We start from the raw sequence: 57,671 nt of genomic DNA, 5'->3' as shown, positions 1-57,671 counted from the left end.
TGACCGACGCAAGGGTCAAACGGCTTTTTGAACTCGGCGAGCGAGGGGAAACCAGCCTGATCGAGGAGGCACCTCTGGAGAATGAGTTCTTCTCCGAGTATGCCGAGTTGTTCCACGCATTTCGCATGTTGCGACGTGACCTCAGCAATGAGCAATCCACAACTAAGAAGCAGGATTACTACCTCACCGGCACTGGTGTGGATAGCCTACCAACATTAGTAGGCCGAGCTGCGGCTGTACTCGAACCCGCTGAGGAGAGTGATCAGCCGCTCCATCCGGTCAGTGCGTATCTTTTATTACTCAGTGCCAAGGAAGTCTATCGATCAGCCCAATTTGCAGGTCGCCCCTATGTCACAGAGCAGTTGGAGTTTATCGAAACTCTTCTTCAACAGATACGCGAGAGCAAATTGATCAAACTGTCCAGTGAGCGTGAGGCTGATAGAGACCGGTTCTTCGATTGGTTTGAGGCTCAATTCCTGGAGCAGTACCGGGTCGAAGGAACGGAGGCCAGCGCATGAAACCTTACCCCATCCTCGACCTGGACTCTGCACGCCATATTCTTGATTTCAGTGGTGGTAGGGATGAGCTCAAATCGCTCGGCGAGGTCCAGCTCCGTGGCGCGGTTGCTCTCTTCAACATGATCAACACCGAGAATATCGGGTTAGGTTATCTCGCCGATGAAGTCGGAATGGGAAAAACCTACATAGCGCTCGGAGTTGTTGCGCTGATGCGGTATTTCAACCCGGCTCTGCGGGTTCTCTATATCTGCCCGAGTGCCAATGTTCAGGACAAATGGCTGCGGGAACATGCCAGCTTTATCGACAGAAACGTATGTACTGCTAGCTATCGAGTGCGTACTCCGGAGGGCAAGCCGGCTGCCCCCGTGGCTAAATGCGATAGCCTGGAAGATCTGATCCATACAGCGGCCTCAGGCTTTTATGCTGACTTTTTCGTTCGCAATGGCAGTTTTAGCTTTGGCTTGAAAAAAGCTGCCGATGAATACGATGAGGCCGCAATCAGAAGCTGGAATGAGCAGCGCAAGAAACTGCAGAAAATGTTACCCGCATTTTCGGTCCCAGGTGGCGACCCCACTCATCGTGGGGTAAAAGACGAGTTCGCCCGGGCCCTGAATTACGTGCTGCCCACTTTTGATCTGGTGGTTATCGACGAGAGCCACAATTTCAAACACGATTTCGATAGCAGCGACCGAAACCGCGTACTTTCTCAGGTCTTGGGTTTCTATCAAAACCAAAACGCTGAGGACAGACCTTTTCAGCGTCGCGTACGCAATGCCTTGCTGCTCTCCGCCACGCCTTACGACCGTAACTTGGAACAACTACGGAACCAGCTTGCTCTGGTAGGAAAGGACGGCCTGCTAAGGAACGCCCAGTCTGTAACGGACAAAACAGAGATTGCCCGGTTTATGGTGCGTCGCCTAAACCGATTGAAAATCGGCGACAAAGAATACACCCGCAATATGTACCGTGCGGAGTGGCGCGATGGGCAAAAGGCAGCGATTGAACTGGAAACGGATGAACAGAAGTTGGTCACGGCCCTGGTTCAGAAGAAGGTTGGCGATGCACTTGGTCACAAGCATGGCTCTCCGTCCTTTCAAATGGGGATGCTCGCATCTTTCGAGAGCTATGGTGAAACCACTCGGTCCCCCCGGGTGGAGTTCGATAGCGAAGACCCCGATGATAGAGGGCGCGATGCGCAGGACCGGAACGTGGTTGGCGCTATTGTCGACAGCTATGTAAATGCAAATCTAGGGCGCTCACTGCCACACCCTAAAATGGACACCGTTGCAAAGCAGTTGGCCAATGCGGTTTTTCAGGAGAACCGCAAACAGCTTGTATTTGTGCGTCGGGTGAAAAGCGTCAAAGAACTCAAGCAGAAACTCGATGAATGCTATGACGACTGGCTGGTCAATTACCTGAATTTCCGCCTGCAAGATCGCCCAAAAGCACTGAGCTCTATGCAAGGCGTGATCAGCGAATACCGTGAAATCAGCCGATTCAGGGACGAGCGCATAGATGAGGGCCTCGCGGAGGAGGGCAGCACTGGAGAGGCGGAACTCCGGCAGCCACCCAAGAACGACAACCTCTTCAACTGGTTCTTCCGAGGCGATGCGCCAAAGCCTCAAAAAAAGAAGACCTGGGGAGATCTTTTAACGCCGGATCAGGTGAGGCAAAGCCTTTCGCACCCAACGCGCCTCGCAAGCCCTCTGTTAGAGGTGAATTGGGCAAAGCTCATCTGTTTTTTCAGCGGTGTGGATCTACGCCAAGTTATCGAGCAATGTTTGGCCGCTGCAACCGAAACGTCCCTTGCTGATCTTGGAAAGGTTCAGGCACAGGAGTACCTCCGGAAATTCAGGCTGTCGCAACTGTTTTTCCTGGATGCCTGGGTAAACCAACTCGGACACAGCACTTTTGCGCCACTTCGAGATCATCTTCGAGCTTCCCTCAGTCATCAGAAATCGCAGGAAGATGGTGCTCCACTAGTCCCTCAGGATGTTCGAGAGCAGCTCTGCTTACCAACATTGTTCTCTGAGCTAGAGGCCAGCGACGAGCTGAGGGGGCAAATCCTGCCAAGTTTAGGAAAGGTGCTTTGTCGGCTGACTGAAACGACAGCTTCGACTAAACCTGAGGACACCCAAGCGCTTCTGAGGACCGTCGATATACACACAGCACTTATATCGACGGTAATTCGCACGGGCCACGGCATGATTGATCTTTACGTGTCGCGGTTGAGGCAGGGAGAGGGAGATCTCAATACCAACGTCCTCATTGGCTGGATTAAAGATTTCGTTGCTGAGTTAACTCGACAGCCCCAAGTACCCGGGTTTTCCACCTATCGTGAGCTAAAGGGGCTGGCGGATGAGCTGCCGGCAATATTGAAAGCCAACCTTCCAGGCATTTCTGACCTGGGTACCAATGAATATCGCCGCTATCTGAGTAACCAGCTAAACCCAATTGCCCCGACCATTGGTGCCACGGGCGAGACCAATGCGCCGGGGCAGCGCTCAGCCCAGGCCCGCAAGTTTCGTATGCCAGGGTATCCATTGGTACTTGTGAGCACGAACGTGTTTCAGGAAGGGGAAGACCTACACCTATTCTGCGACAGCGTTGTCCACTACGGCGTATCAGGCTCGCCAGTGAGCATAGAGCAGAAGAACGGCCGAGTTGACCGCGTTGGCTCACTGGCACAGCGGCGGCTCACTCGTGAAGGCTTCAGCGATCCGGAAGAGGATGACTTAATACAGGTCAGTTTCCCTCATGTGAAGGAGAGCATTGAGCGCGTTCAGATTCGTCGACTCTCGGAAAGCATTAATCGTTACATGGCCTCGCTCCATGAGATCGGAAGCACCGTCGCTTCAGACAGGGAGGAGATTGCCGAATCCGAAATCGCCGATCGCACCCGAATAGAGCCCCAGATAAGAGATTTCCTGGAAAGTCCTTTTGATCCGGTAGATCCAAGATCTGATATGGGACACCTAAGTTTTCTCAAACAGCAGATCAGGGAGACTCAAGAGCAAGTGCAGGCGAACGTCGATCAGGCGAAGCAACTGATTGCCTCAGCGCTCGGTGTAAGGTCCGGTGAGCGCGGTCGCTGGCCATTGAGCGTTAACCTGAAGGTCAGCGACCTGGTCGGACAGGTATCCGATATAGCGGAGGTTCGACTCACGACAGCGAGGGCGTCAGGAGAAATCCTTGCCCGAGTCGTAGTTGATCACCAGGACGGTCGTGGAACCCAAGTCCAGATAGGATCCCATGCGGAACTGGCGACGTTGATGCACCAGCAGTCCTGGACCACGCTCCATAGAACCTTTGCTTACCAAACTGCCAGGAACGTTTGGCGATTGGCATACGATGCTGAAATGCTGGTGGGGGATGAAATCGTAACGGTCGAGAGGGATATGACGGCGCTACTGGATCGGTTTCATGAAAGGCACGACCCGAAGCAATACCGACCGCCAGGCTTTGTCGTTTCTCAACATCTCGAACGACTTCGGCAAGTCCAAGAAATTCAAGTCGGTCAACAGACCCTTAAGGTGGATGTGGTCGATTCCGGGAACACGATCGGGCTCCGGTTTTGGTTCAAAGAGGGCGAATTACAGCGCTCCCAGACCGTCCTCCTGTCGGAGTGCGACGGGCAGTGTATTTTTATAAGCCCCGCAGTCCCTTCGGACGTTGTGAGGATACTGGCTGTTGAGAAAATTGTAGAGCTTACCTGGGAGCGGAATCGATCTACCGACGTGGTCGAGTTCATGCTGAATGACCACCAGGAGATTGTCGGCCGCTGCGTGCATCCGGTTGATAGCCTGCATTGGCGGGAATTCATCTACTGTGCTCATGTGCTGGCGGTGGAGAGTGACCGGCTGGAATACTTGGTCTGCGAGGAAGATCAGTTCTGATTTGAAATGCTCCGGCGTTAGCTCGCGAAAAAGTAGCGAGCCCATGGAGCTGATCTGTGGACTTCCCCCGGAGAATAACCAGTGAGTCGGCGGCGCCCGGCTGGTTTAAACCGAGAGGGTAGGTTGGGTGAAATGAATAACGAGTTGGGGGTACGCGGTACCGTAGCTGATGATCATAGAAACTCTTAGAGCAGTTCACCTCAAGCACCGTCTTCACGAAGGCGATGTATCCGCACACACAAAATCTGCGCAAACCATTACTAAGGAGTGGCAGGCGGCAGTCTGTAACGAGGGCGTGTTGAGTGAGGTAAGGGTTTCCAAAGCAAACAATGAGCGAATCGACGTGGTGGATCTGGGCACCAGGATTGCCTATGAACTCAAAGTCTCCGGCAAAAATACCCACCACGAGTTCTACAAAGATCTGGTGAAGGTGCTCACCTACAACTAGTATCAGGCTCCAGAGCAGAGCCTGATCAAACTGGTATTCATCAGTGAAGAGGCGGGCATCCGGTCACTCCAGACGCGTTTAGACACCCTGTTCCTCAAGATGCTCGAATCAAAGCATTCGCTGCACATCGAGCTTGTCGGTATCTGACTTGGACTTGGATCAGAAACGACCTTGGAAAAAGCCAGCGAATCAAGCACTATCAGTCTCTACTCCGCAGCCTGTGAATCGTCGCATCACAGTCTGTGATGATCCTGCATAGCCCTGAATAAGCTGCACGTCTGGATCGCCCCAATTGGATGTCACTTCTCAAACGGAAATTCAATGTTCGAACAAACCTTCAGAAATATCGATGATGTCCTCTGGAAAGAGGCCGGCTGCGCAACGGAGCTGGATTACACCGAGCAAACGTCCTGGATGCTATTCCTCAAGTATATGGACGACCTGGAGTTCGAACGTTCACAGGAAGCAGAGCTGCGCGGCCAGTCCTACCAGTTCATTATTGACAAAGACCACCGCTGGTCAAGGTGGGCCGCGCCCAGGAAAGCCGATGGCAGCTTCGACCACGATTACGCGCTCACCGGTGATGATCTGATCCAGTACGTCAACTTTGAGCTGTTTCCCTACCTGCGTGGCTTCAAGGAGCGGGCTTCCAGAACGGACACGATCGAATACAAGATCGGTGAAATCTTCGGCGAGATCCGTAACAAGTTTGCCAGCGGCTACAGCCTGCGCGATGCGTTGGAGCTGATTGACTCCCTCAGCTTCGGCTCACAGGCGGAAAAGCACGAGCTGTCCCATTTGTATGAGGCCAAAATCCGCAACATGGGCAATGCCGGGCGAAATGGTGGTGAGTACTACACGCCACGCCCACTGATCCGCGCCATGATCAAAGTGATCAACCCCCGGATTGGCGAGCGTATCTATGACGCGGCAGCGGGGTCTGCTGGGTTCCTGTGTGAAGCCCACGATTACCTGCGCTATGGCCCGGACGGGGAGGGCGATGATCGGCGGCTTTCAACAGCGGACCTGGAAACGCTCCAGACCCGAACCTTCTACGCCAAGGAAAAGAAAAGTCTGCCCTATGTGATCGGGATCATGAACATGATCCTGCACGGTGTCGAAACGCCCAATATCGTTCACACCAACAGTCTGACTGAAGACCTGAGCCAGATTCAGGAAAAGGACCGCTACGACGTTATCCTCGCCAACCCACCGTTTGGTGGCAAAGAGCGAAAAGAGATTCAGCAGAACTTCTCCATCAAGACCGGGGAAACGGCGTTCCTGTTCCTGCAGCACTTCATCAAATACCTGAAGGCAGGCGGTCGTGCGGCGGTGGTGATCAAGAACACCTTCCTGTCGAACTCCGATAACGCCTCCAGAGCCCTGCGCAAGGAGCTGCTGGAAAGCTGCAACCTGCACACCATCCTGGATTGTCCCGGCGGCACTTTCCTCGGTGCGGGCGTGAAAACCGTGGTGCTGTTCTTCGAGAAGGGCGCACCCACGCAGAACATCTGGTACTACCAGCTCGACCCCGGCCGCAGCCTGGGCAAAACCAACCCTCTGAATGATGACGATCTGAAAGACTTTGTTGCCCGGCAGGTGAATTTTGGGGAGTCCGACAATTCCTGGACCGTCAGCATCGACGATGTGGATACGGAAACCTTCGACCTATCTGTGAAAAAACCGAACAAGGCTGAGGAAGCACCACTCCGTGATCCGGAAGTGATCATCAATGAGATTGAGACGCTGGATAAAGAGAGCGAGGAGATTTTGGAAGGGATTCGGGGGATGTTATGAAGGCAAGCTGGCAGAGCGTTCCAATCGCGGATCTGGTGGAGAAAATTGAAACCTGTGATCCGCGAAAAAAGCCGGAAGAAAAGTTTCGGTACATTGACGTGTCTTCAGTATCGAGAGCAAGGCTAGTTGTAACCGAGTCTGCCTCATTAAGTGGGCGCGACGCTCCGAGCCGTGCCCGGCGCTTGGTAAGAGCGGGTGACGTAATTTTTGCCACAATCCGCCCAACCCTGAATCGAATTGCTCTAATAGATGGAGAGCTCGATGGTTCAGTGTGTAGCACTGGTTTTTTCGTCCTGCGCCCGAAACGCGATGTTCTCAGCAGATACCTCTTTTATTGGCTCTTGGGCGAAAAATTCACGAGTGCAATGGAGAAACTGCAGAGGGGAGCATCTTATCCGGCAGTGAGTGATAGTGACGTTAGAGCGCAAAGAGTAAATTTGCCTCCTATGGGCGAACAAAAACGTATCGTCGCCATCCTCGATGAGGCCTTCACTGGCATCGATGCGGCGATCGCCAACACCGAAAAGAATCTTTCAAATGCCGGTGAGTTGTTTGAGAGTTATTTGAGTTCGGTTTTTTCCTCAGCATCTCTTCACTGGCGAAAGTCGGCGCTGTCCGATATTTGCTCCATCAAGCATGGATTTGCATTCAAGAGCGAGTACTTTGCAGAGGCGGGCCCCTTTATCGTTCTAACTCCAGGATCATTTTATGAATCGGGCGGTTTTAGGGATCAAGGAAGGAAAACCAAGTTTTATATAGGCGATCCGCCGGCTGAATACATTCTCAGTAAGGATGATTTCTTGATCGCGATGACCGAACAAGCGGCCGGTCTTCTTGGCAGCTCGCTTGTGGTGCCTGAATCACGACGATTTCTTCACAATCAGCGTCTAGGTCTAGTCGTAGTGCGAGATGGAGTGGATTGGCACAATGATTTCTTTTTCCATCAGTTCAACACGCACGGGTTTAGGTCGGCAGTACAGGAAACCGCCTCTGGTGTTAAGGTCCGACATACGTCACCCGGCAAACTCGGGGCCATTCAAGTTTTTGTACCTTCGTATTCTGAACAGGTTGAGATCGGTGAGAAACTGAATATGCTCTTGTCAGAAGTCCGCAAACTGGAAAGCCTGGGGAAGCAGAAGCTTGAATCGTTGACGGAGCTGAAGAAGTCTCTTTTACAAAAAGCCTTCTCCGGCGAACTGACAGATGATCTTGCCGAGAAAGAATTAGATGAGGCCGTCGCATGAGCCAAGCCACCGGCCATGCAACGGGTTTCAAGTGAAAAGTCTCAAGGATAGAGAAATGGTATGACTGAAGAAAAAAGCCCCCCCATCGTCATTTACGAAAGCGCTGATCAGGCGGTCGAAGTGCGCCTGGATGCCGATCAGGAGACTGTCTGGTTGAGCTTGCAGCAACTAGCTGAAGTGTTTGAACGGGATAAATCGGTTATTTCTAGGCACCTGCGAAACATCTATAAAGAGGGTGAACTGGAGAAAGAGGCAACTGTTGCAAAAAATGCAACAGTTCAACAAGAGGGCAATCGCCGGGTCAGGCGGGATATAGAACTCTACAATCTCGATGCTATTATTTCGGTGGGTTATCGCGTCAATTCCACCAGGGCGACCCGGTTTCGCCAGTGGGCCACTCGTACTCTGCGCGAGCACCTCACCCAGGGCTGGACCCTGAACCGCCAGCGCTTTGAAGAAAACGCCCAGGAACTGGAAGCGGCCCTGACTCTGGTTCGCAAGGCCGCCCAGAGTCCCTCGCTGGATACCGACAGCGGTCGCGGCCTGGTGGACATCGTTAGCCGCTACGCCCAGACCTTTCTTCTTCTGCAACGCTACGACGAGGGCCTGCTTACCGATCCGCAGGCGCAGGCCGGAGGCACATTGCCGTCCCTGGAGCAGGCCCGGGCAGGTCTGAATAGTTTGAAGGGCGAGCTAATGGCCCGTCGCGAAGCCACGGAACTGTTCGCCCGAGACCGGGGGGATGGCTTGGCTTCGCTGCTGGGCAACCTGGACCAGTCCGTCTTCGGGGAACCGGCTTATCCCAGTGTGGAGGCAAAGGCGGCACATTTGTTGTACTTTGTAATCAAGAACCACCCGTTCGCTGATGGCAACAAGCGCAGCGCAGCCTTTCTGTTTGTGGACTTTCTCCACCGTAACAGTCGGCTGTTTAACGTCCGTGGAGAGCCAGTGGTTAACGATGTGGGGCTTGCAGCGCTGACGCTGCTGGTGGCTGAGTCTGACCCTGCAAACAAAGATACCATGATCCGCCTGATCATGAACATGCTGGCCGAGGAGGGTGAGTGAGCCACGCAGCACTCAATGAAGCTGAAACCCGCGCTGAATTGATTGACCCGGCACTGAAAAATGCCGGCTGGGGAGTCGTGGATGCCAGCCGTATTCGCCGGGAAGTGATTGCGCCGGGGAGGCTTCAGGGAGGCGGCCGGCGTGGCCAATCGGATATTGCCGATTATGTACTGATCTACAAAGGTCAGAAGCTGGCGGTTATCGAAGCCAAGAAGCGTGCTCTGCCGGTGACCGAAGGGCTGGCCCAGGCCAAACGCTATGCAGAACGACTGCAGGCTCGTTTTGCCTACAGCACCAACGGTGATGGAATCTACCGCGTGGATCTGGCCACAGGTGCGGAGGGCCCGGTAGAGGGCTACCCTTCGCCAGAAGAACTCTGGGCCGAGACGTTTGCGAAGCATAATATCTGGCGTGAGCGCTTCGGTGCCGTGCCGTTTGAAGACAAGGGTGGCTTCTGGGAGCCACGCTACTATCAGCATAACGCCATCACACAGGCTCTGGAGGCCATTGCCGAAGGGCGCGACCGTGTGCTTTTGACCCTGGCCACTGGCACCGGCAAAACCGCCATTGCCTTTCAGATCGCCTGGAAGCTGTTTCATGCCCGCTGGAGCCGGTCGGCCCAGATGTCTGGAGAACCCGGTCGCCGGCCACGCATTCTGTTTCTGGCGGACCGGAACATCCTGGCCAATCAGGCGTTCAATGATTTCTCTGCGTTCCCACAGGATGCTTTGGTTCGCATAGATCCCGAGACCATTCGCAAGAAGGGACGTGTGCCAAAGAATGGCAGTATCTTCTTCACCATTTTCCAGACCTTTATGACCGGTCGGGATGAAAACGGCGATCCGGCACCGAACTTTGGCGACTACCCGCCAGACTTTTTCGACTTCATTATCATTGATGAGTGCCACCGGGGTGGTGCCAACGATGAAAGCAACTGGCGGGGCATTCTGGAGTATTTCAGCCCCGCGGTTCAGCTTGGCCTTACCGCAACACCCAAGCGTGATAACAACGCCGATACCTACGCCTATTTTGGTGAGCCGGTGTATGTCTATTCCCTGAAGGAAGGCATTAACGACGGCTACCTGACACCCTTCAAGGTCAAACAGATTGCCACCACGCTGGATGATTACATCTACACCAGTGACGACGATGTGGTGGAAGGCGAGATAGAGGAGGGCAAGCGCTACACTGAACCCGATTTTAACCGGCTGATAGAGATTGAGGCGCGGGAGAAATACCGGGTCCGTGTGTTTATGGACCAGATCGACCAGCGCGAAAAAACTATCGTGTTCTGCGCCACCCAGGAACATGCTCTGGCGGTTAGAGACCTCATCAATCAAATGAAAGCCAATAAAGATCCGCATTACTGTGAGCGCGTCACGGCTGATGATGGGGCAGAGGGCGAGCGGTTTCTGAAACAGTTTCAGGACAACGAGAAAACCATTCCGACCATCCTGACTACCTCCCAGAAGCTCTCGACCGGTGTGGATGCTCGCAATGTGCGCAATATTGTCTTGATGCGCCCGGTGAACTCAATGATCGAGTTCAAACAGATCATTGGCAGGGGCACGCGGCTGTTTGAAGGGAAGGATTACTTCACCATTTATGATTTCGTGCGGGCGCATGAACACTTCAGCGATCCGGAATGGGATGGCGAGCCAATTCCGCCCGAACCCTGCAGCGTGTGTGGTGAAGCCCCATGCAAGTGCGCCGTTGAACCACCCAAACCCTGCCCGGTCTGCGAGCAGCGCCCTTGTGTTTGCGAGAAAGAACCTCCGGAACCTTGTGGGATATGCGGTGAGCGCCCGTGTGTATGTGAGAAGAAACAGAAAGTGAAAGTCAAGCTGGCGGATGGCAAAGAGCGAACGATCCAGCACATGAGCGCCACCAGTTTCTGGAGCCCGGATGGTAAGCCGATGTCGGCCGCCGATTTTGTCCAGCGCCTGTATGGTGACTTGCCAGAGTGGTTTGCCAACGAGGATAAGTTGCGTGAGATCTGGAGCAAGCCAGATACCCGCAAGAAGCTGCTGGAAGGGCTTGAAGAAAAGGGTTATGGCCTAGAGCAGCTGAGAGAGATCGGCAAGATGATTGAGGCCGAAAACAGCGATATCTATGATGTGTTGGCCTTTATTGCTTTCAATATGCCTCCCATCAGCCGATCAGAGCGTGTGGCCGCTCACAAGGAGCAAATCTATAGCCAACATAATTATCAGCAACACGAATTTCTGGAGTTTGTGCTGGACCATTACGTCGCCAGAGGCGTGACGGAATTAGACCCGGATAAACTGCCGCAGCTGATTGAGCTGAAGTATCACAGTATTGGTGATGCTGTGCGTGAGCTGGGGCCGGTGGGCAATATCCGGGAAGTGTTTGTAGGGTTCCAGAGGGAACTGTATTAATTATCCCAGTCTGAAATGATAAAGGAATAATAGTGGAAGGTTTTCTGGAGTTTTTGTCGGATGATTTGCTGGCTAATGTAATTTCATTAGTTTCTATCTCTGTTCCCGTAATTCTTTTTCTGCTTTACAGGTTCAAGAAAACTGTTGCTAAGGAGCAGGTTGCAATAATAGGAAATCATTTTCGTAGTATCGTTGACCAAATAAGCTCTGGTAGTACTGACTCTAGAGTTGCTGCAGCTATACAGCTACGCCGATTCTTAAACTCTACTACTGAATTTGGCGTCAACAAAATGCCTTATGCTAAAGACTGCTTAGAGGTTACTTCGGCTTTCCTGAAGATTATGCCAACTAGTAACCTCCAGAAGATTTTGGCTGACAATTTAAGGTATGTGCCCAATGAATTTTTGATAGAGGCTGATCTGCAAAGAGTTAATCTATCTAAGGCATATATAAGTGATAAGAAAAAATTTCTTGATTTTTCAAGAGCTGACTTCTTCCAAGCAAACCTCTCTGGTGCTAGCTTAAGAGAAGTTTGCTTAGAAAATGCGCAATTTTACGAAGCAAATTTATCTGGCGCTACTTTGCGTGACACCAATCTTCGAGGCGCAAATTTCCAGTCGTCTGCCATTTTTAATACAGATTTTAGAGGGGCAGATCTCGACGGCGCTAACTTTTCAAATTCAAAAATTTTCAACGCCAACTTTAAGGATGCGATAAATATTGATAAAGCTAAGTTTGATGGCTGTATCGGTCAAGGAAACACTTTTCCGGCAGGGTATGAATCTGAATTCGATTGTTGGAATTCAGAAAGCGCGGAATCAAAAAAAGTATTTGTAAGTAGGCCTGGAATTCTGGATTTAAGACAAAAGAATATATCTGATATTGTAAAGTATAAGCTTGTTAGTGATGGGGTTGATGTCGTTGAGTTGGGTCGTGGTGAATACGAGTCAGCAAACGTAATAACAAAATTGAATGAAATGATTGGTGGTTGTTCCGGGGTTATTGTTTTTGGCTTTCGCTCTATTCTAATAAGAGATGGCGAATATAGGATGGGGACAGATGATCATAGGGTTATAGAGTCCGCATTTGTGTCTACACCATGGAATCAAATTGAGGCTGGAATTGGTATTGCTCAAGGGAAGCAGACCTTGCTGATTCATGACGCAGAAATATCTGATGGATTATTTGACCCAATGGTGCAAGACAGCCTGATTCAAAGAGCGGAGTTGCAGCCAGATATGAAAGAGACCTCCAAGGCTGTGTCGGACTGGATTCGCATCATCTCGCCTAAGTGAGGCGTTAATCACAGATATTTAAAGATTAAGCGAGCTTGGATGGCCTTGTGACGTTGTCTGAGACAACCAATCTCAGGCCACGTATTCGAAGCGTTTCGATTCTGTGTATTAGCTTGGCCTATGGACAATATTCTTAAAGCTAGTTGGTATTCCCCGGGGAATACCATACCATGGTCAAGTAGTCAGATCGTCGCTGGATGTCGATAGACCCGTTAACCGACCCTTTCCCAGATTTTTGGACAAGGGACAGCGCCAAAACCGCTTATTGAGTTAAATAGAACCCAATAGATTAACGAGTTACTGTAGTGTTTGTTTTCTCCAGTTATCAATAGCAGACTTTAATCGATTTTTAGCAACAGGCGCTTGCCATTCGGTCCAGAAATCGACGGTTCCACTGTTGGGCTTATTTAATGGCTCGTCCACTCTTATTCGTGTTGGCAAAAGGCTTGCGTCTCCCACGACCAGGGCTTCGCCAGTATCCAAAGTAGGAAGAATATCGCTGAAGCCGCCGAGGCTGTCGGGAAGCAATCTCTTCACAACTTGTTGGTCCTCGGCGTTGGTTAATCGCATTGAGACGAAATTGCTGCACTGACTGATCAGTGTTTTGTTTACTTCAGAAGGGCGCTGGCTAATCACTACTAATCCGAGACCGTACTTTCGACCTTCCTTAGCGATTTTCTCGAAAATATCGAGAGAAACGTTATCTGCAGAAGATGCTTGCCCTCGTTGCGGCATATAGACATGAGCCTCATCACACAGGATAGCAAGTGGGTGTCGAGCATCGGGAGGCGTCCATTGCTGAATCGAAAAAGCCATTCGAGCAACAAGTGAAACCACCAGCGGTAAAACGTCCGAAGGAACCTCTGAAAAATCCACAATCGTTACGCCGCCTGACGCTGTCTCAGACGCGGCACCCATTAACGTTTCGGTTAGTAGTTGCAACCAATCAAACTCCAGTGTCGCGGGACCACCTTGGAACATGAAGCCAAGTCGACGATCAGAGGTTTTATTTTCTAGCCGCGAGATCATTCTGGAAAGTTTGCCGTGGAAATCGCCCTGTTTGGTAGTGCCAGCTTTGGCACCCGGGATCATCTCTTCATTGATTTCCCGCAGGCTATCCAGAAACTCCTCTAGCCCAAACGGAACGGGGCTATCGATCGTGAAATTGGCAAGAACATCATCCTTGCCTTTGTTTTGGAGATAACGCTGCTTTGATGCGTTGATTTCCCGTGCCATTATCATTGCCTGATTGGGGGCATTCTGATCAGTCCGATCGACAAAAAGAGATGTCAAAGCCTCATAGCTAAGCAACCAATAGGGCAGGTGGATTACACTGTCTTCCAGCCCCCTAGATTGCTCAATATCCTCCGGACCCGCGATTCGCAGATGTTGAATCCGGTCTCCTTTGAGAGGTTTATATTCCCCATGCACATCAAAAACGATTCCGTTCACCGTGGCGAGAGTAGACATCTGTTCCAAGATTTTTGCAGTGGTCCACGACTTTCCAGAACCTGTGCTCCCCCCAATGAATGCATGCCTCTGAAAAAACTTATTACCGTTCAGAAAAGCCTCTGCATTTTCATCAAGTGTATAGGTGCCTAGTTTTAGTGAGCTGCCATCAGCAGCGACGCTAGCGAGCGTCCTCATGAAATCGGTTAGTTCTTGCCCCTCCAATGCGAAGCACAAAGCATCGATTTCGGGGACGCTCTCCAGTGTTCTGCGGAAGACATTGCGTTTTTCTCCTTCACGATTAAACATTGTCCCAATGAGCGCGATTTTACAGAGATTTAGCTCCTGAGCTTCGTCAGTATCCTCATCCAACCCTGGAAGACGCTTACGAGTGACGTTTGTAATTGAACCAATCATGTGTCGTCCAGGCTTACTCTGAAGGGCGACCAGTCGGTTTACCTGAAGTCTTCGAAGGTGGTCGGCATCTTTGACTTCCACTGTCACTGTCCCTGTGTCAACACCCAGGACCGTACCCAATGCATCCTCAGCCGTGTATTCAAATAAAGACATCCTGTGTCACCTCAAATAATGATTGTGTTGAAGCCGTCAAGGCTCCAAAGGTTCTCTTGGACCGCGATTGGTTCATCGGCAAGCGAGCTATAGACGATTGATTCATCATCCGAGGCACCGCGCTCAATAGCGATATAATTTTTAATATCACCCTGGAGCAGGAATTCTCGGGCGGATTGAGTTAAGTCCCTGGTTATGACCGTGATTGGAATGCGGTCGCTTGTGCACCGATCTTTTAACTTCGGTTGAATATGTTCGTCGTTAAATCCAAAGCCCACGCAGAGGTAGCTCTTTTCTCGCATTATTGCTCTGTCAGCTTCTTGGATTACTGTTCTGAAGGGTTCACCATGGGTTAGTCGATATTTCTCAATGCCCGGTGTCACTATCTTTGGGACGTGCGCGGCTGGTATTGATCTGCTTCGAGTAAGGCCAATGGTTGTCTTGTCTGGCCCGTCAAACCAGTCAATTGAGCCATGAACTTTCCAAATGTTGGCCTGTTTGTCAGTTCTGACCCGGCCCTTAGGAGACATGGTTCTCAGAGCGCCGAAAGAAAACCCCGTGAAGTGATGCAATTTAATTTGCTCACAGGCATATTCTGCCAGACAGTCGTAATTGGTTGTTATTATAGATATCTCGTTAATGTCACTTCTTACGATCTGTCTAAGAAGATCGCTGAGGGCAAAGCGATTATTGTCCGCCACACCCTCCAAAAATACTTTCTCATCTGCTGGGCATATCAGTTCCCAGGTACTTTCTACAACGCGAGATGTTATGGTAGTACTGAGTCTTGCTCTGTGTAACGCCTCCTCAAGTCCTGTGTCCTGTTCCAGGAGTTTGCAGAACAGAGACCATCCCTCTATCTCTTCGCCACTCAAATCGTCTGTTTGTACGGTAGCGATGAGGTGGGTGCCGAGCTGGCCCATGCCAGGTATCCCATAAGCAGCTGATGCACCGCTACCCAGTACTATGGCGGGGCCTTTTGCGAAATAATCTTGCACTTGTTTCTTGAAATCGAATTCAGACATGAACGTCCCTGTATTCCGCAACTTTCTTGTGTGCTTTGTGCTCTGAGTTGTCTGGGACTGCGGCTCTGCGAGGGGGCACAGCTGTAGCTACAGACAGAGCGAGACTCAGCATATACCAGGGAGGATGGTTTTTGAAATCCAAGAGGGACATAGGTTTAAAGCGACAAACGTAAATGCCCATCCTCGCCTTTTAGTCATAGGAGGATGGGCATTTCGTCTCAGTGTAGGACTCGTCCGGTACCAATCGCGTCGTGTTGGCTGGAAGAGTAGTCAACGGTCGCGTAGAACTTATTTGGCTCCTCAGAATTCTGGAAGAGATCGAGCGTAATCCAGTCCTCTCCCCGTCGCATCTGGACGGTGAGATTGATCTCCTCGCAATTGAATTCCTTGGTGAGCGTCGCGGTTAGGTTCTGGGTTTTTTTCATGAAATCCATACTGAATCCCTCCGATCAGAACCAGACGTTCTTTTTGATAGTGCCCAGCTGGTTCGCCGCGCTGGCGGTCGCTGGTGTCAGGTGTGACAAGGAGCTGTCACCGGTAGTGCCATCGCTGTAATTCTGGAGATTGTCGCCGATCACGAGGCTGGTGCCGTCCGAGCACGACACCCGCACTTCGGCTTTGCTCAGCTCGAAGTTGTCGAGAGTCTCCGCCAGTGCATTGGCCTGTTTGAGCAGGTCGGTAATCTGGTCAATCAAGTGTTTCATCATTTTGGAATATCCTCTGCTTGCTTCTTGAATTGGTCACGCCATTCGAGACCTATTTCGACGTTACCCCATTTCGTCGTTCTAGCAAGCAAATAGATTTTGGCCGGACCGTGTGCTTGAATATGTTTGAAAACAGAGAGATATCGCGTCTATTGGAAAATGGCGGTCGCAAGTCTTAGAAATTACGTGGCTGGGGAACGAAGGTTGTGGCTAAAAATTGATCGTTTTAGGGTTGAGGGGTAGGTTGGTGGGTAATCCAGATTTTAGGATCTAACTAATTGATTTTAATTATAGGATGGTACCCCCGGCAGGACTCGAACCTGCTACCTTCCCCTTAGGAGGGGGACGCTCTATCCAGATGAGCTACGGGGGCATCTCTGCAAGAACGGCGGTATGATAGCGGCCTGAGGCCTGCGGCTCAAGGTGTGTTGCGGATTCGTCGTTCTTTTGCGGAGGGTGTTTTGACTGAACCGCTTTCTCTGAGTGTGGTTGTTCCCGTGTGGCAGGAGGCGGCTACCATTCAGGCTTTCCTGAAAACCCTGCAGCCCCTGCGTGCTGGGGGTCATGAGGTGATTGTGGTGGACGGCGGCAGCGACGACGGCACGGCGGATCTGGCGAAGCCCTGGTGCGATTGCGTGCTGGTTGGCGGCAGGGGCCGTTCGCTGCAGATGAATGCGGGGGCGGAGGCGGCACGGGGTAATGTGCTGCTCTTTCTCCACGCGGACACCCTGTTGCCGGGTTCGGCCCTTGATCGCCTCGGGCAATTTGTCGCCAGCGGCGCGCAATGGGGCCGTTTTGACGTGCAGCTGAGCGGCAACCGCATGTTATTCCTTGTGATCAGCTGGTTTATGAACCATCGCTCCCGTTTGACGGGCATTGCCACCGGTGACCAGGCTATTTTTGTCCGCACACCGGTATTCCGGGCGCTCCAGGGTTTTGCGCCGGTTCCGTTAATGGAAGATGTGGAGCTCTGCAACCGGCTTCGCACGGTGTCTGCGCCTTATTGCATCAAGGATCCGGTAATAACCGACAGCCGTAGATGGCAGCAGGGGGGTGCCTGGCGCACCATTTTTCTTATGTGGAGGCTGCGTTGGCGGTATTGGCGGGGCGAGTCCCCGGAATCGCTGGCTGTGGCCTATCGGGCGGATGTACGTAATGGGAAAAACTGAGCCGGATTCGGTACGGGTCATGCAGTTCGCCAAGTGGCCTGAGGCAGGCAAGGTCAAAACCCGGCTGATGCCGGAGCTTGGCGCGGAAGGGGCGATGGATGCTCATGTGAGGCTGAGCCTGGCCGTGCTGGAGAATCTGGTGGCCAGCGGTTATGACGTCCGGTTTCTCTGGGACCGGCCGCTGGATACGGCGCCGTCAGCCGCATTGCCGATTATCGAGCGGCTTGAGGATTTCGGGGTCGGGCAGTCCTGGCAGCAGGGAGATATGCTGGGAGAACGTATGACCCGGGCTCTTGCGTCCGGTTTGGAAGAGGTTGGCAAGGCCGTGATCGTGGGCAGCGATTGCCCCTCGGTGGATGCGGATTACGTCCGCCAGGCGGTTGCTGCGCTGGACGATGTGGATGTGGTGCTGGGGCCGTCGGATGATGGCGGTTATGTGCTGATCGGTGCACGGAAGCTGGCGCCGCGCATGCTGGCGGATGTTGCCTGGGGTACGGACCAGGCGCTGAGACAGACCTGCGACCGGCTCACCAAGGCCGGTTTGTCGTTTGCGGTGCTTCCGGAAAAGTGGGATGTGGACGAGCCTGCAGACTGGCGCCGGTTTGTTGGCCAGCCTGCAGGCTGAATCCCGTCAATGGTCAGGCTTCCGGTACGCTTTTCCGCTCAAGCAGCGTTTCAATGATGCTGCTGTTATCCGGGTTGTCGGCACCGGTGAATACGCGAAGGGCCCTCTTTCGTTCGATCACCTGATTGTCGAGGATATCCAGCAAGGATTCCCGGCTGACCTGCCTGATGGCTTCCGCCAGTTTCTCCCGCGAGTCAAAGCCTGTCTGACCCCGGTCGATTTCCCGCCAGAAGCGTTCCGAAATCTCCCCCAGGCGGCGGTCTTTTTCCATAAGTTTGCTGATAACCGCCTGTTTCTCCCGCTCAAGGTCCTTTGAGGACATATCCGAGAGCGTATCCCGGAAGGTTGCGGAAAACTCCGTCACGGCCTTGTCAATGTCGTCACTGCTGGCCTCGGGAGACTGCACTACGAAGCCCAGGGCCGGTGTTTCCAGCAACTCGAACGGTGTGGCATAGACAATGTAGCCAAGCTGGCGATTGGTGCGCAGTTCCTCGTAGAAGGGGCTGCTGATGATCTGGCCCAGTAGCCGGAAAGCAGCTCTTTCCTCAAAGCCGGTATTCCTGCCCTGCACATAGAGCGTGTAACCCGTATCCGGGTGGTCCACGTCGATAGGCAGATCGGTCTGGCCGTCAGGAAGGCCGCGCACCTTGCTGCGCTCGACGGTTGTCATGTCGCTGTCATCCAGCACCATGGCGTGGATGCGATTGGTCAGGTTGAGGGCAGAGGCTTCGGTCAGGTTGCCATGGGCGAGCATCACCGGGTCCACCTGTGAGAGGTAAGCCTCCGAGAATGACCTGAGCTCATCCAGGGTGACTTCCCTGGCGGCCTCAAGCTTCTCTTCGGTGCTCCAGGCACCTTCGATCAGCAGGCTCTGGATGAATTCGGATGTCTGCTGAACAGGGCGTTCCTTGGCCTTGTTCTGGAGCCGGTCAATCATTTTCTGGCGGGCAATTTCAAAACGTTGCTCTGTCAGCTCCGGGTCTGCAACCTGGGTCAGCAGTCGGGCCATGAGAGTGTGGAGTTTGTCGCTGTAGCCGCCCACCCGCACGGTGATGCCGCGAAGGTGCGGGTAGATGCTGTAATCAAGCCCTGCCAGCTGAGCAGGATAGGCCCAGGCGTTGACGTTGGTGTTGATAGCATCCACCAGCAATTCCGAGAGCACATTGCTGCGGGCCGAGGCTCGCGTAGCCGGGTTGCGCAGGCTCAGGTAGACATTGGCCTTGGGGGTATCAAACCGTGTATCACGGGCGTACCACACGTCCATGCCGCTGACGGTGCCCAGGGAGACGGGTTGTTCCATGGTGGAGCCGGGGATCATGCTCAGCTCCTCGGGAATAAAGGGGTTCTCCAGGGGAAGCGCCAGGCTCGAAACCATCCGGTTACTGTCCGTTGCTTCTGCCGCTTCCGGGTCCAGCGGTTTCAGTTTCCAGGCGGTCTCATACCACTCGGTCAGATTGGGGTCTTCTATGTCTGGTTCGGGCTCAAGCACCGAAACCAGAACATTGTCCGGCGTGAGTCGGTCGAGAATGGCCTGGTAACGCTCCGGTGCGTAGTCCTTCATCATCCAGGGGGCCTGGAGCACGTCCTCCGGTGCCACATGGCGCATCTGTCGGGACAGATGCATCACTTCCTGAACCGGCCGGTTTTTCTCGCGGAAACGGAAGTCGATCTGGGCCAGCTGTTGCATTTCCTCAAAACGACGTTGCTCAATTCCCTCTTCCCGGACCTTGTCGATGTAGGCAAAAGTCAGCTCCAGGATGGTGTCCTGTTTCTCAAGACCTTCCGGTGTCAGCGACATTTTCAGTTCCAGGCTCGCTTCCTGGCCGGTGTCCATGCCACTGCCGGCCGAGAGGCTCTCTACCAGGCCCGCCTGTTTCAGTACGTCAAAAAGGCTGCCAGGGCCCTCGTGTCCCAGCAGGCTGGCGACGTAATTGGCCGGTTTGTCGCGATAGTATTCCTGTTGCGACGGAATGGGGAAAGTCAGGGTCAGGCTGCGGATATCCTTCAATGCGTCAACCGTGAGGCGGGCGGGCAGCGTGTCCGGGCTGAACAGGGGCTCATCGTGCACCTTTGCATTCAGCTTCCGGTTTTCAATGCGGTCAAACCGCCCGCGTACCATGGCCTCGAGTTCATCCAGGGACTGGGGCCCGTAGACGGCCAGGGTCATCAGGTTGGACGAATAATGCGTCTCCCAGAACTTGATGAGGTCAGGGCGCAATGGCCTCTCTTCGGTATTCTCGAGGGTGGTCAGGTTGCCCACTGCAAACTGATGGAAGGCGTGTTCGGGATTGCTGACCGCTTTTTTGACGGAGTACAAGCGGCGGCCATCCTCTTTCTGCATGGCGCTGAACTCGGAATGTACCGCCCTGCGCTCACGGTCAACCAGTTCCGGCGTGAACAGGGGGGCGGAGAACTGTTCTGCAAAGCGGTCGAGGGCGTCTTCCAGGTGTTCAGCCTGCACGTCGAAAAAGTAGTTGGTGTCCTGGAATGAAGTAAAGGCGTTATGGCTGCCACCGTGGCTCTTGATGAACTGCTGGTATTCGCCGGGGTCCGGGTATTTTTCCGTGCCCAGGAACAGCATATGCTCCAGGAAGTGTGAGAGGCCTTCCCGGTCCGCCGGGTCATCGCCGCTGCCGACGGCCACGTTCATGGACGCGGCAGCCTTGTCGGAATCAGGGGAGGAAACCAGTAGCACCCTGAGCTGGTTGTCCAGCTGTACATAGCGGTACTCGTTGTCGTCGTTCGGGCTTTTGACGGGGGCAATGTCCGCCAGTGCTACCGAACTGAAAACCAGAAGGAGCATCAGGGTCAAAGCTTCCTTCAGGGCAGGGAAACTGATGGCAAATCCACGAATGCCTGGGCGCATAATGCCTCTCTGTCTGATAGTTGGTTCAGTGAATCAGTGCGTTGCGGGTGCTTTCCGGTTGTTGATCCAGCGTTTTTTTTGCCAGGCTGGCGGCGGCATCTGCATCGAGCTGGCCCGAGGCAATGCGCTCCAGAACCGTGCCCATAACCGCCACAGACTGGCGATAGTCTGCGAACTCGGCCTGGAAGGCATGGTCAATGGCCTGGTAAACCGCCTGGATTTTCTGTTCCCGGCTGCCGGCATCTGCGGCTGTGTCATTGATGGCCTTGAGGCAGGCGCGGGCGATGGCGATGTAACGCTCGGCGTTGGGGTCGTCTTTGTGCATAGCTGGAGTTCCGAAAACCGGGATATTGAGACAGAGCCTGTCATGAATGGTTCCGATTATGTCATTGCTCCTGACAGGTTTCATTTCATCTCTGTAATGGTAGGGAATTGCGGGCAGGCTGCACACCATGTGCTAGTCTCAATTTCAGCATGCCGGGCAAACCAACAGGTTGCGGCGTGCCTTTCATGCGGATGTTAGAGTAATTGCTCTATCAAAAACAAAGGGTTACAGAGTAATTGCTCTAAAAAAGTTCAATACATGAAGGATGCATTTAAGTACAATGCCGGCGTTCCGCGAGAGTATAAGACTTTGGTCTAATACCTCAGCCGGGAACAAAGGGACAGACAACAATTGAGCAACAAGCAGGGTGGACTATCAATGAATTACTTTCTGACGGGTGGCACCGGTTTTATCGGCCGTTTTCTCGTTGAAAAACTGCTGGCTCGCGGCGGCACGGTTTACGTTCTGGTGCGTGAGCAATCCCAGGACAAACTGAACCAGCTGCGGGAGCGCTGGGGCGCGGATGAGTCCCGGGTGAAAGCAGTCATCGGCGACCTTACCAGTCCGAATCTGGGTATCGATGCCAAGACCATGAAATCGCTCAAGGGTAATATTGATCACTTTTTCCACCTTGCAGCGGTTTACGACATGGGTGCGGACGAAGCAGCCCAGCAGGCGACCAACATTGAGGGCACGCACAGCGCCGTAAATGCGGCAGAAGCCATGGAGGCAGGTTGTTTTCATCATGTGTCCTCCATTGCCGCCGCCGGAATGTTCAAGGGCACGTTCCGCGAAGATATGTTCGAGGAAGCCGAAAAGCTGGACCATCCCTACCTGCTGACCAAACACGAGTCGGAAAAGGTTGTCCGGGAGAGCTGCAAGGTTCCGTTCCGGATCTATCGCCCGGGCATGGTGATTGGTCACTCGAAAACCGGTGAAATGGACAAGGTTGACGGGCCCTATTACTTCTTCAAGATGATCCAGAAGATCCGCCATGCTCTGCCCCAGTGGATGCCGACTATTGGCATTGAAGGCGGCCGCCTGAATATTGTTCCGGTGGATTTCGTGGTGAACGCCATGGATCACATTGCCCACCTGGAAGGCGAGGATGGCAACTGTTTCCATCTGGTGGATTCCGACCCCTACAAGGTTGGCGAAATTCTCAATATTTTCTCCGAAGCCGGTCATGCGCCCCGTATGGCCATGCGTCTTGATTCACGGATCTTCGGATTTGTTCCGCCGTTCATTCGCCAGAGCCTGAAGAACCTGCCCCCGGTCAAGCGTCTGACCACGGCTGTACTGGATGACATGGGCATTCCGCCCTCGGTTCTGTCTTTCATCAACTACCCCACGCGATTTGATGCCCGCGAAACCGAGCGGGTTCTCAAGGGCACCGGTATTGAAGTGCCGCGCCTGGACAGCTACGCCGCTGTGATCTGGGATTACTGGGAGCGTAACCTTGACCCTGACCTGTTCAAGGACCGCACCCTGCGTGGCACGGTGGAAGGCAAGGTCTGTGTGGTCACCGGCGGTACTTCCGGCATTGGTCTGGCAACGGCCGAGAAACTGGCCGATGCGGGCGCGATTCTGGTTATCGGAGCCCGTAAAAAGGAACGGCTGGCGGAAGTGGCCGCTCAGCTGGAAGCCCGTGGCGGCAATGTTCACGCCTACCAGTGCGACTTTGCCGAGATGGACGATTGCGACCGCTTCGTGAAGACCGTGCTGGATAACCACGGCCATGTGGATGTTCTGGTCAACAACGCCGGGCGTTCGATCCGTCGCTCACTGGCGCTGTCGTTCGACCGTTTCCACGATTTCGAGCGCACCATGCAGCTGAACTATTTCGGTTCGGTTCGTCTGATCATGGGCTTTGCGCCGGCCATGCTGGAGCGTCATCGTGGTCACGTGGTGAACATATCGTCCATTGGTGTGCTGACCAACGCGCCGCGTTTCTCCGCCTATGTGGCCTCCAAGTCTGCACTGGATGCGTTCAGCCGTTGCGCCGCGGCGGAATGGTCAGACCGCAATGTGACCTTTACCACCATCAACATGCCGCTGGTAAAGACACCGATGATTGCGCCCACCAAGATCTACGATTCGGTTCCCACACTGACGCCGGACGAAGCGGCGGAAATGGTCGTGGACGCCATCGTCTACCGGCCCAAGCGCATTGCCACAAGGCTGGGTATCTTTGCCCAGGTGTTGCAGGCGCTGGCGCCGAAGATGGGCGAGATCGTGATGAACACCGGTTACCGTATGTTCCCGGATTCACCGGCCGCAGCTGGCAGCCGGTCCGGAGAACGGCCCAAGGTATCTTCCGAGCAGGTTGCTTTTGCGGCAATCATGCGAGGCATTTACTGGTAGGCCGGTAGCCTCTCTATTCCTCCGCCTCGCTTATCAGGGGCGGAGGAAACCCTCCCAGTTCCCGCCATCGATTGACAATGCCACAGAACAGGTCGGCGGTTTTTTCCGCGTCGTAGGCGGCAGAATGCGCTTCCTTGTTGCTGAACGGAATACCGGCCAGTTTGCACGCCTGGGCCAGCACGGTGTGGCCGTAGGCAAGGCCCGCGAGTGTCGCGGTATCGAAAGTGGAAAAAGGATGAAACGGATTACGCCGGATATCCGAGCGCAGAGCGGCCGCGAATACGAAGTTGTGATCAAAGGTGGCGTTATGCCCAACCAGAACCGCACGCTTGCAGTCGTGGGCTTTGACTGCCTTGCGGATCGGCCCGAATATCTCGCTCAGGCCCTCCCGTTCGGGAACGGCCTCCCGCTCGGGGCTCCAGGGGTCAATGCCGGTAAAGTCCAGGGCTGACTGCTCCAGGTTGGCGCCTTCGAAGGGATCAATCTGCTGCACGTGGGTTTCTGTCCGCTTCAGCCAGCCGTCTTCGTCCATGGTCAAAATGACTGCGGCAATTTCCAGCAACGCATCCTGTTCGGGATTGAATCCACCGGTTTCCACATCCACCACAACAGGCAGGAATCCGCGGAAACGGCGGGACATGGGATGCGGTTCTTTGTTTTCTTCAGTCACTTAAACTCCCGGAGTCTTTGGCCAGGGTAACAAGCCTGGTGTGTAAAAAGTCGGATAATCAGTCGGTTGAAAGGCGCCATCTCAGGCTTTCGCCGGCTTTGAGGGGCACAATGGTGCCGTCGGCCAGCGGCAGTTCAGCGGGCATTTCCCAGCTTTCCCGTACCAGGGTAATGGTGTCGGTATTGCGGGGCAGGCCGTAGAAGTCGGCCCCATTGAAGCTGGCAAAGGCTTCCAGTTTGTCCAGGATGCCCAGGTCCTCGAAGATCTCCGCGTACAGTGACATGGCGCTATAGGCGGAGTAGCAGCCGGCACAGCCGCAGGCGGTTTCTTTCCGGTCCTTCGAATGGGGCGCTGAATCGGTGCCCAGGAAGAAGCGCCGGTCACCACTGACAATGGCGTCGCTCAGTGCCTGCTGGTGCCGGTTTCGCTTGAGAATCGGCAGGCAGTACAGGTGCGGCCGGATGCCACCAACGAGCATGTGGTTGCGGTTGTACATCAGGTGCTGGGGGGTAATGGTGGCACCGAGATTGTCGCCCTGGTGGTTGCGAACAAATTCGGCGGAGTCTGCGGTTGTAATGTGCTCAAGGACAACCCGCAGTGTCGGGAAAGCGTCCAGCGTCGGCGCCAGTACGCGCTTGAGGAAGATCTTCTCCCGGTCAAAGATGTCGATCTCCGGGTCGGTTACCTCACCATGGACCAGCAGCAGCATGCCGCACTCGCTCATGGCTTCCAGTACCGGGTAGATGTTGCGGATGTCGGTAACGCCCGAAGCGGAATTGGTCGTGGCACCGGCAGGGTAGAGCTTTGCCGCAACCACCCCGGCGGCTTTTGCCTCGCGGATCTGTTCCGCGGTGGTGGTTTCCGTCAGGTACAGAGTCATCAGCGGTTCAAAGTCATGGTCCCCGGCGGCATCCAGGATCCTGCCACGGTAGGCCATGGCCTGCTCTGCATCGGTGACCGGTGGTACCAGGTTGGGCATGATGATGGCGCGGCCAAAGCAGCGGGCCGTGGCAGGCACCACATCCCTGAGAATGTCACCGTCCCGGACATGAAGGTGCCAGTCGTCGGGGCGGGTAATGGTGATCTGATTGGTCATTGACAGTTTCCGGCTAGCCGGGGCCTTTGCTGTGGTTGCCCCTTGAGAATTCTGGCGGAATTATATCAGAAGCCGTCATCGATTGTTTCGGGCCAATGGCCTAAAGAATGCCTTGCGGTTGCCGTTAACCACTCAGTGAACATTCTCTGACGGACTGATGGTATGGCACGAATCCCAGCCTTCCTGCGTGGTGCAGTTATCTCCGGTGCATGCTCTTTGCTGGTTGCCGCCAATGTGGCCCAGGCGGCTACCTATGGTGCCGGCATCGAGAACAGCCAGTGGTACCTGTCGGAGTCTGTATTCGAGTGTACCCTGGTGCACCAGGTCCCCGGTTATGGCCGGGCTGTTTTCCGCCACAAGGCTGGCGAATCCCTGTCGTTTTTCCTGGAGTCGGAAACGCCGGTGATGCGCCCTGGCCGTGGCATGCTGGTGGTGGAGGCACCATCCTGGCGCCCCGGAACCGCACCCCGTTCTGTGGGCCGGGTTAATGTGGACGACAGCCGTCGCCCGGTTTCCCTGGATTCACGCCAGGCCATGATTCTGGTTCAGGGCCTGCTGGAAGGTATGGATCCGACAGTTACCCGCGAGTCCTGGTACGACAGCAGCCCGGTTCGTGTGAAGGTGTCCAACATCAACTTTGCCGGCACCTTCTCCGAATACCGTTCCTGCACCTCAGGCCTTTTGCCGGTCAACTATGACCAGATCAAGCGTTCCCGTATCCCCTTTGCTGCCGGTAGTACCAGCCTTTCCGGGCCTGACAGGGAGCTTCTGGACAACATAGTGGCTTATGTTCAGGCGGATTCAACCGTGGAGCGGATTTTCGTCGACGGCCACACGGACAGCAGTGGCAGCAGAATCGATAACCGCGCATTGTCCGAGGAGAGGGCCAATGTGGTAGCGGATTACCTGATCGGGCAGGGCATTGATACTGACCTGGTAACAGTCAGGGCCCATGCGGACCAGTACCCGGCGTCAGGCCGTCCGGCGGATAACCGGCGCACCACCATCCGCCTGCAGCGCGAGGGTGAACGGCCGGACCTGCAGCAGGCCAATGGCTACGACGCGGCCTCACCAAACAGCTGAAAGCCCGCTGGTGATATCAGCGGATGGAATTGAGCACTTCAAGGTGGGCATTCACACTTTCTGCCAGCGCCCTGAGATGATATCCCCCCTCAAGGGTTGAGATAATCCGGTCGTTGGCAGAGTCAGCGGCAATGCTGGTGATCATTTCTGTCAGCCAGCGATAGTCTTCCACTTCCAGATTCAGCTCCGCCATCGGGTCCAGCCGGTGGCCATCAAAACCGGCGGAAATCAGAACCAGCTGCGGGCGGAAATCCTGCAGCCGTTTGAGCCAGGCCGCTTCCACGATTCTACGATACTCGTCCGCAGACTCACCCGCCTGGATGGGAGTATTGATAATGTTCTCAGCCTGCCGATGCACGTGGGAGTGGGGATAGAACGGATGCTGGAAACTGGAGCACATGAGAATGCGCTCATCGCCGCCGACAATATCAACCGTGCCGTTTCCCTGGTGGACATCGAAATCAATGATGGCCACCCGCTCCAGATGATGGAAGTTCAGCGCCCGCATGGCTGCCAGGGCAATGTTGTTATAGAAACAGAACCCCATGGACCTGCTGCGTTCGGCATGATGGCCCGGTGGCCGGGCACAGACGAAAGCATTGGTGAGCTGGCTGCTGAGAACCATATCGACCGCTTCGATGCTGGCCCCGGCTGCCAGGCGGGCTGCCCTCAGCGTATCCGGCATCATCGCGGTATCCGGGTCGGTATACACCCGGCCCCGGGTGGGTTGCATCAGGTCCAGCTGGTGCAGGTAGCGCTCGGGGTGAACGGTCAGCAACTGGTCCCGGGTGGCTTCGTCCGGCCTTACCCAGTCCAGCTCCTGCTCCAGGCCGGTATCCGCCAGGTAACTGATAATGGCCGCAAGCCGCTCCGGGGATTCCGGATGCTCCGCCCCCATGTTGTGTTTCATGCAATCGTCGTGAGAGAAAAATCCCGTTGTCATGCTGGTCCTGAACGCTCGTTGTGCTTGTATTTTGTTCAATATTATCAGGGATAGTACGCTGCTGCCGTGTTTCTTTGGTCTTATGGTGTCGATAGCCATTTTACATCAACAGACAAGCGCCTAAGATAGGATGTACATCCGCCCGGTCAATCCGAAGCAAGGAGCGAAGTTTGAGCACCCGATACCTGGAAAGCCTTTTTAATCCCTCTTCCATCGTGGTTGTCGGCGCCTCGGAGCGGGCGGATAACCTGGGCGGTATGGTGTTGCGGAACCTGCTCGGTGGTGGCTATCCCGGGCAGTTACTGGTGGTTAACCAGAATGATTACGAGAATGTCCATGGTGTGCCTTGCGTAAAGAAGGTTTCCCGGATGGGCTTCAGCCCTGACCTGGCGATTATCTGTACGCCCCCGGATACCGTGCCGAAAATGGTCCGGAGGCTGGGGGAGGAAGGCGTCCGTACGGCCATCGTGATGACCGGTGGCATGTCCCGGAGCCACAGCAAGACGGGCCAGCCGTTGATGTACTCGGTCCGGGATGCGGCCCGGGAAACCGGTATCCGGGTGCTGGGCCCAAATACCATCGGGCTGATGGTTCCGGCCCGCAGCCTTAACGCAACCTACGCCCACATGGGTGCCATTCCCGGCAAGGTGGCGTTCGTCGGCCAGTCCGGCACCATTGCCAGTTCGGTGATTGACTGGGCCTTTGCCCGGGGCGTCGGGTTTTCCTACTTTCTCACTCTCGGCGATGGCATGGACATCGACCATGACGACCTGATCGATTACCTCGCCCAGGACAGCCAGACCCGCGCTATCCTTCTGCACATAGAGAACATTCCCAATCCGCGCCGTTTCATGTCGGCCGTCCGTGTGGCTTCGCGTACCAAACCGGTGATCGCCGTAAAAAGCGGCCGGGTGCCGGAATCGGAATGGTTTCCCCATGAACTGCCCGCGGGGCTCACCCGCAGTGACCCCATATACGATGCCATGTTACAGCGCGCCGGTGTGCTGCGTGTGGATGGACTGGGGCAGATGTTTGATGCCCTTGAAACCCTGACAAGGATGCGGCCCTTGCGGCGGGAAACCCTTGCAATCATGGCCAATGGTGTAGGCCCGGGTGTGCTGGCGGTGGACCGGCTGGCCCATCTTGGCGGAGAACTGGCGGAGCTGTCCGGGAAGTCCATTGCTGCGCTGGCGGAGTCCCTGCCGCCTTACTGGACTCGCAAGAATCCTATCGACCTGGGCTATGACGCTTCACCAGAGCTGTATGCCCGGGCCATCAAGGTGCTGGCGAAGGATCCGGAAGTTGCCAACGTGCTGGTAATGTACGCGCCCAGCCTGACCCAGGACAGTCTTCAGATTGCCGATGCGGTGGTGCAGGCGTCCAAGGGTACACGGCTCAATGTATTTACCTGCTGGCTGGGCCAGAGTACGGTGCTGGATGCCCGGGATGAGTTCTACCGGGCCGGGTTACCGTCGTTCTTCAATCCCGAAAAGGCTGTCACCGCGTTCATGCAGCATGTACGCCACCAGCGGGTGCAGCGGCTGCTGACAGAGACGCCGGAATCGTTTACCGACCACTTTGACGACCATACGCAGACCCGTCGGGTGGTGGTCAATGCCCTGCGCGCAGGGCGCAGCCATCTTTCCAACCGGGAAGCCCGGGACCTGATCCGTGACTACGGAATCAATACCGTGGACACCATTTATTGCGATGACATGGAAGAGGTACTCGAAGCCTTCGCCGTGGAGCGGCGGCCGGTGGATATTACGCTGATTCATGAAAAGTCCTGCCATCCCCTGATTGAACTGAGCCCCGGCCAACGCCGATACAAGGGCACGGTGCAGAAGCTGAACAGCGAAGGGGCCATTATGGACTCCTGCCGTTTCCTGATGGAGGAGTACAAGAAACACTATCCGGACAGTGGCTTCCTGGGGTTTGCCGTTCAGCGTTCCTACCAGCACGTGGGTGGCATTGAATTCAGTGTCGGCATTACCCGCGACAAACTGTTCGGCCCACTGGTGGTGTGCGGTGCCGCCGGTGCCCAGATCAACGTGATGACCGACCGCCAGATAGCCCTGCCGCCACTGAACATGGTGCTGGCGCGGGAGCTACTGCGGCGCACCTACATGTACAAGCTGCTGAAAGAGCACAGCCTGAAACCGGAGGAAGACATTCGCGCGGTGTCTGAAACCCTGGTAACCCTGTCCCAGATTGTGATTGATATTCCGGAGATTCGCGGTCTGGAGATTTCACCGCTGCTGTTCAATGAGCAGGGCGCCGTCGCGGTGAATGTGGCCATTGACCTGGCAGACAAGCCGGGTCGGCCAATCATCCAGCCCTATCCCAGGGAACTGGAGGAGTGGATAGTGCTGCCCAGGTCTGGCCGGCGGGTGATCATCCGCCCGGTTCTGGCAGAAGACGAGCCGGCGCACCGGGCATTTCACGAGCTCCAGTCGCCGGAATCCATTCGCTACCGCTTCTTCCAGTACCGCAAGCACTTCTCACGGGAAGACGTGGCCCAGATGGTACAGATCGACTATGACCGGGAAATGGTCTTCATCGCCAACGCACCAAAGGAAGACGGCGAGGGTGAGGAAACCCTGGGCACTGTCCGTACCTGGACCGACGCGGACAACCTGCGGGCGGAATTCGCGGTGATGGTGCACGATAAAATGAAAGGCGAAGGGCTGGGCGTGGCCCTGATGCAGAAGATGATCGATTACTGCCGCGCCAAAGGCACGGTGGAAATGGTGGGTAATGTGCTGCCGGATAACCGCCCGATGTTGCGGCTGGCGGAGCACCTGGGCTTCGAGATCCATTACAACCCGGAGGAGGAAGTGATGGACCTTACCCTGGTGCTGAATGAGCCGGAGAAAGACTGGCAGCGGGAACGCCTGGAGCAGACGTCCCACTGAATTCCGGACAGCCGGCAGTTTTGTGCTGCCGGCGCGCCCTCAGCTTTCTTCGACGATCGCCGAGCGGTCTTCTCCGCCGAGTGCTTCCAGCAGGCCGGGGATCAGCCTGGCCAGCTCCAGCGTCATCAGAGAAAAGGCAGCGTCGAAGCGGGCAGCGGCGTCGTCTGCATCCACATCGTCCAGTTTTTCCTGCAGCGTGTCGCCGAACTTCAACCGACGGATACCCAGTTCCTCATCCAGTACGAATGAAAGATTGTCGTCCCAGGTGACGGACAGTTTGGTGACCTGCATGCCGGCATCCAGGTGGCTGCGGATTTCGTCACCCTGAAGGTCCAGCCCCTTGCAGCGCACCACGCCGCCATCCTCGGAGGGGTCTTTGAGCTCGCATTCGGAGCCCAGTTCGATGCTTGCGGGCAGGTCAATGGACTCATTGAGCCAGCCGGTAAAGGTAAAGGCAGGCGCCTGTTCCACGGCTGGAGGGCGAACCGGTAGCGAACCCAGGCTCTTGCGCAGGGTAGAGGCCAGGTCTTCCGCCTGTTTTGCGGAGCCGGCATCCACCACCAGCACGCCATCAGCAGGGGCCAGGTAGGCGTAGCAGCGGCGGTTCTTGGAAAATGCCCGGGGCAGCATTTCCAGCATCACTTCTTCCTTGAGTTCGTCCTTTTCCTTGCGTCGTACCTTGCGGTGTTGCTCGGCTTCGATCATCTCCGCTTTCTCGTCCACCAGTTCCTTGATCACGGACGCGGGCAACAGCTTTTCTTCCTTGCGCAGGGCAATCAGGTGGTAACCACCGGCACTGTGAACCAGCAGGTTGCTGTGTTTGCCCATGGGGGAAACCCAGCCCTGGCGTGAGGTTTCCTGGGGGCCGCAGGGTTTGAAGGCATCGGCCTGAAGCTTTTCCTCCAGGGCTTCGGCGGTTATCTCAAATGGCTTGGTAAAACGGAATACGCGGGCATTACGAAACCACATGGTCCGGGTCCTTGTTGGTTATTGGCTGATGTCGATAGTAAAGAGGGAGGCGATGATACGGCCACCGGTCAGTGGCCGTAAAGTGACTGCTGCGCAATGCTAGATCTGCATGATTTCAACCAGCACTGTTTTCACGATAAATCCCACCACACCGGCACCCAGGATGGTGAAAAGCGCGATGGTGCCGAATCGTCCTGCCTGGGATTTCTTCGCCAGATCCCAGACTATAAAACCCATCCACACAATAAGGCCCGTGAGCAATACCAGCATGGCAAGCTCTGAAAATACTGCTTCGTTCATTGCTGACTCCAGACTGTTTACTGCTCGTCCCGCAGGAATACCCAGTTATCTGCGCTGGACTGCTCCTCGCTGAAACGGTAACCCTCAAGGTCAAAGCCCTTGAGATCATCAGCCTGGGTGATGTTGTTCTGGATGGCGTAGCGGCACATCAGGCCCCGGGCCTTCTTGGCGTAGAAGCTGATCATCTTGTACTGGCCGTTTTTCCAGTCCTTGAACTGCGGGGTGATCAGGCGTGCGTCCAGTTCTTTCTTGCGCACGGCCTTGAAGTACTCATTGGAGGCAAGGTTGACCAGAACGCCGTCGTCAGCCTTGAGCAGGCGGTTGAGTTCATCGGTGATCTTGCTGCACCAGAAGGCATACAGGTCCTTGCCCCGGCGGTTCTCGAATTTCGTGCCCATTTCCAGGCGGTAGGGCTGCATCAGGTCCAGGGGTTTGAGTACACCATAGAGGCCGGAAAGTATCCGCAGGCGCTTCTGGGCAATGTCGAATTCCTTGTCGCTGAAGCTCCCGGCGTCCAGCCCGGTGTAGACATCCCCTTTGAATGCCAGCACGGCCTGCCGCGCATTGTCCGGTGTAAACGGCGTATGCCAGGTGCGGAAGCGCTCGGCGTTCAGCTGGCCCAGCTTTTCACTGACCCCCATCAAATTGCTGATGTCATGGGGTTCCAGTTCCTTGAGCTGGTCAACCAGTTCGCAGGAATCGTCCAGAAAGTCCGGCTGGGTGGCTTTGGTGGTGGCCAGCGGGCTTTCGTAGTCCAGCGTTTTTGCAGGGGAAATAACCATCAACATGTCGGGCAATCCTCATCGGAGAAAGTTCAGTAACTGGTCCCTGGTAAACGGCCAGTCCAGTTCCTCACCGGTGTCGTTACGGCGAAGTACCGGAATCCGTGTGCCGTAGCGTTCCACCAGTTGCTCGGACTGGGCAATGTCCACAGCATCCACGGGGATGGGCGCCGGCATGGGAGTATTCACCAGCAGCGCTTCCGCCAGCTCGCAAAGCTGGCACTGGGACGTGGTGTAAAAAATCAGTTCCATTTATTTCGGTTGCGCGTCTATCTGTTGGCCGTTGACGTCCCGGCTGTCCCGCCCCATCAGGTACAGATACACCGGCATGAGGTCTTCCGGCGCCGGATTCTGCTGCGGATTTTCGGCCGGATACGCCGTTGCTCTCATATTGGTACGGGTGGCGCCCGGATTGAGACTGTTCACCCGAATATTGTGCCGGTCGTCGTCCAGCTCTTCCGACATCATCTGGCTCAGCCCTTCAATGGCAAACTTGGACACCGCATAAGCACCCCAGTAGGGTTTGGCGCGGCGGCCGACACCTGAGGAGGTGAAAATCACAGAGGCATCGTCAGACTTGCGGAGCAACGGGATCATTGCCCGGCTCAGCAGGAAAGGGGCGGTGGCATTGACATGCATCACCTTGTTCCAGATTTCCGGATCGTAAAGCTCTATCGGGCTGCGGGTGCCAAGGATGGCGGCGTTATGCAGCAGGCCGTCAAGATGGTCAAAGTTGTCCTCGATGGTCATCGCCAGTTCTTCATAATCCTTGACTGCCGCACCTTCGAAGTTCAGGGGTACGATGGCCGGTTTCGGGTAGCCGGCGGCTTCAATCTCGTCATACACGGATTCCAGTTTGGCAACGGTACGGCCTACCAGGATGACAGTGGCGCCATGGGCTGCATAGGCTTTTGCCGCCGCACGTCCGATGCCGCTTCCGGCACCGGTCACCATGATGATGCGGTCTTTCAGCAAGTCGGCCGGTGCTTGATAGTCCTGCATTCTGTATCTCCGTTGGGAACTTACTGGAAAATAATAGAAAGTACTGTTTCAGGTGTACGAGCGCATCCTGTCCGGGGCGCTATTGTAACAGTTTTGCCAGGTCGCTGACGGTATCGGCGACTATGTCAGCTTGCCACAGGTCAACACATTCTGGCTGTTCGATATAACCGTAACGAACCGCGATGGTTTTCATGCCCGCATTGCGACCCGCTTCGATGTCCCGTTCATGGTCACCCACGTAGACGCCGGCGGCCGGATTGGCCCCCACTTCCCGGCAGGCCAGCAGCAGCGCTTCCGGGTGGGGCTTGCGGTGGGTGACATGATCGGGGCAGATCAGGGTAGCGCAGCGCTCCTCCAGCCCCAGGGCCTGTATCAGCGGTGCGGCAAAGCGAACCGGTTTGTTGGTGACGATGCCCCAGGGAATTCCCCGCGCCTCCAGGTCGTTCAGGATGCCCTCCACCCCCTCGAACAGGGTGGTTTCCACGGCTACACCGGCCTCGTAAAGGTCGAGAAACGCGGTGTGCTTTGCCAGGTAGTCCGGGTGTTCCGGTTCAAGACCAAAACCGACCCGGATCATCGCCCTGGCGCCATTGGACACCGAGCGGCGGATATGGGGTGCCAGCAACGGCGGCAAGCCGTGCGCCTGCCGGAGCTCGTTCAGGCACCGGATAAAATCCGGCGCGGTATCAATCAGAGTGCCGTCCAGGTCGAACAGAACGGTTGATGGCATTGAGGAGGAGGCGGTCACGACGGATCAGTATCCCCACGGGTATCCATGGCGTGCATCATATAGTTGACGTCCACATCCCGCCCCAGGCGATACACCTTGGTGATCGGGTTGTAGGTCATGCCAGTCAATTCCCGGACTTCAAGCCCGGCGTGGCGCAGGTGGTCGGACATTTCCGAGGGGCGGATGAATTTGCGCCACTCGTGTGTGCCTTTGGGCAGCAACCTGAGCACATACTCGGCCCCCACGATGGCAAACAGGAACGATTTCGGGTTGCGGTTGATGGTGGACACAAACAGATGCCCGCCGGGCTTGAGCATGGTGGCGCAGGCCCTGACCACAGAGGCCGGGTCGGGCACGTGCTCGAGCATCTCGAGGCAGGTGACCACATCGTACTGGCCGGCGTGTTCAGGGTCGTTTGCCAGCTCTTCTATGGTGGTCTGACGGTAGTCCACGGATATGCCGCTTTCCATGCCATGAAGCCTGGCCACCGCCAGTGGTGCCTCGCCCATGTCGATACCGGTTACATGGGCACCCCGCTGCGCCATTCCCTCGGACAGCAGGCCACCGCCACAGCCGACATCCAGTACCCGTTTTCCCGCCAGGGGGGCGCGCTCATCGATGTAGTTGAGACGCAGGGGGTTGATATCGTGCAGGGGGCGGAACTCGCTGGTTGGGTCCCACCAGCGGCTGGCCAGGGCCTCGAATTTTGCGATTTCATTGTGATCTACGTTCTGGTTACTCATAGGTGGCTCTGCCTGATAACGGAAAAAAGGGCGTCAGCTGGTTTGCTGTTCGCGAATACGGTCGGCCCAGCTCCGGACCCTTAACATCAGGTCCGGTACATCAATACGGGTCAGCGTGCCTTCCTGTACCTGAGGTACGCCATTGATCCAGCTATGGCTTACCTGGCGCCCATGGTTACTGTAAACAAGGTGCGAGGCCGGGTCGTAAACCGGCTGCAGGAACGGGTCGCCCAGGTCGACGGCAATGATATCGGCCAGCTTGCCGGCTTCCAGCGAGCCCAGCTCGTGCGCCCTCCCCAGGGCCTTTGCGCCCTGGATTGTGGCCATGGCCAGCGCATCATGGGCCGACAGGGCAGTGGCGTCGTCCGCCACGGCCTTGGCCAGCATGGCAGCGGTGCTGAGTTCGCCGAACAGGTCCAGATCATTATTGCTGGCGGCTCCGTCGGTGCCAATGGCAACAGTGATTCCGGCATCACGGAATGCCTGTACCGGGCTCAGCCCGCTGGCCAGCTTGAGGTTGGATTCGGGGCAGTGAATGACCCGGGCGCCGGTTTGCTGCAGCAGCTGTATGTCCGAGTCGTCGATCTGGGTCATGTGGACACACTGGGTTTCCGGCCCGAGCACATCCAGTTCAGCCATTCGCTGGGTCGGCCGTTTGCCGGTTTTCTCCAGCGCATCCGCTACTTCAAAGGCAGTTTCGTGCAGGTGGATCTGGATAGGGGCACCTGTTGCCCGGGACAGCGCCACCGCTCTGGTCAGTGGCTCGTCGGATACCGTATAGGGAGCGTGGGGGCCTATGGCTGGCATGATAAAGGGATCGTCCTGCCACTGGTGAATAAATGCTTCGCCCTTGGAAAGGTATTCATCCGGCCCGGAGCCCCAGGGCGTGGGGAAGTCCAGCAGCGGGAAGCACACCTGGGCCCGCATGCCGGCATCCCTGGCCAGCTGGGCAACGATCTCCGGAAAGAAGTACATGTCGGAAAACGTGGTGGTGCCGGTACGAAGCATCTCCGCCATGGCCAGTTGGGTGCCGTCGGCAATGAAGGATTCGCTGACAAAAGCCCCTTCGGCGGGCCAGATATGGTCGTTCAGCCAGCTCATCAGCGGCAGGTCGTCCGCCAGGCCCCGGAACAGCGACATGGCAGCATGACCATGCATATTGATCAGGCCGGGAAGTACCACATGATCCGGCAGGTTGATGGTTTCCCTGGCGCGGAAGCGGGCGTCGGCTTCCTCCTGACAAACCACCGCCGCAATCCGCTCGCCCTGGACAATGATGGCCTGGTGATCCAGTACCGTGTTGGCGGGTTCAATGGGAATCACCCAGCGTGCGTTGATGCGAATATCTGCTGCGGTAATGGTGTCTGCCGTCATTTACCCTGCCCTGGTACTGGCGCCCGGGAACCGTCCGGGCGGGTGAAGAATGTAGCCCGAAAGTATAGCGACCACCCGGGCCGAGAACTACCCTGGGGGCTGAGTTTGAAGCGCTATCACGGTTATACTGCTTCTTTGTAACCTCTCAGGAGTGACTGAATGAGCAAATCCCCTGTTTCATCCGGTGAGCGTGCCATCGGCACGGTGGCGATGCGCTGGCACGGGGCCAGTCTGGAACTGCTGGATCAGCGTCTACTGCCGGACCAGGAACACTGGATTACCGTGGAGGGTGCCTCCGGTGTCGCCCAGTGTATCCGGGACATGGTGGTTCGGGGTGCCCCGGCCATTGGTATCAGCGCCGCCTACGGGGTGGCCCTGGCTGCCCGTCATGCCGGCGGTGGAGACTGGAAAACCGAGATAAAACAGGCGATACGCGAGCTGGCTGCCTCACGGCCGACGGCAGTGAATCTGTTCTGGGCTCTGCAGGAGATGGAGCGGGAATTCGCCGGGTGTCATTCCCTGGATGATGCCGTCAATAGGCTTGCCAGAACCGCCGTTCGCATTCACGAGGACGATCTGGCGGCCAACCTGGCCATGGCAGACAATGCCCTGGATCGTATGGCGGCGGAGAAACCATTCTCGGTGCTCACCCATTGTAATACCGGTGCCCTGGCCACCGGGGGATACGGCACTGCGCTGGGGGTGATTCGCCGGCTTCATGAGGCCGGGTTGCTCAGGAATGTGTTTGCAGACGAAACGCGCCCCTGGTTGCAGGGCAGCAGGCTGACGGCCTGGGAACTGGCGCGGGACGGCATTCCGGTTACCCTGAATGCCGATGGCGCAGCCGCCGCGATTATGGCTGCGGGTAAAGTGCGCTGGGTGATCGTCGGGGCAGACCGGATTACGGCCAGCGGAGACGTTGCCAACAAGATCGGCACCTACAGCCTGGCTGTACTGGCCCGCCACCACAAGGTCGGGTTCATGGTGGTGGCGCCGTCCAGCACTGTGGATATGTCGCTGGAATCCGGCAAGGATATTCCCATTGAGGAGCGTGAAGGCTCGGAGCTGAGGCAGGTCAGGGGAGTGCCGATTGCACCGGCCGGGGTCCGGGTCTTCAACCCGGTATTCGATGTCACGCCTGCGAGCCTGATTGATGTGATCGTAACCGAGAAGGGTGTTGTCAGCACGCCGAACCTTACCGGAATGAGAGCCTTATTCCGCTGATTCGTCCTTCTTCGCCCGCAACTCCGCGATTTCCCGCTCCTGCTCTTCGATAAAGTGCAGCGACATCTCGAAACTCTGACGGGTGAACTCCAGAACCTTCTGGAAGCCCTCGTCGGAGAGGGTACGGGCGTCGTCGTGGCTGCGGAAGATATTGATAAACTGCCGTTCCCGTTCAAACTGCAGTGGCAGGCGGCCCACACCCCAGTCGTTGAGGATGCGCCAGACTTCCGGGTTGTAATTGCGGGTGGTACGAAGAATGAACGGAATCGGGTCGTTGCGGGCTATCAATGCCGCCAGGCGCAGTATCAGTTCGAATGACAGGGTAGTGGTGCCGTTTTCAATGGCTTCCAGAACCGATTTGTCCTTCAGATTCAGAGCTTCGCTCATTTCCGACAGGGTCAGCCCGGCCACCTCGCGGATGTCTTTCAGGGAATTGCCTGCCACCAGCATCATCCGCAGCTGGTCCTGGGAGTTGATCAGTGCACGGCCAACCTTCAGGGAGGTATCTGTCGATTTGGCGGCGAAGCGAAGGGCCGAGCCGGTAAAACCGGCAATGCGATCAATCAGGGATTCCGGTTCCCTGCTTTCCCCGGGGGTTTCCGGGCCCTGAACCTGCTTGACCTCCTCCATGGACCTCATGGCATGCATGGCATCCATCAACATGCCTTCAAGCAGGCGCGCCCTTTTCCGGTCTTCTTCCTTGTCAGCCATGGCTAACGCCTGTTCACCGAGGAGTGTGGGCCGCTCAGCGCGCCTGGGCCTGAGCGGTGATCTGTTTCAGGTTCAGGATGGACGCCATGCGCTGATCCAATTCCAGCATGTCGGCCATGATGTTTCCACCTTCGTGGATAATGAAGTCCATCTCTTTGTCGGGGCTGTCCAGGTCCGCAGCCTGCTGGTCCTGCCATTCATCCAGCTCGTCCAGGCTTTCGAAGGGCTCGTCACCATGAATCTCACGGCGGGCATTGGCAATGCTCAGTCGCGTGCGCTCGATCTGTGACTGGTGTTCCTTGCGGTCTTCCAGGTTCAGGCTTACAGAGGTTTGCTCTCGTTGCTGCTCGAGAAATTCGATTTCCTTCTGCAGCAGCCGGAATTCCGGGTGGTCATCAAACCGTTTGTCGTGACGTTCACGCAGCTCGTCGATGACACCACTGAAGTCAAAGTAGCGGGCATGAGGGACGGCTTCGATCTGGTCCCAGGGCAGGGCGTGATCCAGTGCGTCCTCGCCGATGCGGGTCTTGTCGACACGGGACGGGATTTCGATATCGGGAATCACGCCCTTGTGCTGTGTGGACCCACCGGATACCCGGTAGAACTTGCTCTGGGTGATTTTCAGCTGGCCGTGGTTCAGCGGGCGTACCGCCTGAACGGTACCTTTGCCAAAGGTCTGGGAGCCCACAACCAGGCCGCGGCCGTAATCCTGGATGGCGCCGGCAAAGATCTCCGATGCCGAGGCGCTCATACGATTGACCAGGACCACCAGCGGGCCATCGTAGGCAACCGACGGGTCTTCGTCGTTCAGCACCTGCACGTCATTGTTGGAGTTACGGATCTGCACCGTGGGGCCCTTTTCGATGAACAGGCCGACAAGATCGTTGGCTTCGTGAAGAGCGCCGCCGCCGTTGTTGCGAAGGTCCATCACGACACCGTCAACGCCTTCGTCCTTGAGTTCATCAATCAGTTTGCGTACGTCACGGGTGGTGCTCTTGTAGTCGGGATCACCGTCCTGCATTGCCTTGAAATCGGCGTAGAAAGTGGGGATATGGATTACGCCGATCTGGAAAGTCTCGCTGCCACGCTCAAACTCGATCACTTCCTTGCTGGCGCTCTGCTCTTCCAGCTTTACCTTGTCGCGTTTGATGTCGATGGTTTCCGTCACGGTTTCGTCGGTGGCATCTGCCGGAATGACCTCCAGGGTAACGGTGGATTCCCGCGGCCCGCGGATAAGGTCCACCACTTCGTCGAGGCGCCAGCCGATAACATTAACAGGCTTGTCTTCATCTTCCTGTTTGACCGACACAATGCGATCGGCAGGTTCGAGCTGGCCCTGCTTGGATGCCGGGCCACCGGGAACCAGGCGCACAACCTTGGTGTATTCGTTGTCGGCCTGCAACACGGCACCAATGCCTTCCAGCGACAGGCTCATGTTGATGTTGAAGTTCTCGGAGGTCCGTGGCGAGAAGTAGGAAGTGTGCGGGTCCCACATACCGGCGAAGGCATTCATATAGGCCTGGAAGGCATCTTCGCTTCGGGCCTGGTAGGCGCGCTTCAACTGGCCCTCGTAACGACGGCGAAGGGCATCTTCAATTTCTTCGTCTTCTGCACCGTTGAGGCGCTGGGAGAGCACCGAGTTCTTGATCCGCTTCACCCACAGGGCATCCAGAGCTTCTTCGTCCGGTTCCCAGTCCGCTTCGGAGCGGTCCAGATCGATGCTTTCATCCGCTTCGAAGTCGAGTTTGTCGATACCTTCATCGATCAGGTCAAGGGCAAATTCCAGGCGCTGTATCGTGCGCTGTTGCACCAGGTTGTAGATGTCGAACCCTGGCTGCAACTGGCCGGTTTTCAGGGCCGAGCCGAGCCCCGTGCGAACGGTACTGAAGTTTTCAATATCTTTTTCCGTCAGATAGATGCGCTGGCCGTCGAGGTAGTCCAGGTAGGCATCAAAAACGTCGCCTGACACAGAGTCGTTAATACTCATGTCGCGGAAGTGGGTGAACTGCAACTGGCGGGCAATAAGTATGTTCGCCCGGGCCTGTTCGACGGTTGGTGATACAGGCTCGTAGACCTTGTCGGTGTCCACCTTGGCGGATACTGGCAGAGTGAGCGCCAGCATCAGTGTGAGGATTGCTGCCTGTTTGCCGGCCTTGCCTCCCTTCACTGGTTTGCTGCAACGGTTCATGAATCGTTCCGCAATGCTCATAAGCTTGTTACCTGACGGTGGGTGGCGATACGAGGGCCAGCGGAAGGGGCGTGGATGCAGCAACCGCTGTTAAAAGACCATACGCTTTTAGGATATCGCCGGATTGGCTCATGATTTTATTGTAGGCAAGCGCAGGGCCGGTTGCCATAGCGTTGAAGTATCGGTTCGTGACAATCTGTCCATGAAGTGGGCAGGTTTGGTAAGCGTTGAGTTGCGCAGTCATGCCAGGGGGCCCTGCCGGTGTGATGGGTTTCCGGCAGGGCAACGCGGGGTCAGCTGAAGATTGTGTTGGTTTCCGCTTTCTCCAGAAGCATGGCCGGTGGAGTGAACCGCTCGCCGAAACGGGCGGCGAGATCTTTTGCCCGTTCTGCGAAAGCCCTCACACCATACTGGTTGATGAACTGGATGGCGCCGCCGGTCCAGGGTGCAAAGCCGATACCGAAGATGCTGCCAATGTTGGCGTCTTCAACGGTCCGCAACACGCCTTCTTCCAGACAGCGTACGGTCTCGATGGCCTGGATGAACAGAATTCGGTCTTTCAGATCCTGAAGCTCTGTAGCACGGGCTTTTTGCTGGTCCACAAACAGGTTCTCCAGTTCCGGCCACAGGTATTTCCTGCCGGATTCCGGATACTCGTAGAACCCGGCGCCCGCAGCCTTGCCCTTGCGGTTGTGGCTGCCCACCATCTGGTCGATGACCGCTTCCGCCGGATGCGCGTTCCAGGTTTTGCCAGCCGCTTCCGTATCTTTTTTGCTCTGATCACGGATGTGTTGCATCAGGGTCAGGCTGACTTCGTCGGAAATGGCCAGCGGCCCCACGGGCATGCCACTGAGGACACCGGCATTCTCGATGCTGGACGGGTGAATACCTTCACCCAGCATGGCAATGCCCTCATTGACGAAGGTGCCGAACACGCGGGAGGTGAAGAACCCGCGGCTGTCGTTCACCACAATGGGGATCTTGCCAATCTGCTGGACGTAGTCGAAGGCTCGGGCCAACGTATCGTCAGAGGTTTTCTCCCCCACGATGATTTCCACCAGCTGCATCTTGTCGACCGGGGAGAAGAAGTGCAGGCCGATAAAGTTATCCGGCTTCGACGAGGCCTCGGCCAGTTGGGTAATAGGGATGGTGGAGGTGTTGGAGGCAAAGATGCCGTTGTCGGCCAGCCGGGCCTCTGCCTCTTGGGTCACCTTCGCTTTCAGGTCGCTGTCCTCGAACACCGCTTCGATCACCAGGTCACAGCCATCAAGGTCGTCAGCGAAACCGGTGGCTTTGATGCGGTTCAATACCCCGGTTTTCTGCTCCTCGGTCATGCGCCCGCGGCTGACCTTCTTCGCCAGCAGTTTTTCCGAGTAGGCCTTGCCTTTTTCGGCATTCTCGCTGGACACATCCTTCAGGACCACCTCAATGCCCCGTGTTGCTGTCGAATAGGCGATGCCTGCGCCCATCATGCCGGCACCAAGAACACCCACTTTACCGAAGGTTTCCTTTGCCACTCCTTCAGGACGGCTTTCCCCTGCATTGACGGCGTTGAGCTGGAACCAGAAGGTGCCAGTCATGTTCTTGGCCACCTGGCCGGTGACCAGTTCGGCAAAATAGCGGGTTTCAATAAGGCTGCCGTTGTCGAAATCCACCTGGGCGCCTTCCACGGCGGCAGACAGGATGCGTTCCGGCGCGGGGTAGCAGCCTTTGGTCTTCTGTTTGAGCATGGCCGGGGCGATGGAAAGCTTCTGTGCCATGGCCGGATGGTGGGGGGCGCCCCCGGGGAACCTGAAGCCTTTCTGGTCCCAGGGTTGCTGGCTTTTCGGATTGGCTTCGATAAAGGCCCTGGCTTTGGCCATCATGTCATCCCTGGACGATGCTAGTTCATCCACGATGCCGGCCTTCAACGCTGCTTTCGGGTTTACTTTCCTGCCTTCCATCAGATATGGGAAGGCCGCCTCCAGGCCAATCATCCGGGGCAGCCGTTGGGTACCACCACCGCCAGGCAGCAGGCCCAGGGTCACTTCCGGCAGGCCAAGCTGGATTTTGTCGTCGTCCATCACTACGCGGTGATGACAGGCCAGGCAGATTTCCAGGCCGCCGCCCAATGCCGAGCCGTTAATGGCCGCCACAATGGGTTTGCCGCTGGTTTCCAGGGCCCGCATTTCGGATTTGAGGCCATTAACCATGGCTTCAAAAATCTCTGCGTCTTCCCGGGTTACCTTGTGGAGCTCTTTCAGGTCACCGCCGGCGAAAAAGGTTTTCTTGGCGGAGGTGACAATGATCCCACGGATATTGTCGAGATCATTTTTTACCTTGCTGACGGTGTCGGTCAGGGCCGCGCGAAAGTCCGCGTTCATGGTATTGGCAGACTGGCCCGGCATGTCGATGGTCAGGGTCAGGATCTGGTCTGAACCCAGGTCGTAGTGAATGGCACTCATAATCGGTTCTCCTCTCAGAATCAGTGGTCGGCTCAGACGCGCTCGATGATGGTGGCAATGCCCATTCCGCCACCCACACACAGGGTGGCCAGGCCGTAGCGCAGTTCTCTCCGCTCCAGTTCGTCGAGCAGGGTGCCCAGGATCATGGCACCGGTGGCGCCCAGCGGGTGCCCCATGGCAATGGCGCCGCCGTTAACATTCACTTTTTCATCGGGAACCGACAGTTCTCTCTGGAAGCGCATGACCACTGAGGCAAAGGCTTCGTTCACTTCGAACAGGTCGATCTGGTCCGCGGTCATGCCGGCTTTCGCCAGTGCCTTGCGGGCTGCCGGGGCAGGCCCCGTGAGCATGATGGTGGGGTCGGTGCTGGTGACCGCGGTGGCCAGGATACGGGCCCGGGGTTTCAGGCCCATGGCCTTGCCCTTGGCCTCGCTGCCAATCAGCAGGGCCGTTGCACCGTCAACAATGCCGGAGGAATTGCCGGCATGGTGAACGTGATTGATCTTCTCCACGTAATGGTATTTTTCCCGGGCCACGCCATCGAAGCCCATTTCACCCATCATCTGGAACGAGGGCTTGAGGCCGGACAGGGATTCCACCGTGGTGTTGCCCCGTACGTGCTCGTCCCGGTCCAGGATCATGACGCCATTCTGGTCGGTAACAGGGATAATGGACTTGGCGAAATAGCCCTTTTCCCAGGCGTTGGCGGCTTTTTGCTGGGATTTCACGGCAAACCCGTCCACATCCTCGCGGCTGAAGCCTTCCAGGGTGGCGATCAGGTCCGCCCCGATACCCTGGGGCATGAAGCCGGTATGCAGGTTGGTGGCCGGGTCGGTGGCCCAGGCGCCACCGTCGGAGCCCATGGGGACACGGGACATGGCCTCAACACCACCGGCAACCACCAAATCTTCCCAGCCGGAGCGGACTTTCATGGCCGCCAGGTTCACCGCTTCCAGCCCGGAGGCACAAAACCGGTTCAGGGTAACGCCGGCGACCACTTCGTCCCAGTCCGCTGCCAGGGCGGCGGTTTTGGCGATATCCGCGCCCTGATCACCCACAGCGGTGACACAGCCCATAACAATGTCATCAACCTGGGCAGTGTCAAGACTGTTTCTCTCCTGCAGTGCCCTGAGCACAATGGTCAGGAGCGTGATGGGCTTGACGCTGTGCAGGGAACCGTCTTTCTTGCCGCGCCCCCGTGGTGTGCGAACGGCGTCGAAGATATAGGCTTCGGTGGTCATTTCCTGTCCTCTGTTGGTCTCTGACTCGGGAATAGCATAATCAGTGGTCAACCATAGCGGTTCGGTACCCCGCAGCGTAATGACGTGCGCTGCCAATCCCATTGGCGAAACTGCTCACGCCGGTCATGACATTTACGGTGGTTGCTTCTATGTTATAGGCAGGTACTTACATCACAAGCAGGAGCAACACGATGTCCCTGAGAGATGCCATTGATAATTTTTACGAGCCGCTGGTTGCTGAAGCCATTGAGGAAAACAGAGAGGAAGGTGACAGCGAGGACTACCTGACCGACGTGATGTGTGTTGCCCTGAACCGGTTACCGGCCAAATACTATCGGCACAGTATCGACATGATGTTCTACCTCGCCGACGGTGAACTGGAAAGCATGAAAGCCCGGGCCCTGGCCGCCGTTCGGGAGGCCAGGGCATTTGTAAAGGCCCATCAGCGGGATGGCTGACCTTCCCGGCCAAGAATTGCCTCCAGTGCCAGGCTGAGCCGCCTGGCCAGAGGCTCGCTCACCACATCCACGGGCTGCACCAGGCACCAGTTTGCAATCAGCATCTCCAGTTTATGCACCTTGTCGCCACTGTTGTCAGCGTTACCCATTCCTTCCGCCAGACGTTGTACCTGTATTTCCATGCGCCGGCCCTGGTCTTCCTCAGGGGAAGGAACTTCCGCCAGGATTTCGGCTCGGATAACCAGCTCTGACGGGTCTGGCTGCCCGACCTGTGCGGCGAGCTCGGGCCAGTGGCCGGGCAGAACATTGCCGTCAAGGGTGCTATTACATCTGGCGCTGATCCACTGCGTCCAGGTTTCTATCTGCTCCCGCAGCTTGCGGTTGGTTATCAGGCCTGAAAGCCGGCTACGCTCGTTGCTTACCTGCTCTTTGGTGCCTGCAGACAGCGGCTCGCTCTTCAGCGCATTGAGTTTTTGCAGCGCATCCTCGATGGTTTCCACGCTGGCATCCGCATTCACTGACTGGCTCTCGGCAAGCACCGGTCCGGCCTTTTCATCCGCTTGCCGGGCCAGTTGCTCCTGCTCGTTTTTCTGGGCGTCCCGACGCGCAAAAATCTGATCGCAAGCCTTGCGAAACGCCTGCCAGAGTTTCCGGTCCTCACGATGACGGGTTATGCCAATGCCGGTCCATTCATTCTGCAGGGCTTTGGCCTGGCTCATGGCCTCGCCCAGGGGCTCATGATCAATCAGGGCTTGCGCACGTTCGACGATTTCCTGCTTGAGCGCTTCATTTTTCTTGCGCTCTTCGTCCAGCGGTTCTTCCAGTTGCTTGAGCAGGTCATCGAACTGTTTCTGTACCCGCCGGTTGTCACGGAATTCAACCGGCCACGCGGCTTTCCATTCTTCCCTGGCGGTCTGATGAATGCGTTCGGCGGCTTTCCAGTCGATGGTGTGCCAGTCTGCGTTTTCCAGGAAGGTGCGCAGCTGTTCGCAAATGGTCTGCCGGGTTTCCAGGTTCGCTTTTTTCAGGCCTGATTTTGCCGAGAAGTAGGCTTTGCAGGGTTCATAGGCCAAATCTGAGGCTTTCTTGAAGCGTGACCACAGGTCACGGTCCGAGGAGCCGCCAAGCTCACGCCATTCGTTTTGTAGTTCCTTGATCCGTTCCGCCTTGGCTTCCGGCTCAATGGGCTGATTGGCCAGGTACTCCATCTGCTCACAAAGGGAAATCTGTTTCGGGCGCGTGGCAAAGCCCTGCCAGTCCGTTAACTCCCGGAGTTGACCGCCCAGCAGGTGAATTCTGGGCTGCAACGACTTGCTGTGGCGATGGTCAAGATGTTTGAGTTGCTGCTGCGCCGCCTTGAACAGCTGGCGGGACTCTTTCAGCTGTTTGGCCTCCAGTGCAGCGTCCAGCTTGTCCAGGGTCTGTCGAAGTGACTCTGCCAGCTGTTGCTGTTCCTCTGTATCCGGTTTTGCCGTCTTGGTCGGGCGAGGCTTGCCTGCCATGCGATAGAGTGCGTCCAGCATGGAGGGACGCTGAAAATCCCTGGGCCAGTCAACCGTTGCGAGTATTTCCTTGGCTTTGCCGGCGGCAGATTCATCCTCGGGCTCACCCTCAACCGGATTCTGCAGGGCGATGACCTCATCCCGGTGCTGCCCCAGGCGTTTGACGGCGGATATGTACGCCCGCAGTGACTGCATCAGGTTCTCGTAGGATTTCTGTTCCTGCCTGTCGACCTGGGTGTCCCGGGTTGCCTCGAGCCAACGGTTTTCCTGGGTTTTCTGCAAGGCATCCAGGGAGGCAAGTGAAGGTTCCTGGTCCGGGTCTTGCTGTTTCAGGCCGTCCAGGGTGTCTTGCAGCAGAGACAGGGTTTCTTCGCGCTGGCTTTTCTGCTCCTGCTGCTGCCTGAGCTGTTCTTTTTCCGCCTGCATGTCACGGAGGCGTTCACGGCACTGGTGGACGGCCTGCAAAAATTCGGTGGTCTGTTCCTGCGAGGCGCTGGCTTCAACGTCGGTCCACTTCTGCAGCAGTGCTTCCAGGCGGGCTTCAAACAGTTTGGTGTCGTCACTGCGAGCCTGTTCGGAGGCGTTGCGCACAAGTGTCTGGATGGTTTCGGCTAGTTTCTGCTGCTTCTCCTCTTCATCACGAATGTGCTGCAGCTTCTGTCTTACCGCCTGATAGACCCCCTTGTCCTTTCCCTTCGCGAGTTTCTGAACCCTTTGGAGTGCTGGTTTTTCTGTCAGCGCCTCGGCAGCCTCAAGGCGGATGCTGGCTGTAACGCCCGCTATGGCGAGTTCTTCAAGCTGTTCGCCGGAAGGATTGGAATTCAGAGCGCTGAGTTGCTGTTCGCGCCTGTCATCCTGTCTGTTCACCTTCTCTGCAGTGTCGTGAGCTGGTTGTTGAACCGCAGCCGGGCTCGCAGTCGTTGCCTTGCGGGTTTTGAACAGTTTCTGGATGAATGCAGCCATGGGGTTATCCTTTGATATTGAAACCAGTTCCCGGTGCCGGCAAAGTAAGCCTGCACCGAACATCGGCCTTGTCCGGAAATCCGGATGCCGGGTACGTCAGCTGTTTTTATCGGTCTGGCCGGGCAGCTGAATCGAGTGGGGTAGCCAGTCGGGGCACTAGTCTAGCGTTTTGTCGGCATTTGCGGGAAGAGTCAGAATGGGAAAACCATCAAATCAGGATGATCAGGACTACAAGGCCCGTTCAGCGGCACTGCGGTTGTTGGCCCGCAGAGAGCACAGCCGCATGGAGCTGTCGCTGAAACTCAGGCAGAGAAAGATTGACACCGATGTAATAGAGCGGGTTCTGGACAATTACGAAGCAGAAGGCTGGCTGAGCGATGAGCGATTTGCCGATGTCTACGCGCGCCAGCGTATGGATCTCGGGTATGGGCCGCTGCGAATTCTGGCGGAGCTTCAGCAACGGGGAGTTCATACCGTCCCCGAATGTATCGGCACTATGACCGACGCCCAGTGGGCAGAGCGGGCGACATTGCTGCGCGAGAAGCGGTTCGGGCTTGGTGATATCAGTGAAGACTGGGACGAAAAGGTACGCCAGGCCCGGTTCCTGGCCCGGCGTGGGTTTGCGTCCGATCAGGTCGAGTCGGCGCTGGAGCAACGATCATAGTGTGGGCGGAACAAAGCCCAGCTCACCGGGAAGACCTGCCCGGGTTTCTTCCTGTGGAAGCGTGTCCATGGGGCGGATGATTCTTTCCATCCCCTCCAGGTCCTGGAACCAGGGCTCCTGGGGTTTCTCAGCAATTTCCGTGGGCTCGGTCATCCAGGCGAGTACGTCGTAGTAGCGACGGATGTTCTGCACGTAGATAACGGGTTCGTGACCACGGGCGTAGCCAAAACGGGTTTTGGAATACCATTCCTTCTGGGTAAGGAGTGGCAGGAATTCCTTGACGTCCATCCAGCGGTCGGGGTCCTTTCCGGCGCCCTCGGTCAGTCGGCGAGCATCTTCCACATGGCCCCAGCCAACATTGTATGAAGCCAGCGCAAACCAGGTGCGGTCAGGCTCGGGTATGCGCTCGGGCACCTGTCGATGAACCATCGTGAAATACTTGGCTCCGCCCTGGATGCTTTCCTCGGCGTCGAGCCGGTTCTTGATCCCGATGTGGCTGGCGGTTGTGCGGGTCAGCATCATGAGGCCGCGCACGCCGGTGGGTGAGACGGCATTGGGCCGCCAGTGGGATTCCTGGTAACCGATGGCAGCCAGCAGTCGCCAGTCAATATCATAGGAAGACGCATAGTCCCGGAACAGAGCTTCGTACTTGGGCAAGCGGTTTTCCACGTGGTGCACAAACGTGCGTGCACCAACATAGTTGAGGCGGTCCAGATGGCCATAGAACCGTTCCGAGATCTGGGCCAATGCGCCTGACTCTCTCAACTTGCTGATAAATTCTTTGGCGGCCCTGGCCAGCGATTCATCCTGCTCTCCGGGGAACAGCCAGACCAGTTCCGCGGGTTCGCCCAGGCTGAACGCGCTTTTGACCATGGGGAAGAACACGTGGTTGAGGTCGAGTTCATTGGAGGAGACGATCGCCAGCGGGTACTCGCCGGACTCCACCCTTGCCAGAATGCCCGCTGCATCCAGCCCCGGATGGACTTCCCACTTGAGGCCTTCGTTCTCTGCCTGCAGTTGTGTCAGCTTGTGTTGATGGTTGCTGTCGGCAACCAGGTGGAGGGTCTGGCCTTCAAGATCCTTGACAGATTCGGGGCGGTCTGTGTCCCGGTTGTAAACCACCACGGACTCTGCTTCAACGCCATTGGATACGGTGTGATATCTGCCGGAAAAGTCCGGACGGGAAGTTAGCCCGGCCAGCCCCAGATGGGCATAATCCTGGTCGATCACCGAGAGCACGCCGGTATTGTCGTCTGCTACGCGAATCCTGAGTTCGACGCCCAGATCGTTGGCAAACATTTGCGCCAGCTCGTAGTCGTAACCGGTGGGCCCGTCCCGGCCCTCGAAGTAAACGGAAGGTGCGTTTCGGGTGATGACGTGCAGCACGCCCTCGGAGCGAATCTCCTGAAGCGTGCTCGGCCTGGAGCATCCGGCAGTGACGAAGGCGAGCGCCAGCAGACAAATGTATTTTGTCAGCGCAAACCCCAGTGACTGGCAATCTGTTTTTTGCAAATTCTGAACTCCCTGTTCCATTCTTAATAATCCCCGGTCAGAGGTGACCGGTCAATGGAAGTGGTCATTTAATGTGCAAAACAATGTCAAATGGAATGGTTCGGGTATGACTTTTTGACGCTGTATCCCGGACCCTGTTTCGAGTATCATTGCGGCCTTTCGAATGGCCAGCATTTTCCTGTTTCCGAACCCTCCGGCAAACAGGAGGCGTGCCCCGGCTCCCAGTTTCGCGCGTACAGGTTTCGATCATGCTTGAACTTCGCGGCGCTCCTGCGCTTTCGCCCTTCCGCTCCCGCAAACTGCATACCCGCATTCAGGACATTGTTCCTGAGGTGGAGCATGTATATGCCGAGTTCATGCACTTCACGGATCTCGAGGCTCCGCTCTCGGAATCCGATCAGGCGGTCCTGGATCGGCTGCTGACCTACGGGCCGAGTGTGCCCGTTGAAGAACCTGACGGAGTGCTGTTCCTGGTGGTTCCACGGCCCGGCACTCTCTCTCCCTGGTCGAGCAAGGCGACCGATATCGCCCGCAATTGTGGATTGAAGCAGATCCGGCGGATTGAGCGCGGCACCGCCTACTATATCAGGGCGAGCCGCAAACTGGGGCTGACCCAGAGGGAAAAGATTGCTGCGTTACTCCATGACCGGATGACCCAGAAAGTGTTTCACGAGATGGGCGGAGCGGAATTGCTGTTCCATACCGACGAGCCCCGCACTCTCAACCGTATCCCGGTGCTGTCCGGTGGGCGGCAGGCTCTGGTGGAGGCTAACCGCTCACTGGGGCTGGCTCTGGCGGAAGACGAGATTGATTACCTGGTAAAAGCCTTTTCCGATCTGGAGCGGGATCCAACAGACGTCGAGCTGATGATGTTTGCCCAGGCCAACTCGGAGCACTGTCGACACAAGATTTTCAATGCGTCCTGGGATATCGATGGCGAGGGCCAGGAAAAATCGCTGTTCGCCATGATCCGCAACACCTATGAAATGAACAGCGAAGGTGTGCTTTCGGCCTACAAGGATAACGCCTCGGTGATTGCCGGCAGCCGTGGTGGCCGTTTCTTCCCGGAGCCGGAAACCGGTGTCTATCGCTACCATGAAGAAGATATCCACATTCTGATGAAGGTGGAAACCCACAATCATCCCACGGCGATCGCACCGGCTGCGGGTGCTGCGACCGGTTCCGGTGGTGAAATCCGTGATGAAGGGGCGACCGGCCGCGGTTCCAAGCCCAAGGCTGGCCTGACCGGGTTTACGGTTTCCAACCTGAATATTCCGGAAGATCCACAGCCCTGGGAGCTGGGATATGGCAAGCCGGACAGGATTGCCTCACCGCTGGACATCATGATTGAAGGCCCCATCGGCGGTGCGGCTTTCAATAATGAGTTCGGGCGTCCGAATCTTACCGGTTATTTCCGAACCTTTGAGGAGCTGGTGCCGGGTGCTGACGGTGAAGAAGTGCGCGGTTACCACAAACCCATCATGATTGCTGGCGGCCTGGGCAATATCCGTGCAAGTCATGTCGAGAAAGGCAATATACCGGTTGGTGCAAAGCTGATTGTCCTCGGGGGGCCGTCCATGCTGATCGGCCTTGGTGGCGGTGCTGCCTCATCCATGGATTCCGGTTCCAGTAACGAGAACCTGGATTTTGCGTCGGTTCAGCGTGACAACCCGGAAATGGAACGTCGCTGCCAGGAAGTGATTGACCGTTGCTGGCAGATGGGTGACGACAACCCCATCTGCTTTATCCATGACGTTGGCGCCGGCGGGCTCTCCAATGCCATGCCGGAGCTGGTGAAGGATGGTGGCCGGGGCGGGCGCTTCGAGCTTCGGGATATTCCCAGCGATGAGCCCGGCATGTCGCCACTGGAGATCTGGTGCAACGAATCCCAGGAGCGCTATGTGATGGCGGTTGCGCCGGAGAACCTGGAGAAATTTGACGCTCTCTGTCGCCGTGAGCGTTGCCCCTACGCGGTCATTGGTGAGGCTACAGAAGAACACCATCTCGAACTCGGTGACTCCTACTTCGATGATCGTCCGGTTGATCTCCCGATGGACGTTCTCTTTGGCAAGCCGCCCCGCATGCACCGGAGTGTTTCACGTTCTTCATTTACCAAGCCTATTTTCGATTCCACCAAAATCAATCTCGGGGATGCGGTCAACCGTGTGCTTCGTCTGCCTTCCGTGGGCTCCAAGAGCTTTCTGATCACCATTGGTGACCGTACCATTACCGGCCTCGTGGCCCGGGATCAGATGGCCGGTCCCTGGCAGGTGCCGGTCTGCGATGTCGCGGTGACTTCCTCATCATTTGATGTGAAGTCAGGCGAAGCCATGGCGATGGGAGAGCGTACCCCGGTTGCGGTCATTGACGCGCCGGCTTCCGGGCGAATGGCTGTTGGTGAAGTGATCACCAACCTTGCCGCAGCGCCCATTGCCAGGCTGTCAGACATTCGTCTGTCTGCGAACTGGATGGCAGCAGCCGGCCATCCCGGCGAAGACGAAAACCTGTATGAAACGGTTCGCGCCGTCGGTATGGAGCTGTGTCCGGCGCTGGGTATCACCATACCGGTAGGCAAGGACTCCATGTCCATGAAAACCGTATGGGAAGAAGACAGCGGTGAGCAGAAGAGTGTGACCTCCCCCCTGTCATTGATCATCAGCGGATTTGCTCCGGTGACTGATGTTGACCGGACCCTGACGCCGCAGCTGGCCACCGATGCCGGCGACACGGACCTGATTCTGATTGACCTGGCGGCCGGCCAGAATCGCCTGGGCGGCTCTGCGTTGGCGCAGGTGTACCGGCATGTTGGTGCTGTGGCACCTGATCTGGATGACCCGGAAGACATCAAGGCATTCTTTGCGGTGATTCAGGGCCTGAACAAAGATGGCAAACTGCTGGCCTATCATGATCGCTCCGACGGCGGACTGTTTGTGACCCTGGCCGAGATGAGCTTTGCGGCACGTTCGGGGATTGATATCAAGCTGGATGGGTTGGCCGAGGACTCATCGCAGTTCCCCCGCGAGCTTTTCAATGAGGAGCTGGGCGCGGTTATTCAGGTCAGGCGTGAAGAAACAGGTTTTGTGCTGCAGCAGTTCTCAGCCGCAGGCCTGGGTGACCATACCTCCGTTATCGGTACCCTGAACCAGGACGACTGTATTCGCTACACCTTCGAGGGCAAGGAGGTTATTGCCCGGCCAAGGGCAGACCTCCAGCGCCTGTGGGCGGAAACCAGTTACCGGGTGCAGTCGCTTCGTGATAACGCGGATTGCGCACAGGAAGAATTTGATAATCTCCTGGAGCCAGACGACCCCGGCCTGCATGCCGAACTGACCTTCGATGTGAGTGAAGATATTTCCGCGCCTTATATCAACAAGGGGGCACGGCCAAGGATTGCGGTACTGAGAGAGCAGGGCGTGAATGGACAGGTCGAAATGGCGGCTGCTTTTGACCGCGCTGGCTTTGAGTCTGTCGATGTTCATATGAGTGACCTGTTGTCCGGCCGGGTTTCACTGGAAGGCTTCAACAGCCTGGTGGCCTGTGGTGGTTTCTCCTATGGTGACGTGCTGGGCGCCGGCGAGGGCTGGGCCAAGTCCATCCTCTTCAGTGACCGGGTTCGTGACCAGTTTGCGGCATTCTTCAATCGCCAGGATACCCTGGCGTTGGGTGTCTGCAATGGCTGCCAGATGTTGTCCAATCTTCACGAGCTGATTCCCGGCAGCGAGGGCTGGCCGCGCTTCGTCCGCAATCAGTCGGAACAGTTCGAGGCCAGGCTGGTGATGGCAGAGGTCATGTCGTCGCCTTCTGCTTTCATGGATGGCATGGCGGGTTCCAGAATGCCGATTGCGGTCGCGCACGGTGAGGGAAGGGTGGAGTTTTCCGCCGGTACCTCGGCGGACCAGCTTGGGGATAACGAACTTGTTGCCCTGCGCTACGTGGATAACCGTGGCCAGGTTACAACACGCTATCCCTACAACCCCAATGGGTCCGAAGGGGGCATTACCGGTGTCACCACCAGGGATGGACGGGTCACGATCATGATGCCTCATCCGGAACGGGTCTTCCGCACTTCTCAACACTCATGGCACCCGAAAGAATGGGGCGAAGATGCGCCCTGGATGCGTATGTTCCGCAACGCCAGACGTTGGTTCGGTTAGGCCCGGATCCGAGTGGACAAAGCCGGCCCGGACGCACCTGCATAAGGTGTCGGATCCTGGGCCGGCTTTTTTGTTTCCGCGCCTTGAATTGTCAACGGATTTCAAGAGAAATTTCTGTTTATAAGTGCGAAAATTCCCTTGACTAAAATAGTTTATGCACATTCCGGGTGCATGGCTGTGCGTTCAGTGAACAAAGCATTGGTTTCAGGTTCATTTTTTGTGCAGGCAGCGTAAGCAACTGATAAATAAGCAATTAATTAAGTAGGTGAATTTGTCGCCAATTTAACGAAAGTGCAGTAATTACGGGGGGTGAGGGCATGTTCCCAAAAACTTTCCCCAGAGTTATCCACAGATTCTGTGGGTAAGTAGCTAACTGCTTAATCTGTACAAAAAATATGCGCATGAGTGTCGCCGATAACAGGATTGTTGGTCCTGCGTCGCAACGTTAAAAGGGAGATGACGGGTTATGTACAAGATGTGTTATTTCGTCCCAGAGAGTCACCTTGAAACCACCAAGGCGGCATTGTTTGAATCTGGTGCCGGCCGCATCGGTGATTACGATTGTTGTGCATGGCAGTGCAAGGGGCAGGGTCAGTTTCGCCCGCTGGAAGGTAGCAAGCCTTTTCTCGGGCAAACCGGTGAAGTGGAGCAGGTTGAAGAATACCGTGTTGAGCTGGTTTGCCGGGATGAGCTGATAAAGTCCGCGGTTCAGGCCCTCAAGGAGTCGCATCCTTATGAAGAGCCCGCCTACGAAGTGTTCCGGATGGAAGAGTTGTAGCCTTTACTGTCCCTGGGGTTTCATGCGATAGCGTATATCGTCCACATGCACCGGGAAGTGCTCCTTTTTTACGTCTTCCAGGTACAGTTCCAGGGTGCGACGTACCGTCGGGAATGACAATTCTTCCCAGGGGATTTCCTCCAGATCGAACAGCTTCGTCTCCAGGGATTCTTCACCGGCCCCGAAGTTTTCACTGGTCAGGGTCGCCCGGTAGAACATGTGAACCTGGTCGATATGGGGGACGTGGATGATGGTGTAGAGGTTGTCCACCGTGACCTCGGCCAGGGCTTCTTCCAGGGTTTCACGGGTGGCGGCCTCAAGGGTGGTCTCCGAATTTTCCATAAAGCCCGCGGGCAATGTCCAGTAGCCATAGCGGGGTTCGATGGCCCTGCGGCACAGCAGTACCTTTCCCTGCCAGATCGGAACCGTTCCCGCCACAATGCGGGGATTCTGGTAATGTATGGTCTCACAGCTGATGCAGACATAACGGTGACGATTGTCGCCCTCGGGGACGCGTTGTTCGACAGGATGGCCGCATGTACTGCAGTATTTCATTCGTTTCACCGTATACTGGGCAAATGTGTGGTAGCAATTGTAACTATCCGTGCTGCCGGCGTCTCATTCAATAGCCAGATGTAAAAACGGAGCCGTGTTTTGCGCGATCTTCTTACCAAACGCCTCTCAGGTTATGTTCCCCGATTACTGACGCTCGATTACCCCGAAGCCGGCGTACTGGTTCCTGTGACCGATAACCTCGACAATCCTGAGATTATCTTCACCCTGAGGTCTGAAAACCTGAGTACTCACCGGGGGCAGGTATCCTTTCCGGGAGGCAGACGCGATCCCGAAGACAAGTCTATTGCTGCTACCGCCTTGAGGGAGACCCACGAAGAAATCGGGTTGCCGCCGGAACAGGTTCAGTTGATCGCGCCATTAAGTCAGGTGATGTCTTTGCATCAGATTCTGGTAACTCCTTACGTAGGCGTGGTGCCGGGCGATCACCCGTTGACCGCAAATCCGGCGGAAATAGAAAGTATATTCAGGGTGCCTGTTGAGTTTTTCCTGGAAGATAAGCGCCACCGCACAGACCCGTTGAACTTTCTCAACAATACCTTTTATGTGCCCTGTTACCGTTGGGACAGGTATCAGATCTGGGGCTTGTCCGCTGTGGTCCTGGTTGATTTTCTGAATGCCGTCTACGATGCCGGCATTGATCTACTCGAACCCCCTCAAGGAGGCTGACATGTTTTATGAGCTGGGTGATCGAAAACCCGAGCTGGAAGGTGATGGTCATTTTGTTGCTGACAACGCAAGTGTTATCGGCAGCGTCAAGCTGATGGACAAAGCCAGTGTGTGGTTCAACGTGGTTATCCGTGGCGATAATGAGCTGATCACCGTTGGTCCGGAAAGCAATGTTCAGGACGGATCGGTTCTGCACACGGATCCGGGCCTGCCACTGACCATTGGCAAAGGCGTGACGGTGGGGCACAAGGTGATGCTGCACGGCTGCCAGATTGGAGACTATTCCCTGATTGGAATCAACGCGGTGGTGTTGAACGGGGCGAAAATTGGCAAGCACTGCCTGATTGGTGCCAACACCCTGATACCGGAGGGCATGGAAGTTCCGGACGGCTCCATGGTGGTCGGTTCTCCGGGTAAGATAAAACGCGAACTGAACGACAGCCAGAAGAAAATGCTGGAGCTGAGCGCGGCGCATTATGTGAAAAATGCCGGAAACTACCTCGACTGCCTGAAGCCCTGTGAGCCAGATCAATGAGCCGGAAAGACAGAGTAGCTTCGCCATGCGTCAGCATTTGCGCGCTGGATGAGAATGATATTTGCGTTGGTTGCCAGCGTACTGGTGATGAAATCATGCAGTGGCCGCGGCTTACTGATGAAGAGCGACGTGCGGTACTGGAAAAAGTGGCCGAACGCGAACAGAAAGTGATGATCAATTAACGAAAGGGCCAGGAAACATGTCCGACACCGTTGCATCTGAATCGGTAAAGATTGGAACCCCGCTCAAGGATAACGCCTACCGGGTTCTTTTTTGTGGTTCCGGCGAACTGGGAAAGGAAGTGGTTATCGAGCTTCAGCGGTTCGGGGTGGAGGTTATTGCCGTTGACCGCTATGCCAATGCGCCGGCCATGCAAGTGGCCCATCGCAGTCACGTGGTGGATATGCTGGATGGAGAGGCCCTTCGGCGGGTGATTGAACAAGAGCGGCCCCACCTGATCGTTCCCGAGATTGAGGCCATAGCCACGCCCGAACTGGTAAAGCTCGAAAGTGAAGGTTACCGGGTTATCCCGACAGCAAGAGCCGTGAACCTTACGATGAACCGTGAAGGTATTCGCCGCCTGGCCGCAGAGGAGCTGGGGCTTCCTACCTCGCCTTACCGGTTTGCCGAATCCAGGGAAGATTATCTCGCCGCGGTGGAGGAAATCGGGCTTCCGCTGGTGGTCAAGCCGGTCATGAGTTCCTCGGGCAAGGGGCAGAGTACTGTCAGAACCGTCAGTGATATAGATGCTGCCTGGGACTATGCCCAGACTGGAGGCCGTGCCGGCAAGGGGCGTGTCATCGTCGAGGGGTTTGTGGATTTCGATTACGAGATAACGTTGCTGACGGTAAAGCACCGCAATGGCATAACCTTCTGCGATCCGATCGGGCACCGACAAGAAGATGGTGATTACCGTGAATCCTGGCAGCCACAACCGATGAACGATAAAGCCCTTGAACGATCTCGTGAGATTGCAGAAGCCGTTGTGTCGGACCTTGGTGGTTATGGTGTTTATGGGGTAGAGCTGTTTGTCCGGGGCGATCAGGTATGGTTTTCCGAAGTCTCACCCCGTCCCCATGATACGGGGCTGGTTACATTAGTGTCCCAGGATCTGTCGGAGTTTGCCCTGCATGCCCGTGCCATACTTGGACTACCGATACCGGCGATACGTCAGCAAGGGCCGTCGGCGTCCGCCGTGATCCTTCCCGAGGGGGATTCCGATGCGGTCTGTTATACAGGGGTTGAAAATGCCCTGGCGGAACCTGATACCTTTATAAGGCTCTTTGGTAAACCCGAGCTCAGGGGGCGTCGCAGAATGGGCGTTGCTTTGGCATTGGCTGATTCCATAGCCCAGGCAAGAGAGAAGGCCGTCCGTTCAGCGGCGGCGGTGAAAGCCCAGTTCTGACGTTAAATTGCCGGTTTGAGAAAAAAGTTATAACGAATCGTTGACACCTCAAGTGAGCTCTGTAGAATACGCATCTCTTTCGAGGGACACGCCCCTGAGGCGGGTCAGAAATTGAAAGGCAACCGTTTGAATTAATTGAAGATTTCGAGTTTTTAATTTCTTCACAAAGCGGTTGACAAGGCGGTGATTCGATGTAGAATACGCGGCCTTGATCGGGATAGTTCGAAGCCCGAACGCTCTTTAAAAAGTTGACCAAGTAATTCGTGTGGGCGCTGGCCGAGGTA

General features: G+C 56.2%; 46 protein-coding genes and 1 tRNA gene (1 of these 47 running past the window's edge). 22 read left to right on the top strand and 25 right to left on the bottom strand.

Annotation, left to right across the window (positions count from 1 at the left end; genetic code table 11):
• The 8 genes from HLUCCO03_RS17505 to HLUCCO03_RS17470 all read left to right on the top strand — a co-directional run.
• On the top strand, positions 1–518 hold the 3' portion of the coding sequence (locus HLUCCO03_RS17505) for a phospholipase D-like domain-containing protein (protein ID WP_027831578.1). It extends 1,519 nt beyond the left edge of the window; the window shows 518 of its 2,037 coding nt (coding positions 1,520–2,037); its start codon lies off the left edge, out of view; its stop codon occupies positions 516–518.
• Positions 515–4,414, top strand: coding sequence for a DEAD/DEAH box helicase (locus HLUCCO03_RS17500; protein WP_027831579.1), 3,900 nt, complete (start codon positions 515–517; stop codon positions 4,412–4,414). The genes HLUCCO03_RS17505 and HLUCCO03_RS17500 overlap by 4 nt, the downstream gene beginning before the upstream one ends.
• Before the next feature lie 298 nt (positions 4,415–4,712).
• On the top strand, positions 4,713–4,862 hold the full coding sequence (locus HLUCCO03_RS17495; protein WP_155939914.1) for a hypothetical protein: 150 nt from the start codon (positions 4,713–4,715) through the stop codon (positions 4,860–4,862).
• A gap of 321 nt (positions 4,863–5,183) precedes the next feature.
• Entirely contained in the window at positions 5,184–6,659 is a 1,476-nt protein-coding gene (locus HLUCCO03_RS17490) for an N-6 DNA methylase (protein WP_027831580.1), read from the top strand.
• Positions 6,656–7,903: a restriction endonuclease subunit S gene (locus HLUCCO03_RS17485; RefSeq protein WP_051603821.1), complete on the top strand. Its 1,248-nt coding sequence runs from the start codon at positions 6,656–6,658 to the stop codon at positions 7,901–7,903. Before HLUCCO03_RS17490 ends, HLUCCO03_RS17485 begins: the two co-directional genes overlap by 4 nt.
• 60 nt (positions 7,904–7,963) lie before the next feature.
• The gene (rhuM, locus tag HLUCCO03_RS17480) at positions 7,964–8,968 is read left to right on the top strand and encodes a virulence protein RhuM/Fic/DOC family protein (RefSeq protein ID WP_027831581.1); all 1,005 of its coding nucleotides are present in this window, start codon (positions 7,964–7,966) and stop codon (positions 8,966–8,968) included.
• The gene (gene hsdR, locus HLUCCO03_RS17475; RefSeq protein WP_027831582.1) at positions 8,965–11,367 is read left to right on the top strand and encodes an EcoAI/FtnUII family type I restriction enzme subunit R; all 2,403 of its coding nucleotides are present in this window, start codon (positions 8,965–8,967) and stop codon (positions 11,365–11,367) included. Before rhuM ends, hsdR begins: the two co-directional genes overlap by 4 nt.
• A 32-nt stretch (positions 11,368–11,399) precedes the next feature.
• Complete coding sequence (locus HLUCCO03_RS17470; protein WP_051603822.1) at positions 11,400–12,662, top strand: pentapeptide repeat-containing protein; 1,263 nt, start codon at positions 11,400–11,402, stop codon at positions 12,660–12,662.
• 297 nt (positions 12,663–12,959) lie between these two features.
• Here HLUCCO03_RS17470 and HLUCCO03_RS17465 read toward each other — a convergent pair whose 3' ends face one another.
• The 5 genes from HLUCCO03_RS17465 to HLUCCO03_RS17445 all read right to left on the bottom strand — a co-directional run bounded on the left by HLUCCO03_RS17465 (position 12,960) and on the right by HLUCCO03_RS17445 (position 16,783).
• Positions 12,960–14,681, bottom strand: coding sequence for an ATP-binding protein (locus HLUCCO03_RS17465; protein WP_027831583.1), 1,722 nt, complete (start codon positions 14,679–14,681; stop codon positions 12,960–12,962).
• 11 nt (positions 14,682–14,692) lie between these two features.
• On the bottom strand, positions 14,693–15,706 hold the full coding sequence (locus HLUCCO03_RS17460) for an SIR2 family protein (RefSeq protein WP_027831584.1): 1,014 nt from the start codon (positions 15,704–15,706) through the stop codon (positions 14,693–14,695).
• 218 nt (positions 15,707–15,924) lie between these two features.
• Entirely contained in the window at positions 15,925–16,140 is a 216-nt protein-coding gene (locus HLUCCO03_RS17455) for a hypothetical protein (RefSeq protein ID WP_027831585.1), read from the bottom strand.
• Between the two features lie 15 nt (positions 16,141–16,155).
• Complete coding sequence (locus HLUCCO03_RS17450; RefSeq protein ID WP_027831586.1) at positions 16,156–16,413, bottom strand: hypothetical protein; 258 nt, start codon at positions 16,411–16,413, stop codon at positions 16,156–16,158.
• Positions 16,414–16,706: 293 nt separating this feature from the next.
• Positions 16,707–16,783: transfer RNA gene (locus HLUCCO03_RS17445), tRNA-Arg, on the bottom strand.
• Between the two features lie 88 nt (positions 16,784–16,871).
• Between HLUCCO03_RS17445 and HLUCCO03_RS17440 the strand changes: the two genes are divergently transcribed.
• Entirely contained in the window at positions 16,872–17,579 is a 708-nt protein-coding gene (locus HLUCCO03_RS17440) for a TIGR04283 family arsenosugar biosynthesis glycosyltransferase (RefSeq protein WP_036197402.1), read from the top strand.
• On the top strand, positions 17,566–18,204 hold the full coding sequence (locus HLUCCO03_RS17435) for a TIGR04282 family arsenosugar biosynthesis glycosyltransferase (protein WP_027831588.1): 639 nt from the start codon (positions 17,566–17,568) through the stop codon (positions 18,202–18,204). The genes HLUCCO03_RS17440 and HLUCCO03_RS17435 overlap by 14 nt, the downstream gene beginning before the upstream one ends.
• Positions 18,205–18,217: 13 nt before the next feature.
• Here HLUCCO03_RS17435 and HLUCCO03_RS17430 read toward each other — a convergent pair whose 3' ends face one another.
• Together HLUCCO03_RS17430 and HLUCCO03_RS17425 are read right to left on the bottom strand one after the other, a co-directional pair.
• The gene (locus tag HLUCCO03_RS17430) at positions 18,218–21,070 is read right to left on the bottom strand and encodes an insulinase family protein (protein ID WP_051603823.1); all 2,853 of its coding nucleotides are present in this window, start codon (positions 21,068–21,070) and stop codon (positions 18,218–18,220) included.
• Positions 21,071–21,095: 25 nt separating this feature from the next.
• Positions 21,096–21,395: a hypothetical protein gene (locus tag HLUCCO03_RS17425; protein ID WP_027831590.1), complete on the bottom strand. Its 300-nt coding sequence runs from the start codon at positions 21,393–21,395 to the stop codon at positions 21,096–21,098.
• A gap of 378 nt (positions 21,396–21,773) precedes the next feature.
• Here HLUCCO03_RS17425 and HLUCCO03_RS17420 point away from each other — a divergent pair, with 378 nt between their 5' ends.
• On the top strand, positions 21,774–23,759 hold the full coding sequence (locus tag HLUCCO03_RS17420) for an SDR family oxidoreductase (protein WP_027831591.1): 1,986 nt from the start codon (positions 21,774–21,776) through the stop codon (positions 23,757–23,759).
• Between the two features lie 13 nt (positions 23,760–23,772).
• On the opposite strand, the gene rnt is transcribed toward HLUCCO03_RS17420, so the two are convergent.
• Together rnt and pyrC are read right to left on the bottom strand one after the other, a co-directional pair.
• Complete coding sequence (gene rnt / locus HLUCCO03_RS17415; RefSeq protein ID WP_027831592.1) at positions 23,773–24,429, bottom strand: ribonuclease T; 657 nt, start codon at positions 24,427–24,429, stop codon at positions 23,773–23,775.
• Positions 24,430–24,487: 58 nt separating this feature from the next.
• Positions 24,488–25,525, bottom strand: coding sequence for a dihydroorotase (pyrC, locus tag HLUCCO03_RS17410; protein ID WP_027831593.1), 1,038 nt, complete (start codon positions 25,523–25,525; stop codon positions 24,488–24,490).
• A gap of 162 nt (positions 25,526–25,687) precedes the next feature.
• Here pyrC and HLUCCO03_RS17405 point away from each other — a divergent pair, with 162 nt between their 5' ends.
• A complete protein-coding gene (locus tag HLUCCO03_RS17405; RefSeq protein WP_036197408.1) occupies positions 25,688–26,608 on the top strand; it encodes an OmpA family protein in 921 nt (306 codons plus the stop codon).
• 16 nt (positions 26,609–26,624) lie between these two features.
• Here the strand turns inward: HLUCCO03_RS17405 and HLUCCO03_RS17400 are convergent, their stop codons facing one another.
• Positions 26,625–27,551, bottom strand: a complete 927-nt coding sequence (locus HLUCCO03_RS17400) for a histone deacetylase family protein (RefSeq protein ID WP_027831595.1) — start codon at positions 27,549–27,551, stop codon at positions 26,625–26,627.
• Between the two features lie 170 nt (positions 27,552–27,721).
• Here HLUCCO03_RS17400 and HLUCCO03_RS17395 point away from each other — a divergent pair, with 170 nt between their 5' ends.
• Positions 27,722–30,466 (top strand): GNAT family N-acetyltransferase, encoded by a 2,745-nt coding sequence (locus HLUCCO03_RS17395; RefSeq protein WP_027831596.1) that lies wholly within the window; start codon positions 27,722–27,724, stop codon positions 30,464–30,466.
• 39 nt (positions 30,467–30,505) lie between these two features.
• On the opposite strand, the gene rdgC is transcribed toward HLUCCO03_RS17395, so the two are convergent.
• From rdgC to HLUCCO03_RS17355, 8 genes are all read right to left on the bottom strand, one after another.
• Positions 30,506–31,435 carry a recombination-associated protein RdgC gene (rdgC, locus tag HLUCCO03_RS17390; protein WP_027831597.1) on the bottom strand — a complete coding sequence of 310 codons (930 nt, stop codon included), beginning with the start codon at positions 31,433–31,435 and terminating at the stop codon, positions 30,506–30,508.
• A gap of 99 nt (positions 31,436–31,534) precedes the next feature.
• Entirely contained in the window at positions 31,535–31,735 is a 201-nt protein-coding gene (locus HLUCCO03_RS17385; RefSeq protein ID WP_027831598.1) for a DUF2788 domain-containing protein, read from the bottom strand.
• A gap of 17 nt (positions 31,736–31,752) precedes the next feature.
• A complete protein-coding gene (yaaA, locus tag HLUCCO03_RS17380) occupies positions 31,753–32,523 on the bottom strand; it encodes a peroxide stress protein YaaA (protein WP_027831599.1) in 771 nt (256 codons plus the stop codon).
• 12 nt (positions 32,524–32,535) lie between these two features.
• Positions 32,536–32,769 carry a glutaredoxin family protein gene (locus HLUCCO03_RS17375; RefSeq protein WP_027831600.1) on the bottom strand — a complete coding sequence of 78 codons (234 nt, stop codon included), beginning with the start codon at positions 32,767–32,769 and terminating at the stop codon, positions 32,536–32,538.
• Entirely contained in the window at positions 32,770–33,519 is a 750-nt protein-coding gene (locus HLUCCO03_RS17370; RefSeq protein ID WP_027831601.1) for a YciK family oxidoreductase, read from the bottom strand. It abuts the gene before it with no gap.
• 79 nt (positions 33,520–33,598) lie between these two features.
• Positions 33,599–34,249, bottom strand: coding sequence for an HAD-IA family hydrolase (locus HLUCCO03_RS17365; protein ID WP_027831602.1), 651 nt, complete (start codon positions 34,247–34,249; stop codon positions 33,599–33,601).
• A gap of 14 nt (positions 34,250–34,263) precedes the next feature.
• Complete coding sequence (ubiG, locus tag HLUCCO03_RS17360; protein WP_027831603.1) at positions 34,264–34,992, bottom strand: bifunctional 2-polyprenyl-6-hydroxyphenol methylase/3-demethylubiquinol 3-O-methyltransferase UbiG; 729 nt, start codon at positions 34,990–34,992, stop codon at positions 34,264–34,266.
• Between the two features lie 33 nt (positions 34,993–35,025).
• Positions 35,026–36,366, bottom strand: a complete 1,341-nt coding sequence (locus tag HLUCCO03_RS17355; RefSeq protein ID WP_027831604.1) for a TRZ/ATZ family hydrolase — start codon at positions 36,364–36,366, stop codon at positions 35,026–35,028.
• A 159-nt stretch (positions 36,367–36,525) separates the two neighbouring features.
• On the opposite strand from HLUCCO03_RS17355, the gene mtnA reads away from it, so the two are divergent.
• Positions 36,526–37,590 carry an S-methyl-5-thioribose-1-phosphate isomerase gene (gene mtnA, locus HLUCCO03_RS17350; protein ID WP_051603824.1) on the top strand — a complete coding sequence of 355 codons (1,065 nt, stop codon included), beginning with the start codon at positions 36,526–36,528 and terminating at the stop codon, positions 37,588–37,590.
• On the opposite strand, the gene HLUCCO03_RS17345 is transcribed toward mtnA, so the two are convergent.
• The 4 genes from HLUCCO03_RS17345 to HLUCCO03_RS17330 all read right to left on the bottom strand — a co-directional run bounded on the left by HLUCCO03_RS17345 (position 37,579) and on the right by HLUCCO03_RS17330 (position 44,174).
• Complete coding sequence (locus HLUCCO03_RS17345) at positions 37,579–38,301, bottom strand: helix-turn-helix transcriptional regulator (protein ID WP_027831606.1); 723 nt, start codon at positions 38,299–38,301, stop codon at positions 37,579–37,581. The two genes, mtnA and HLUCCO03_RS17345, sit on opposite strands and share 12 nt — an antisense overlap.
• 34 nt (positions 38,302–38,335) lie before the next feature.
• Positions 38,336–40,510 carry a carboxy terminal-processing peptidase gene (locus HLUCCO03_RS17340; protein WP_027831607.1) on the bottom strand — a complete coding sequence of 725 codons (2,175 nt, stop codon included), beginning with the start codon at positions 40,508–40,510 and terminating at the stop codon, positions 38,336–38,338.
• Between the two features lie 272 nt (positions 40,511–40,782).
• Positions 40,783–42,933 carry a 3-hydroxyacyl-CoA dehydrogenase NAD-binding domain-containing protein gene (locus HLUCCO03_RS17335; RefSeq protein WP_027831608.1) on the bottom strand — a complete coding sequence of 717 codons (2,151 nt, stop codon included), beginning with the start codon at positions 42,931–42,933 and terminating at the stop codon, positions 40,783–40,785.
• Positions 42,934–42,965: 32 nt separating this feature from the next.
• The gene (locus tag HLUCCO03_RS17330; protein ID WP_027831609.1) at positions 42,966–44,174 is read right to left on the bottom strand and encodes an acetyl-CoA C-acetyltransferase; all 1,209 of its coding nucleotides are present in this window, start codon (positions 44,172–44,174) and stop codon (positions 42,966–42,968) included.
• 191 nt (positions 44,175–44,365) lie between these two features.
• On the opposite strand from HLUCCO03_RS17330, the gene HLUCCO03_RS17325 reads away from it, so the two are divergent.
• Positions 44,366–44,632 (top strand): late competence development ComFB family protein, encoded by a 267-nt coding sequence (locus HLUCCO03_RS17325; protein ID WP_027831610.1) that lies wholly within the window; start codon positions 44,366–44,368, stop codon positions 44,630–44,632.
• On the opposite strand, the gene HLUCCO03_RS17320 is transcribed toward HLUCCO03_RS17325, so the two are convergent.
• Positions 44,617–47,097, bottom strand: coding sequence for a DUF349 domain-containing protein (locus tag HLUCCO03_RS17320; protein WP_027831611.1), 2,481 nt, complete (start codon positions 47,095–47,097; stop codon positions 44,617–44,619). The two genes, HLUCCO03_RS17325 and HLUCCO03_RS17320, sit on opposite strands and share 16 nt — an antisense overlap.
• A gap of 196 nt (positions 47,098–47,293) precedes the next feature.
• Here HLUCCO03_RS17320 and HLUCCO03_RS17315 point away from each other — a divergent pair, with 196 nt between their 5' ends.
• On the top strand, positions 47,294–47,761 hold the full coding sequence (locus HLUCCO03_RS17315) for a regulatory protein RecX (RefSeq protein WP_027831612.1): 468 nt from the start codon (positions 47,294–47,296) through the stop codon (positions 47,759–47,761).
• Here the strand turns inward: HLUCCO03_RS17315 and mltF are convergent.
• Positions 47,756–49,219: a membrane-bound lytic murein transglycosylase MltF gene (mltF, locus tag HLUCCO03_RS17310; RefSeq protein ID WP_027831613.1), complete on the bottom strand. Its 1,464-nt coding sequence runs from the start codon at positions 49,217–49,219 to the stop codon at positions 47,756–47,758. The two genes, HLUCCO03_RS17315 and mltF, sit on opposite strands and share 6 nt — an antisense overlap.
• Before the next feature lie 302 nt (positions 49,220–49,521).
• Here mltF and purL point away from each other — a divergent pair, with 302 nt between their 5' ends.
• Both purL and HLUCCO03_RS17300 read left to right on the top strand, forming a co-directional pair.
• Positions 49,522–53,427, top strand: a complete 3,906-nt coding sequence (purL, locus tag HLUCCO03_RS17305) for a phosphoribosylformylglycinamidine synthase (RefSeq protein WP_027831614.1) — start codon at positions 49,522–49,524, stop codon at positions 53,425–53,427.
• Positions 53,428–53,893: 466 nt separating this feature from the next.
• Positions 53,894–54,205, top strand: coding sequence for a YqfO family protein (locus tag HLUCCO03_RS17300; protein WP_027831615.1), 312 nt, complete (start codon positions 53,894–53,896; stop codon positions 54,203–54,205).
• A gap of 3 nt (positions 54,206–54,208) precedes the next feature.
• Here HLUCCO03_RS17300 and HLUCCO03_RS17295 read toward each other — a convergent pair whose 3' ends face one another.
• Entirely contained in the window at positions 54,209–54,760 is a 552-nt protein-coding gene (locus HLUCCO03_RS17295) for an NUDIX hydrolase (protein WP_027831616.1), read from the bottom strand.
• 99 nt (positions 54,761–54,859) lie between these two features.
• On the opposite strand from HLUCCO03_RS17295, the gene HLUCCO03_RS17290 reads away from it, so the two are divergent.
• The 4 genes from HLUCCO03_RS17290 to purT are packed head-to-tail and all read left to right on the top strand — an operon-like array spanning position 54,860 to position 57,387.
• The gene (locus HLUCCO03_RS17290) at positions 54,860–55,447 is read left to right on the top strand and encodes a CoA pyrophosphatase (RefSeq protein WP_027831617.1); all 588 of its coding nucleotides are present in this window, start codon (positions 54,860–54,862) and stop codon (positions 55,445–55,447) included.
• A 1-nt stretch (position 55,448) separates the two neighbouring features.
• Entirely contained in the window at positions 55,449–55,982 is a 534-nt protein-coding gene (locus HLUCCO03_RS17285; RefSeq protein WP_027831618.1) for a gamma carbonic anhydrase family protein, read from the top strand.
• The gene (locus tag HLUCCO03_RS17280) at positions 55,979–56,164 is read left to right on the top strand and encodes a DUF1289 domain-containing protein (protein ID WP_081813529.1); all 186 of its coding nucleotides are present in this window, start codon (positions 55,979–55,981) and stop codon (positions 56,162–56,164) included. The genes HLUCCO03_RS17285 and HLUCCO03_RS17280 overlap by 4 nt, the downstream gene beginning before the upstream one ends.
• A gap of 17 nt (positions 56,165–56,181) precedes the next feature.
• Positions 56,182–57,387, top strand: a complete 1,206-nt coding sequence (gene purT, locus HLUCCO03_RS17275; RefSeq protein ID WP_027831619.1) for a formate-dependent phosphoribosylglycinamide formyltransferase — start codon at positions 56,182–56,184, stop codon at positions 57,385–57,387.
• The last annotated feature ends 284 nt before the right edge of the window (positions 57,388–57,671 follow it).

The sequence above is a fragment of the Marinobacter sp. HL-58 genome, from assembly GCF_001314605.1.
In the GTDB taxonomy this organism is placed as follows: domain Bacteria; phylum Pseudomonadota; class Gammaproteobacteria; order Pseudomonadales; family Oleiphilaceae; genus Marinobacter.
This window is presented reverse-complemented; position numbering and strand designations above follow the sequence as displayed.

Coding starts and splice junctions, on each gene's coding strand:
- HLUCCO03_RS17500 (WP_027831579.1), top strand. CDS start 515: ATGAAACCTTACCCCATCCTCGACCTGGACTCTGCACGCCATATTCTT.
- HLUCCO03_RS17490 (WP_027831580.1), top strand. CDS start 5,184: ATGTTCGAACAAACCTTCAGAAATATCGATGATGTCCTCTGGAAAGAG.
- HLUCCO03_RS17485 (WP_051603821.1), top strand. CDS start 6,656: ATGAAGGCAAGCTGGCAGAGCGTTCCAATCGCGGATCTGGTGGAGAAA.
- rhuM (WP_027831581.1), top strand. CDS start 7,964: ATGACTGAAGAAAAAAGCCCCCCCATCGTCATTTACGAAAGCGCTGAT.
- HLUCCO03_RS17465 (WP_027831583.1), bottom strand. CDS start 14,681: ATGTCTTTATTTGAATACACGGCTGAGGATGCATTGGGTACGGTCCTG.
- HLUCCO03_RS17460 (WP_027831584.1), bottom strand. CDS start 15,706: ATGTCTGAATTCGATTTCAAGAAACAAGTGCAAGATTATTTCGCAAAA.
- HLUCCO03_RS17455 (WP_027831585.1), bottom strand. CDS start 16,140: ATGGATTTCATGAAAAAAACCCAGAACCTAACCGCGACGCTCACCAAG.
- HLUCCO03_RS17450 (WP_027831586.1), bottom strand. CDS start 16,413: ATGATGAAACACTTGATTGACCAGATTACCGACCTGCTCAAACAGGCC.
- HLUCCO03_RS17435 (WP_027831588.1), top strand. CDS start 17,566: ATGGGAAAAACTGAGCCGGATTCGGTACGGGTCATGCAGTTCGCCAAG.
- HLUCCO03_RS17430 (WP_051603823.1), bottom strand. CDS start 21,070: ATGCGCCCAGGCATTCGTGGATTTGCCATCAGTTTCCCTGCCCTGAAG.
- HLUCCO03_RS17425 (WP_027831590.1), bottom strand. CDS start 21,395: ATGCACAAAGACGACCCCAACGCCGAGCGTTACATCGCCATCGCCCGC.
- HLUCCO03_RS17420 (WP_027831591.1), top strand. CDS start 21,774: ATGAATTACTTTCTGACGGGTGGCACCGGTTTTATCGGCCGTTTTCTC.
- pyrC (WP_027831593.1), bottom strand. CDS start 25,525: ATGACCAATCAGATCACCATTACCCGCCCCGACGACTGGCACCTTCAT.
- HLUCCO03_RS17405 (WP_036197408.1), top strand. CDS start 25,688: ATGGCACGAATCCCAGCCTTCCTGCGTGGTGCAGTTATCTCCGGTGCA.
- HLUCCO03_RS17400 (WP_027831595.1), bottom strand. CDS start 27,551: ATGACAACGGGATTTTTCTCTCACGACGATTGCATGAAACACAACATG.
- rdgC (WP_027831597.1), bottom strand. CDS start 31,435: ATGTGGTTTCGTAATGCCCGCGTATTCCGTTTTACCAAGCCATTTGAG.
- HLUCCO03_RS17385 (WP_027831598.1), bottom strand. CDS start 31,735: ATGAACGAAGCAGTATTTTCAGAGCTTGCCATGCTGGTATTGCTCACG.
- yaaA (WP_027831599.1), bottom strand. CDS start 32,523: ATGTTGATGGTTATTTCCCCTGCAAAAACGCTGGACTACGAAAGCCCG.
- HLUCCO03_RS17375 (WP_027831600.1), bottom strand. CDS start 32,769: ATGGAACTGATTTTTTACACCACGTCCCAGTGCCAGCTTTGCGAGCTG.
- HLUCCO03_RS17370 (WP_027831601.1), bottom strand. CDS start 33,519: ATGCAGGACTATCAAGCACCGGCCGACTTGCTGAAAGACCGCATCATC.
- HLUCCO03_RS17365 (WP_027831602.1), bottom strand. CDS start 34,249: ATGCCATCAACCGTTCTGTTCGACCTGGACGGCACTCTGATTGATACC.
- ubiG (WP_027831603.1), bottom strand. CDS start 34,992: ATGAGTAACCAGAACGTAGATCACAATGAAATCGCAAAATTCGAGGCC.
- HLUCCO03_RS17355 (WP_027831604.1), bottom strand. CDS start 36,366: ATGACGGCAGACACCATTACCGCAGCAGATATTCGCATCAACGCACGC.
- mtnA (WP_051603824.1), top strand. CDS start 36,526: ATGAGCAAATCCCCTGTTTCATCCGGTGAGCGTGCCATCGGCACGGTG.
- HLUCCO03_RS17345 (WP_027831606.1), bottom strand. CDS start 38,301: ATGGCTGACAAGGAAGAAGACCGGAAAAGGGCGCGCCTGCTTGAAGGC.
- HLUCCO03_RS17340 (WP_027831607.1), bottom strand. CDS start 40,510: ATGAGCATTGCGGAACGATTCATGAACCGTTGCAGCAAACCAGTGAAG.
- HLUCCO03_RS17335 (WP_027831608.1), bottom strand. CDS start 42,933: ATGAGTGCCATTCACTACGACCTGGGTTCAGACCAGATCCTGACCCTG.
- HLUCCO03_RS17330 (WP_027831609.1), bottom strand. CDS start 44,174: ATGACCACCGAAGCCTATATCTTCGACGCCGTTCGCACACCACGGGGG.
- HLUCCO03_RS17325 (WP_027831610.1), top strand. CDS start 44,366: ATGTCCCTGAGAGATGCCATTGATAATTTTTACGAGCCGCTGGTTGCT.
- HLUCCO03_RS17320 (WP_027831611.1), bottom strand. CDS start 47,097: ATGGCTGCATTCATCCAGAAACTGTTCAAAACCCGCAAGGCAACGACT.
- HLUCCO03_RS17315 (WP_027831612.1), top strand. CDS start 47,294: ATGGGAAAACCATCAAATCAGGATGATCAGGACTACAAGGCCCGTTCA.
- purL (WP_027831614.1), top strand. CDS start 49,522: ATGCTTGAACTTCGCGGCGCTCCTGCGCTTTCGCCCTTCCGCTCCCGC.
- HLUCCO03_RS17300 (WP_027831615.1), top strand. CDS start 53,894: ATGTACAAGATGTGTTATTTCGTCCCAGAGAGTCACCTTGAAACCACC.
- HLUCCO03_RS17295 (WP_027831616.1), bottom strand. CDS start 54,760: ATGAAATACTGCAGTACATGCGGCCATCCTGTCGAACAACGCGTCCCC.
- HLUCCO03_RS17285 (WP_027831618.1), top strand. CDS start 55,449: ATGTTTTATGAGCTGGGTGATCGAAAACCCGAGCTGGAAGGTGATGGT.
- HLUCCO03_RS17280 (WP_081813529.1), top strand. CDS start 55,979: ATGAGCCGGAAAGACAGAGTAGCTTCGCCATGCGTCAGCATTTGCGCG.
- purT (WP_027831619.1), top strand. CDS start 56,182: ATGTCCGACACCGTTGCATCTGAATCGGTAAAGATTGGAACCCCGCTC.